Source organism: Serratia sp. Nf2, assembly GCF_003028435.1.
Taxonomy (GTDB): Bacteria; Pseudomonadota; Gammaproteobacteria; order Enterobacterales; family Enterobacteriaceae; genus Serratia; species Serratia marcescens_L.
The window spans coordinates 222,819-277,013 of sequence record NZ_PYTW01000005.1 but is presented as its reverse complement, the minus strand read 5'-3'; the positions used below and the strand labels follow the sequence as shown (position 1 = coordinate 277,013).

Here is a 54,195-nt window from a genome sequence, read left to right as displayed (position 1 = left end):
GCGTACGCCAATTGGTCACGGCAATAGAAGATACGGTTATCAACACCCTCGCCCACTTCCGCCTCGAATCGCGCGCCCGTCCGGATGCGCCGGGCGTGTACGTGGGGGAGCAGAAAATCTGTTCGTTGGGTTTGCGGATCCGCAAAGGCAGCTCATTCCACGGCCTGGCCCTGAATGTGGCGATGGATCTCAGCCCCTTCCAACGCATCAACCCTTGTGGTTACGCCGGCATGCAAATGACGCAGGTCAGCGCGCTGGCGCCCGGCGTTGGCATTGAAGACATACACCCAATCCTGGTACAGGAATTTGTTCATTTACTCGGCTACCAGACGGTCGAGCTTCGTAACTGGAACCTGCACGATTATGAGTAAACCAATTCAGATGGAACGCGGCGTCAAATACCGCGATGCTGACAAAATGGCGCTGATCCCGGTCAAAACGGTGGTCACCGAACGGCAGGAGCTGTTGCGTAAACCCGAGTGGATGAAGATCAAACTGCCTGCCGATTCAACGCGCATTCAAGGCATCAAAGCCGCCATGCGTAAGAACGGCCTGCACTCCGTCTGTGAGGAAGCTTCGTGCCCTAACCTGTCCGAGTGCTTCAACCACGGCACCGCCACCTTCATGATCCTCGGTGCTATCTGCACCCGTCGCTGTCCGTTCTGCGACGTGGCCCACGGCCGCCCGATCGCGCCGGACGCCAACGAGCCGGAAAAGCTGGCGCAAACCATCGCCGACATGGCGTTGCGTTATGTGGTAATCACCTCGGTTGACCGCGACGATCTGCGCGACGGCGGTGCTCAGCACTTTGCCGACTGCATCTCGGCCATCCGCGCCAAGAGCCCGAACATCAAAATTGAAACGCTGGTGCCGGACTTCCGCGGCCGTATGGATCGCGCGCTGGAGATCATCACCGCCACGCCGCCGGACGTGTTCAACCACAACCTGGAAAACGTGCCGCGCGTATATCGCCAAGTGCGCCCGGGCGCCAACTACGAGTGGTCGCTGAAGCTGCTGGAGCGCTTTAAAGAAGCGCACCCGGATATCCCGACCAAATCCGGCCTGATGGTCGGCCTGGGTGAAACCAATGCGGAAATCGTCGAAGTGATGCGCGATCTGCGCCGCCACGGCGTGACCATGCTGACGCTGGGCCAATACCTGCAGCCGAGCCGTCACCACCTGCCGGTGCAGCGCTACGTCAGCCCAGCCGAGTTCGACGAGATGAAAGAAGAAGCGATGGCGATGGGCTTCACCCACGCCGCCTGCGGCCCGTTCGTGCGTTCGTCTTACCACGCCGATCTACAGGCCAAAGGGATGGAAGTGAAATAACGCGTAATAGTTTGTTACGCTAAAGACGGCGGAAACGCCAAAAAACGGATGTCCGCAAGGCATCCGTTTTTTATTGCGCGCCGTCAGACGGGGTTAAACGTCTTTCTTTTCGACGCTCTGCTGAGCGGACTGGCTCTCGGCGGTGTTGTTGCCGGCGGCCGGCGGCGTGCTGTCGTCGCCCACGGCTTTTTTAAAGCCTTTCAGCGCCGCGCCAAGATCGGCGCCGAGCGTGCGCAGTTTGCTGGTGCCGAACAGTAAAATCACCAATACCGCAATCACCAGAAGTTTGGTAATACTGATACCTTCCATACTCACCTTCTTATCATAGAGCGCTGCGTGAACAGCGAGAAAAACTGACCTTGCCTGCGAATATTTAGCGACTTTCCCCCCGCTCGCACAACCGCAACATGTAACAGAGTGAGATCCGTCGCAGGAATGCCACGCGGCCCCGCGGCATGAATCCCAGACTATTCTTAGTTTATCACCCGCATGATACGCTGCCGTGATACTTATCAGGGAGAGGCCGGATGTATATTGCTCCACCCATTTTCGATGCCCGAAAATCCGGTCTCAGCTTCGCCAAACGCACCTATCTGCCCCGCGTCGCCGGCCTGGGGCTCGGCTTTATTTGCGTTTGCGCCGCGCTCTACCCCTTGGCCCCGCCCACGGCGGTCTGGCTATTGCTGGCCTTTCACGGTTTTCTCTGGCCGCATCTCGCCTACCGCCTGGCCTGCCGCGCCAAAGATCCGTTCAAAGCCGAGATCCGCAATCTGCTGATCGACTCCGCCTTCGGCGGCTTCTGGGCGGCGATGATGGCGTTCAACGCGCTGCCGGCGATTGTCATCCTGTCGATGATGAGCATGAACAACATCGCTTCGGCCGGTAACATACTGTTTGTCAAAGGGTTGGCGATTCAATTGGCCACGGCGGCGCTGACCGGCGCGCTGCTCGGCTTCCCGTTCCACCCGCACAGCACGCCGCTACAAATCTATCTGTGCCTGCCGATGATCTACCTTTACCCGACGCTGCTCGGGCTGGTGACCTACCGCACCGCCAAACGGCTGGCGGAAAAGAAACAGGAGCTGCAACGCATCAGCACCCGCGATGGACTGACCGGCTTGTATAACCGCCGCCACTGGGAACACCTGCTGCATCGCCAGTTCGACAGCTGCCGCCGCTACCAGGACAACGCCACGCTGATTCTGATGGATATCGATCGCTTCAAAACCATCAACGACACCTTCGGCCATGCGCTGGGGGATGAAGCCCTGGCGGCGCTGGCGGAAGAGCTGCTGATCGGCTTGCGCAACGTGGATATCGTCGGGCGCTACGGCGGCGACGAGTTTGGCGCGGTGCTGCCGAACACCAGCGCTGAACAGGCGGAAATAGTCCTGCGGCGCATCCAAAAGCGGCTGGACGCCGTTATCTTCAAAGAGGCGCCACAGCTGCGGCTGCAGATCAGCGCCGGCATCGCCAACTACCACCCCGCGCTGGGCGGTTATCTGGACTGGCTGAAAGCGGCCGACGGCGCGCTTTACCGGGCCAAGCAAAATGGCCGCAATCGGCTGGAAACGGCGGTGCCGACGGGCGACTAACTTACTGGTTTAATAATTTGGCAAAATACTTCGGCGCTTCGACAAAGCCTTCGCGCCGGTAAAACGCATGCGCCCGCTCGCGGCGGCTGTGGCAATGGACCTCCAAGCGATCGCAGCCGCGACGGCGTGCCAGCATCTCGCCCTCCACCAGCAACCGCCGCCCTACCCCCGCGCCGCGCGCCCGATCGTCGACGCAAAAATAGCTGATGCGGCCAATGTCGCCGGCCAACGCCAGCTGCGGCAGAAAATGCAGCGACAGCACGCCCAGCACCTGCTCGCCTTCCACCGCCACCAGCAGCGCCTCGTCCGGATGCGCCAGCAGTTGGCGCACCCGCTGCGTCAGAAACGCTTCGGTGCCGGGATAATCCAACGCCGTCATTAATTCGGCGATAGCCTGGCGATCGCTCAGGCGCGCCGTTCTGATTTCCATGGGGTGACCTCGCAGGTTGTCGATACTACAAAATAGGCGGCGTTAGGTGTAACATCCACCGGGTACGGCAAAAAGGCCGTGCGGCACGCTGGAGATGACATTCCTCCCTAACCGCCTTCACAGGCTGATGATGTCTACGTAACCTCTCGGAGAGAGGCGCGTAGCGTTACGCCTGTCCCTTTCCGAGTCCCGTGAATTTCTCTGATTGAAAGGTAGTTGCCCCATGTTGAGCTCTTTACTGGCCGTATTTATCGGCGGCGGCGTCGGCAGCGTTTTACGCTGGGCGGTAAGCATGAAAATGAATCCGCTGAACGCCCATATTCCGCTCGGTACGCTGATGGTCAATCTGATCGGCGGTTTTATCATCGGCCTGGCGATGGCGATTTTCACCCGCATGACGCATCTGGATCCCACCTGGAAATTACTGATCACCACCGGGTTCTGCGGCGGCCTGACCACCTTCTCCACCTTTTCGCTGGAGGTGGTGTACCTGATGCAGGATGGCCGCTTCGGCTGGGCGCTGGCCAATATGCTGCTCAACCTGGCCGGATCGCTGGCGATGACGCTGCTGGCTTTCATGCTGGTGATGTGGGTCAACGGGCGCTAAGCCTTAATGTTTCCTTAATCTTGCATGCGCATAATCTCATCCAGTACTCCTGACTGGATGAGAAACCGCTATGTTTAGCCTGCCGAAAACCGCCGCCGAAGCGATTGCCGTTGCGCTGTGCGTGCTGATCGTCGCCGCCTTTATCAAATCCTACCTGTTCGCTTAAGCGCCTTTTCCCCGCAGCACGCGTTCATCTTGCGTCTTTCCGGCCGATTACACTACAATTGAGAATGAACGTTCACACCCAAAAATGTGAACCCGGCTCACGCGTAGCAAAGGATCGGGCAGATGCTCTCCCCCAACGACAGTAAACAGGCCAAGGTGCAGGCCCGTCGCGATCAGATCGTCGAAGCGGCGAAAACCAGCTTCCGCCGCCACGGCTTCCACGCCGCCAGCATGGCGGAAATCGCCCAGGGCTCGCAGCTCAGCGTCGGGCAAATCTACCGCTATTTCGCCAATAAAGACGCGATTATCGAGGAGATCGTCAACCGCATCATCGCCAGCAAGATGCAGCGACTGGAAAACCTTGGCGATCACATCAACCTGATCGCCGGCACGCTGGCGGCGCGCACGCTGTTTCAGCAGCCGGGCGAAAGCGAAACCGATCACATGCTGATGCTGGAAGTGACCGCCGAAGCCACGCGCAACCCGGTGGTGGCCAAAATGCTCAGCGATGCGGAAGCGCGGCTGTTTCGCCACGTGTGCCACAATCTGCAGCGGCTGTATCCCCATTTCAGCGCGGAGGAGATCGCCGCGCGGGTGGAATTTATCGCCGTCATGAGCGAAGGCACCGGTTACCGTATCCTTACCACGCAAAAAGCCGATGCGTCCCTGCTGCGCGATCTGTATCAGCAGGCCATTTCTCACCTGTTCAGGAAATCTTAATCTCCCATGACCAAACACTTAGCCAGACAACGTCTGGTGTACGCCGTCGTGCTTGGCCTGTTGGCCGCGCTGGGGCCGCTGTGCACCGATCTCTACCTGCCCGCCCTGCCGGAAATGGCGGGCGAGCTGAATACCTCCACCGCCGCCGCGCAGCTCAGCCTGACCGCCGGGCTGCTCGGTCTGGGCGTCGGCCAGCTGATTTTCGGCCCTTACAGCGACAAACTGGGCCGCATGCGCCCGCTGTTGCTGTCGCTGATCCTGCTGCTGGGTGCTTCGCTGTGGTGTGCCCTCGCGCCCACCATCGACCAATTGCTGATCGCCCGTCTGCTTCAGGGCATCGCCGGTGCCGGTGGCGCGGTGATTTCCCGCGCCATTGCCCGCGATCTGTACGCCGGCCATGAGCTGACCCGCTTCTTCGCCCTGCTGATGCTGGTCAACGGCCTGGCGCCGATCGTCGCGCCGGTACTGGGCGGCGTTATGCTGCAGGTGATGAACTGGCGCGGTATCTTCGGCGTGCTGGCGGCCATCGCCGTGCTGCTGTTCAGCCTGTCGGCGCTGAAACTGCGCGAATCCCTGCCGGTAGAACGCCGCAGCCAGGGCGGTATCCTGGCGATGCTGATGTCGCTGGGCAGTCTGTTGACCCAACGCTATTTCATGGGCCTGTGCCTGACGCAGGGCTTCGTGATGGCCGGCATGTTCGCCTATATCGGCGCCTCGCCTTTCGTCTTGCAGCAGATCTACGGCCTCAGCCCGCAGATGTTCAGCCTGTGTTTCGCCATTAACGGCGTCGGGCTGATCATTGCGGCGCAGCTGGCCAGCCGCCTCAGTTCACGTTGGGGGGAGCGTCGGGTGTTGAGGGGCGGGCTAACGCTGGCGGCCGTCGCGTCGCTGTTGCTGCTGTTGGCCGCCGCGCTGCATGCGCCACTGGTATTGTTGCTGGTCCCGCTGTTCTTTTCGGTGGCGGTGATCGGCATCGTCGGCCCGACCGCCTCTTCGCTGGCCATGCAAAGCCAGGGTGACAAAGCGGGCAGCGCGTCGGCCTTGATCGGCGTGTGCATGTTCGCGCTCGGTGCCTGCGCCGTGCCGCTAACCGGGTTGGGCGGCACTTCCAGCCTGTCGATGGCGCTGACCATCGTCGGCTGCTACGCCGTCGCCATCCTGCTGTTCAGTCTGTTAGGCCGCCGTAGCGAGGCATAACGTACCCAATAAAAAACCCGCTCAATGAGCGGGTTTTAAGAAATTCAGCTACGCAGCTTAGATAGCAGTAACGTTAGCGGCAGATGGGCCTTTGGCACCGTTCGTGATTTCAAATTCTACACGCTGGCCTTCAGCAAGCGTTTTGAAACCGTTGCTAACGATGGCAGAGAAGTGAACGAAAACGTCCTTGCTACCATCTTCCGGAGTAATGAAACCGAAGCCTTTGGATTCATTAAACCACTTAACGCTACCTTTAATCTTAGACATCAAACTTACCTTTAACGTGAATGAAAGACACAAAACCTGTGTCGATTACAGTACAGCAAGCAGGCAGGATTTTGTCCACCACCGCGATCACAGAAATCCGATAAAGAGTGAAAAAATCCGTGTTGCCCGGTGTAAATGCATTGCACCGGTTGCGATAAGTTACCGTTCCAGGTCAATCCTCTCCATGCGCTGGCGAACAACGCGCGAACGCCCAAACCCGCCCGCTTACCCCAGCGTTGACGCACCCGTGCAGACGCAATCGCTATGAAATATAACCAGATGGTCTTTTTGCTTCGGCGGCCGCTGCACTAGGGTTAGGGTTTATTTCCCACTGTGAGCCAAGCCTATGACCAGCCAGTTGGCAGACAAAATCATCGCCTATCGGCGTGAGCTGCACCAAAACCCGGAGCTTTCCAATCACGAATTCGCCACCACCGCCCGGCTGACGCGCTGGCTGCAAGAGGCGGGCATTCGTCTGCTGCCGCTGGCGCTGAAAACCGGCGTCGTGGCGGAGATCGGCAGCGGCAAGGGGCCGATTATCGCGCTGCGCGGCGACATCGACGCCCTGCCGATCGACGAAATCGCCGACGTGCCCTTCAGCTCGCAAAACCGCGGCGTGATGCACGCCTGCGGCCACGACTTTCATACCTCGGTGATGCTCGGCGCCGCACACCTGCTGAAAGCGCGTGAGGCCGACCTGCCCGGCACGGTGCGCATCTTCTTCCAGCCGGCGGAAGAGACCTTCAACGGTGCCCGGCACCTGATCGACGCCGGCGCACTGGATAACGTCGCGGCGGTATTTGGCCTGCATAATGCGCCGGAGCTGCCCACCGGCACTTTCGCCACCCGCGCAGGGCCGTTCTACGCCAACGTCGATCGCTTCCAGATCCTCATCACCGGCAAGGGCGCCCACGCCGCCAAACCGGAACAGGGCGTCGACACCATCGTCACCGCCAGCCAGATCGTCGGCGCGCTGCAGACGCTGCCCAGCCGCAGCTTCAGCTCGCTGGAATCACTGGTGGTGAGCGTAACGCGCATCGAAGGCGGCAATACCTGGAACGTGCTGCCGCAAACCGTGGAGCTGGAAGGCACGGTGCGCACCCACAGCGATGCGGTGCGCCGCCAGGTGCCGGACAAAATTCGCCAGGTGATCGACGGCATTGCCGCCGCGCTGGGCGCACAGGCCGAACTCCGCTGGCAGCCGGGGCCGCCGGCGGTGATCAATGACCCCCATTGGGCGGCGTTCAGCAAAACCGTCGCCGCCGAGGCCGGCTACCAGGTCGAAGAGGCGGACTTGCAGATGGGCGGTGAAGATTTCGCGCTGTATCTGCATCACGTGCCGGGCGTATTCGTCAGCATCGGCTCCGCCAGCGAGTTCGGTCTGCATCATCCGCGTTTCAATCCCGATGAACGCGCCCTGTTCCCCGCCGCGCAATATTTCACGCTGCTGGCGGAACGCACGCTGCAACAATTAACCACCGCGCCGGAAAAAGCCCTCAGCAACGCCTGAATAATGAAAAGTAGTATTTCCCCGACGCCGCACATGCCGCGTCGGGCTTTATTATTTCACCCGTCATGATATTTGCAGTTTTCAACATTTGAATATGCTGTTTTGTTGTTTTACATCCCGCCGCCGCTCATCAATAGTGAACCCATCAGACACCGCGCGCCTCTGCGGCGCATGACAGGATAATCACGATGAGCGACAACGCGAATAATCAACGGCAATTGCGCCTGGGCGCCATTCTGCATGGCGCATCGGGAAATATGTCCGCCTGGCGCCATCCGGACGCCACCGCCGACGCCAGCATTAACCTCGAATTTAATATCGCCTCGGCGAAAAAAGCCGAACAGGGGAAATTCGATTTCGTCTTCGTCGCCGATGGGTTATATATCAACGAAAAATCCATTCCGCATTTTCTTAATCGTTTCGAACCGCTCACCCTGCTGGCCGCGCTGTCCGCCGCCACCGATAAAATCGGCCTGGTGGGCACCCTCTCCACCTCCTATAGCGATCCGTTCACCGTCGCCCGCCAGTTCGCCAGCCTCGATCACCTGAGCAACGGCCGCGCCGGCTGGAACGTGGTGACGTCGCCGCTGGAAGGCTCGGCCAAAAACTTCTCGCGCACAGAACACCCGGAACACAGCCTGCGTTACCGTATCGCCGGCGAATTTCTCGACGTCGCCAAAGGGCTGTGGGATTCCTGGGAAGACGACGCTTTCGTGCGTAATAAGGCCAGCGGCGAATTCTTCCGCACCGGCAAACTGCACACACTCAATCACCAGGGGGAATTCTTCTCGGTGCAGGGGCCGCTGAACATCGGCCGCACGCCGCAGGGGCGCCCGATCCTGTTCCAGGCCGGCGCCTCAGAAGACGGCAAGCATCTGGCGGCCCAACACGCCGATGCGATCTTCACCCATCACGACACGCTTGAGCAGGCACAGGATTTCTATCAGGACGTGAAGCGGCAGCTGGTGGAACAGGGGCGCGAACCGGACGACCTGCGCATCTTCCAGGGCGTCAGCGTGATCGTCGGCGACGACGACGCGGACGTCGAGCGCCAGTACCAGGAGACCGCCCGCCTGGTCAGCATCGAGAATGCCCTCAACTACCTCGGCCGCTACTTCGAGCATTACGACTTCGCCCGTCATCCGCTGGACGCGCCCTTCCCGGACATCGGCGATCTGGGGCAAAACAGCTTCCGCAGCACCACCGACGCCATCAAGCGCAGCGCCCGCGAGCGTAATCTCACGCTGCGCCAGGTAGCGCTGGAGGCCGCCTCGCCGCGCCCGGTGTTCAGCGGCACGCCGGAAGCGGTGGCGGACGGTCTGCAACGCTGGTTCGACGGCAAAGCCGCCGACGGTTTCATCATCAGCGGCGGTACGCCCAACGCCTTCGGCCACTTCGTCGATCGGGTGGTGCCCGTCCTGCAACAACGTGGCCTGTTCCGCCAGGCGTACCACGGCGACACGCTGCGCGAACACCTGGGCCTGAAGCGCCCGTTGAACAGATTCACCCAATAATAAGATCGCTTTCAGGGATACCCGCTATGCAGAAAACCGTTACCGCCGCCCTCGTGGCGGCCTTGCTGAGCCTGACCGGCGCCGCGCAGGCGGGCACCGGCATCGATTTACAGGCCAATGAAATCCCGATCCACGCGCCGAAAAATCCGCAGGCGATCGCCAAACTGCCGGCCGATTTCCACTTCGTGAAGCCGGGCCAATTCACCGTCGCGATCGCCGCGCTCAACACGCCGCCGCTGGCGCTGTTCGCTGCCGACAACCGGCGGCTGATCGGCAGCGAAGTGGATATCGCGCAGCTGGTGGCCGACAGCCTGGGCCTAACGCTTAACGTGGTGCAAACCTCGTGGGAAGACTGGCCGCTCGGGGTGGTTTCCGGCAAGTATGATGCGGCCATCACCAACGTCACCGTGACCAAAGAGCGCAAAACCCGCTTCGACTTCGCCACCTACCGCATCGACTCGCTCGGCTTTTACGTCAAAACCGGCGGCAAGATCGCGACGATCAAACAGCCTGCCGATATCGCCGGATTAAAAATTATCGTCGGCTCCGGCACCAATCAGGAAGCCATCTTGCTGGCGTGGGACAAGCAGAATCAGCAGCAGGGGCTCAAACCCTTCCAGCCGATCTACGTGACCGACGATGCGGCCGCCACGCTGGCGATCCAGTCTGGTCGGGCCGACGCCTACTTCGGGCCGAACGTGCTGGGCGCCTATAAGGCGGCGCTGAACGGCCGCACCCGGCTGGCGGGCACGGTGGAAGGCGGTTGGCCCAAGGCGGCGCACATCGCCGTCACCACCCGTAAAGGCAACGGGCTGGTGCAGGCGGTGAACGAAGCGCTGAACGGCGCGATCCGCGGCGGGCAGTACGATCGGGTGCTCAACCGCTGGGGCGAGAGCGTCGAACGCCTTGCGCAGTCGGAAATCAACCCGCCCGGCCTGGGCGATTAGGAGCGCGCGATGACGCAAGACACCTTCATTCAAACGCTGCCGACCGATCCGCTGATCGCCCCGGTGATCGAGGGGCTGTTTGGCGAATATCGCCAGCGTTACGGCGACTATTTTGGTGACCAGGAACCGGAAGCGCTGGATCTGTACGCGCCGCCGCAAGGGGCCTTCATCGTGCTGTTGCGCGCCGGCACGCCGATCGCCATGGGCGCCTTCAAACGCTATGACGCACAAACCGCCGAGCTGAAGCGCATCTGGACGCGGGGCGATCTGCGGCGCCAGGGCCTGGCGCAGCGGGTGTTACAGCAGCTCGAAACGCTGGCGCTGGCGCAGGGATATCGCCGGCTCTATCTGACCACCGGTTTTCGCCAGCCCGAAGCGGTGGGCCTGTATCTGCGCAACGGGTATCAGCCGCAGTTCGATCCCACCGTCGACAGCGAGGTTTACAGCCGCCCGCCCTACGATGGCCGCCTGCCGTTCCGCAAAAGCCTGATTGCAGAGGACGCGTGTTGTTGCGCGTCGGAAAGGAAAATCGCCTAAGGCCCCTTTATCTGTATCAGGAGACATAAAATGTCCAAACAAGACGTCTTGAAAGTGGTGCCCGCCCGCTATCCGCTGCGGCTGATCGGCGCGCTGTTTTCGCTGTTTATTCTGGCCGCCATCGTGCAATCGGTGGCGGGCAACGCGCGCTGGGAATGGGGCGTGTTCGCCGAATGGTTCTTCGCGCCGGCGGTCCTGGCGGGGCTGGGGCAAACCCTGCTGCTGACGCTGCTCGGCACGTTGTTCAGCATCCTGTTCGGCACCCTGCTGGCGCTGGCGCGGCTGTCGCGCTCTTACCTGTTGGCGTCGCTGGCCTGGGGTTATATCTGGCTGTTTCGCTCACTGCCGCTGATTCTGGTGCTGATCATCCTGTACAACTTTTCCTACCTGTACGAGGCCATCTCGCTGGGCATTCCCTTCACTTCCGTGGTGTTCGCCAGCTACCCGACCATCGACATTCTCGGCCAGTTCGCCGTGGCGGTGCTGGGCCTGACGCTGGTGCAGTCCGCCTACACCGCCGAGATCATCCGCGGCGGCATCCTGGGTGTGGATTACGGCCAGCACGAAGCGGCGGCGGCGCTGGGCCTGCCGGGCTATCGCCGCACCTTCCGCATCATTCTACCGCAGGCGCTGCGCTCCATTATTCCGACCGGCTTCAACGAGATCATCAGCCTGGCGAAAGGCACCTCAATCGTTTACGTGCTGGCGCTGCCGGAGCTGTTTTACACCATTCAGGTGATCTATAACCGCACCCAGCAGGTGATACCGCTGCTGATGGTCGCCACCGTCTGGTATCTGTTCATCACCACCGCACTGTCGGTGATCCAATACTACATCGAGCGCTATTTCGCCCGAGGCGCAGTGCGCGAACTGCCGCCGACGCCCTGGCAGAAACTGGCCGGCTGGCTAAAACGTTAGGAGACCCACATGTCTGAAGCCATTGATTATTATGCCTTGCCCGAGCAGCCGGCGCGCAATCTCACCCCGGTGCCGGCACGCGGCCTGATCGAAATCAGCAACGTCAGCAAGTTCTTCGGCAAACACAAAGCGTTGGACGACGTCAGCCTGACGCTGCAGCCGGGTACCGTGACCGTGATCCTCGGCCCTTCTGGTTCCGGCAAGTCGACGCTGCTGCGGGCGATCAACCACCTGGAGCGCGTCGATGAGGGGTTTATCCGCATCGACGGCGACTACGTCGGCTATCGCCGCAAGGGCAACCGGCTGTATGAGCTGAAGGAAAAGGCCATCCTTCGGCAACGCATCAACGTCGGCTATGTGTTCCAGAATTTCAACCTGTTCCCGCACCTGACGGTGCTGGAAAACATCATCGAAGCGCCGGTGGTGCACAAGATCCACTCCCGCGAACGGGCAAAAGCGGTCGCCTATGAGCTGTTGGACACCGTCGGGCTGCGCCACAAGGCGGACGCCTACCCGCGCCACCTCTCCGGCGGCCAACAGCAGCGCATCGCCATTGCGCGCGCATTGGCGCTGAACCCGAAGGTGATCCTGTTCGATGAACCCACCTCCGCGCTCGATCCTGAGCTGGTCGGCGAAGTGCTGGACGTGATAAAGGGGTTGGCGGATCTGGGCGTCACGCTGGTGGTGGTTACCCATGAAATCGGCTTTGCGCGCGAAGCGGCGGATCGGGTGGTGTTTATGGTCGACGGGCAGATTGTCGAGCAGGGCGATGCCAGGCAAGTGCTGGCTCAGCCGCAGCATCCGCGCACCGTCAACTTCCTCAACAAAGTGCTGTGATCGTCGGGGCGCCGCGGCGCCCCGTACCCGAGCCGCTTACCGGCCGGCGAAACGCCGCTTTTCGGCGGCGAAATCCAGTGGGCGGATCCCCTGCTGGTTTTTGTCCTCGTCGGTCAGCAGCGCCGGCGGAATAAACCAGGTCACCTCGAACAGCAGCCCGTCCGGATCGTGACCATAAATGCTCTTGTGCACGCCGTGATCCTCTTCCAGCCCGAGAATGCCGCGTTCGGCCAACTGGTGACGAATGCGCTCCAGCTCCTCCAGGCTGTCCACTTCCCAGGCCAGATGGTACAACCCAGCCGGTGGCTCATGCTCCGCCGGCGGCTCGTTGTTGGCGCGAAAGACCCCGGCGCGCTGCTGGCCCAGGTTCTTGCTGAACAGCGCCAAATCGTGATCGTTGTCCGAATCGGCGGCCTGGGTAAACACCGCCCGATCGGGGCTGTCGGACGGCTTGAGCTTAAACCCCAACACCTGATGATAAAAGTCGGCGCTCTGCCGCACGTCGCTGACATACAGCACGGCGTGATTGAGACGTTTGATGCCCATCGATATTCCTTTTTCGCATTGAATGAAGTCAGCATGAACATAGCATGTGGGGGGAAAGCCGCTAAATGCCGTTATCGCATGACTAAATGCCGCCCGCGCAATCTGTCGCTGCAAGGCATTCCGCGCTATCATAAGCGCTGTATAGAACCCTTTTGTGAGAATAGCGATGAACGGCAAGATAACGACTTTTTTTGAAGACAAAGGCTTCGGCTTTATTACCGACGAGAACGGAGAAAATCGTTATTTTCACGTGATTAAAGTGCAAAACCCGGAGCTGATTAAGAAAAACGCAGCGGTGACCTTCGAACCGACCAACAACACCAAAGGCCCGTCGGCTTATGCGGTCAAAGTATTGGCGCCCAGCAAATACATCATCATCGCCAATGAAAGAATCAAGATCACCAGCATCAAGTCTTTCAATACTTTCACCAAGGAAGTGCCGGTCAAAGCCGACGTGGATAAAGAGAACACCGTGCTGTCGGTCGGCCTGCTGATGAACCGTATTCGCCCGCAGTCAGAAGACCAGGCGCAGGCCATGCAAACGCTGCGCATGCTGACCATCACCACCTTCCAGAACACCACCCATACCTTCTCCGAGCACGAGATCGATATGGATGAGACCATCAAGGCGCTGAAGAGCCTGTAAGCAGCGGTGTGCAAAAAATAACCAACGTAATTTATCGTCTCCTGTGTTAGCGTGAGTTTTCACCTGGCACAGGCTATCGATATGTCCGATTCCCACAGCGTCAAAGGTTTTACCAACCGTTCCACCAACATCGTCTGCCCTAAATGCGGCTATGTTACCCGGCAGAAATGCGCGGCGATGCTGCAAGACGTAATACTGATTTGCCCTAATTGCGAGACCCGATTCGAACCCAGACAGGGCTGAAAACGCTTAGCGAAACAGGATATGCTCGACGCTGTTGCCGCTCACCACGTTGAACGACTCCACCCGATTACGCCCCTGCGATTTGGCGCGATACAGCGCGATATCCGCCATATTCATCAACTGCTCCAGCGATTTGACCTCGTTCATCGCCAGGCTGGCGACGCCGACGCTGATGGTGATTTTCAGCGTCTGTTTGCCCTCCGCCTGCAGCTGCGCCTGCTCCACCAGCCGGCGCAGATGCTCCCCCAGCGCCACGCCCTGCGCCGCCAGCGCGCGCGGCAGCATGATGGCGAACTCTTCCCCGCCCAGGCGGCCGAACAGCTGATCGTGGCGCAGTTCGCGCCGCACGATGTGCGCGAACGACGCCAAAACCTGATCGCCGGCGCTGTGGCCGTGCGTATCGTTGATCTGCTTGAAATGATCGATGTCGATCAGCAGGAGCGACACCGCCTCTTTCGAGCGGTGCTTGTGCTCCAGCAGCTCGCCCGCTTTGCGCGTCATCGCGCTGCGCGCCAGCACCCCCGTCAGAAAATCGTGGTTGGCGCTGTGCTCCAGACGCCGCATCAGCTTGCGATTGGCGGCGATAGAGCTGGCGAGGATCAGCGGCCCCATCACCAGCATGGCGATGCCCAAGCGGGCGGACATCAGCGTGTCGAGGAAGGCGTTGTGGTTGTTCGGCGTTTCGTACAGCACCAGGTTGGCGGAAATGCTGCTGATTTCGGTCATGCCGGTCAACAGCGTCAGCAACGTCACGGGGAACAGCGGGTAGCGCACCGCGCACCACAGCAGCGCCGGGATCGGGAAGGCGATGGCGCCCGGCCCGCCGATATAGACGCTGAACACCAGCGACAGCAGCAGCGCCAGCAGCGGCAGGCAGCCTTTCAAACGCCAACGCACCTGCATGCGCAACAGCTGCTTCAGCCGCGGCGCCGCCATCAGCACCGGCAACAGCAGCAAGGTCGTCGAGAACTGCTCGCTGAACCAGGCCAGCCAGGCAACCACCACCGTGTTGTTGTACAGGCTGTCGTTGCGCAGCACCGACAGCGTCGACGCCACCGCCGCACCGGCCAGACTGGCGCTGAACATATAGAGTATCGCCTGGGGTTTACCCATGCGCCGTTGAGACTGGGGCAGCATCAGCATGATGCCGTAACCGACGGCGATCAGCGACATGTTGCAGGCGTTCAGCCACAGCGCCAGGGACCAGCCTTCGCCGGTGCTGAGATCGGCGGCGACCATGCCCAGATAGGTGGTAAGCCAGCCGAGCGGCGTGGCATAAACGGGTTTGCGCAGCAGCAGGCCGAGCAGAATCGCATTCACCGGCCAAAATAAGGAAAGCGAGCCAATCGGCCGGCTAAGAATACCCACCAGAGAAAGTAAAAAAGCCAGCATGAAAAGATTGATCAGCTGAACCGTTAGCGGCAGGCCATGCCTGGCGTTTATTCTGGCGTTCATCGCCTCGCCCATATTTTGCTAATAACCAGAATAATAATATGCATACTCTCTCGCCCGGCCAGTGAGGGATAGTCAATTCGAATTTCAACCAAAAAAGCCAGACAAATCAATAATAAAAATCGTTAACATTTAATTAACAGACTTTTCTTAGCCTGATGCGACCGCGGCGGTCTCACCCGCATAGCGTCAGCAAATAATGCCGACTCTGCTGTCAGCATAGCGCATAGCGTAATAGGCCGCCGACGGCGTTAATTACATTAATAAGCTTGTGGTTATTGGTCGTTGAATGATGTTTGAATAACTGCGCGATTATTTTCCTGCAACTGGGCCGCCCGTGCAATAACAACCCAAAAAAAGCCCGCATAGCGCGGGCTTGCCTGAACAACAGCAAATCGACAGTTACAACACGGCCATGCATTGCATGCCCGTGCTGCCGCGCAGTATAGCGGTGAAAGCTTAAGCGGACCTTAGCAACAAAAAACCCGGCCTAGGAACCGGGAATATTTGTACGAAATGCAGTGTTAGCCCAAGCAGGCTAATAACATTTCGCAGCTTACACGCCAATTGTGCAGAGAAAATGAACGCGGCGTCCGTTCAACCACACCGCCGCTCTCTCTGCACGGAAGGCCTTACGCCAGTTTGGCGGCAAAGCCCGCTACGCGCTGGCCATAGAGCTTGGCGGTCGCCAGATCGCCCGACAACATCTCATCCACGCCGGCATCCGCCGGGGTCTGCACCAGCAGCCCCACCGAACCGCCCAGGTTATTGACGTCGGTGCGCTGCGCCGATTTGGTGTTGGCCGGCAGCAGCCCCAGGCTGACCCACAGGCCACCATGTTGCGAAGCCAGCGTCTGCAGCGCGATCAGCGTCACCTGCTTGTCGCCGTTCAGGCTGGCGCTGTTGGTAAAGCCGCCGAACACTTTGTCCTGCCACTTGCGGCCGAACCAGGCCTTGGAGCTCGCGTCGGCGAACTTCTTGAACTGCCACGACGGGCCCCCCATATAGGTTGGCGAACCAAAGATGATGGCGTCCGCCTCATCCAGCGTCTGCCAGGCTTCGTCGCTGATATCACCGTTCTGATCGATGGCGATCAGTTCCGCCCCGGCGCCTTCCGCTACCACTTTCGCCAAACGCTCGGTATGGCCGTAGCCGGAATGAAACACCACTACTGTCTTCGCCATAGAAATTCTCCACTCATTGCACAAAGGCACCGACGGCCCCCCTCTCGCGTTCAATCTAATCAAGCGCGCAGCGGCTGAATACCGAATAAAACTGACGGTGTTATTCAAAAAAATCGCGTTACACGCCCTGCTCTGCCGGTTGACGAGCAAAGTCGATAAAAGCGCGCAGCGGGCGCGGCATTTGGCGATTTGCCGGATAGTACAGATAGAAACCGGGGAACGGCGGCGTCCAGGCATCGAGCAGCGGCAACAACCGGCCATCGGCCATACCGGCGGCAACCTGTTGCTCAAACAGGTAGGCAATGCCAGCCCCATCCATCGCAGCCCGCACCAAGACTTCCGGCTCATCGACTATCACCGGCCCTTCCACGGCGATCTCCTGCTTTTCACCGTCGCGCTCAAATTCCCAGCGATACAAACTGCCGTTGGTCGGCCAGCGGTAATTCAAACAGCGATGTCGATGCAGGTCGCTCGGTGTTAACGGCCGGCCGTGACGCGCCAAGTACGCCGGCGAAGCGACGACGCGCATCCGCACCTCCCCGCCCAGTTTGACCGCTACCATATCTTTCGCCAGTTTCTCGTGCAGCCGCACGCCGGCGTCAAAACCGCCGGCAACGATATCCACCAGCCGCTCCTCAACATTAAGATCGAGCGTAATATCGGGGTATTGATGATGAAACGGCGCGATCAAGGGCGCCAGAAAATGCAACGCCGCCACGCGGGTTACGTTAAGCCGCAAAAGACCTGAGGGGTTCTGGCGTTGCTCTACCGCCTGCGCCACCGCCGCGTCGATCTCGGCCATCGCGGGCGTCAGGCGCGCCAACATCAGTCTTCCGGCTTCAGTCGGCGCCACGCTGCGAGTGGTGCGATTCAGTAAACGCACGCCCAGACGCGCCTCCAGGTTGCGCAGCGTTTGGCTGAGCGCCGAAGCGGACACGCCCAAATGTGCGGCGGCACGGGCGAAACCGCCGTGCTCAACAATCGCGGCAAAGGCGCGCAACTCGGCGAAATCACTGCCCCTCATTATGCTCTCTCTCCTTAATAATTCATGAAGATTATAGCGCATTCCTTAAACAACCTGCGGGCGCTATCGTAGACGCTACCTACACGGGAGAATGCCTATGAACACCTCACTATCGCTGGATCACTATCGTTTATTGGGCCGTTCCGGCCTGCGCGTTTCACCGCTGGCACTGGGCACCATGACCTTCGGCGCCGACTGGGGTTGGGGTGCCGAACAGGCCGAGGCTCGGCGCCTGTTTGACGTTTATGTCGAACGCGGCGGCAACTTTATCGATACCGCCAACCGCTATACCGAGGGCAGCGCCGAACGTTTCGTGGGGGAATTCGCCACCGGGCGCCGCGATCGGCTGGTGATCGCCACCAAATACACCCTGCCGATGCAGCCGGACGATCCCAATTCCGGCGGCAACCATCGCAAAAGCATGCTGCGATCGGTTGAAGAAAGCCTGCAACGGCTCAATACCGACTACATCGACCTGCTCTATCTGCACGCCTGGGATTTCACCACCCCGGTGGAAGAGATCATGCGCGCCCTGGACGACCTGGTGCGCGCCGGGAAAGTGCTGTATGTGGCGGTGTCCGATCTCCCCGCCTGGCAGGCGTCCAGAATGCAAATGCTGGCGGACCTGCGCGGCTGGTCACCGCTGATCGCCCTGCAAATCGAGTACAGCCTGCTGGAGCGCACCGTCGAACGCGAACTGCTGCCGATGGCGCAAGAATTGGGGTTAGGCGTGATCCCCTGGTCGCCGCTGGCTGGCGGCGTATTAAGCGGCAAATACCGGCGACAGGATCTGCAACCGTCGCCGGATGAAGCGCGCACTCGGCGCGAAGCCGTGCGCGCCAAGGGGACATTGAACGCACGCAATCTCGGTATCGCCGACGCCGTCAACCAGATAGCTAACGAGACCGGGTATACCCCATCACAAATCGCGCTGGCCTGGACTCTGCGTCACCCGACGGTTACCGCGCCGATTGTCGGCGCCCGTACCCTGTCGCAATTGGAAGATAACCTCGGTGCATTGAAGGTGGCGCTGGCGGAAGATCATTGGCGACGGTTGGACGATCTCAGCGCCATCGAGCTGGGATTCCCGCACGATTTTCTCGCCCTGCCGGTCACCCGCAACATCATGACCGGCGGCGTGCATCTCGCCCGGCGCAGATAAAAAAAATCCCGCACAAGGCGGGATAAACTTAACAGGGATGGGGTAATACACTACAGGGAATGGATAACACACAACATCATCGGGTAGAGCTACAGTACCAATCCCAATGTATAGAACTGTCATCCCCGCGTAAGTTTGCTCGGCCAGATGTAACGCCGAATGGGAAATATGACATTTTTCTCAACGCACCACGAACAGGCGTGACTCAAAACCGCCGCTTTTGAAGGTGCTGGTATTGACCCATCCCGGCGGCGAACGGCCGAAGTCCTGATTGAAATCGCCGCCGCTGACCAGCCAGACCCGGCGATGGCCTTTCGATAAAACGCTGAGCTTATCGACGTAGGTCTGCGCCGCCCGGTCATGGAAGAAAGTGCCGAAACCATAGGCATTGGGCTTGCCCGAAATGCTGTTGGGCCTGGCCGGGGTATACAGCAGAGCGCGATAGCCCTTCTTGTTGTAATACACATAGCTGAGGTAGTTGAACATATTGCTGACCACCACCGCATCGTTGGGCTGATAGTGGCTGTTGATGTAGTGCACCATCGCCTTGAACTCATCTTTCTCGACCGGGTAATCGTTACGCACGCCGCAGCCGAACAGCAAACTGAAGAACAACAGCAAAGAGATCCCCCGCACCCGGCTTTTCGTTCCTGCGATCAGCACGCCCAACACCAACGGAATGCCGAGCGCAGCCGAGTAGAGATAGCGATCGACAAACAGCGGCGAACGCCAGGAAATGGCGAATACCAACGTCACCGGGATCAGAATGCCGCCGAGCAGCAGCAGCGAGAATGTTCTCGGCGTCTCCCGCCGCCACAGTAGCAATGAACATAGGGCGATAAACATCGCCGGCAGCAGCCAGAGAATGACCGTCGGATAATTGCTGCCATCATGACCGGTGAGAAAACGCCAATACATCGCCGGCAGATCGCCCCAGGAAACCTGAGGGATCCAACCGACGTCGCCGCCGACCCGCAGCTCGGCGATATGCGCCAGCAGATTGAACAGCACCAGCAGCCAGGGAATGTAGGCCACCCCGATCGCCACATTGGCCAGCCACCACGCCGGCTGCTTGATGTAACGTACGCCTTCGCGGCGGCACGACAGCGCCAGCAGCACCAGCCAGTGAGCGATCAGCGTAAAAATCGTGAAGTAGTGGGTATAAAAGCTCAGCGTCATCAATAACGCATACAGCGCCAGGTAACGGTGGTTATCCGGCGTTTTCAGCCACTTCGCCAACGCCATGGCGGCGGCGATCGCCAGCATCCCCATCAGCGCGTACATGCGCGCCTCCTGGCTGTAACGCACCGCCATCGGCATGATTGCCATCAGCCACCCCGCTATCAGCGCCGCCCGCTCATTGGCCAACCAACGGGTAAAGCGCATCGCCAGCGCCACCGTCATTACGCCGAACACCAAGCTCAGCGAGCGGGCCGCCATGATGCCGTCGCCAAACAGCGCCATCCAGCCATGCAGCAACAGGTAATAAAGCGGCGGGTGAACATCGAAAGAAGCGTGGTACAGCAAAGCGCCCACGTCATAGCGGCTGGTCAGTACGCTGGAGGCTTCATCGCACCAAAAATACCGATCTGATAAGGAAATAAATCGCACGATCGCCGAAAACGCCACGATCGCCAACGCGAAATGTTTGTAACCGATGCCCTTTAAGCCGTTGTTGCTCAAAGAAACATTCGATACCTGCTGCAGTGACATAACGGCATTCCGCCCAAGAGAACCACACCGTGTGGAGACGCAGCGTCATCATTGCCGACGGCGGGTAAATGGCGGGTAAATCAGTGCGAAAAAGTCGGTGCAATCACCGCGGCGCCGCGTGGCTCTCAGCGGATTTCAACGGTGATATCCGGGTAGGCTTTCTCGCCATCGCTGAGGTAATGCCCCAGCGCCCGGTAAGCCATGACGTACAGCACGGCGGCGGCGCACAGGCACAGCAAGGTCACGAGCAGGAATCTGGATTTGCGCACGATAGGCTCCACGGGGAAATTTTCGCCTATTGTAGCGCGGCAAAATAAACGAAAGTTCAATTGCCGGCGGGTCAAGCACCTCGCACCCACTCGGCGAGGCGGTTCGTATCATTTCTTCAACATGTAGATAAACGAATCGACGGTTTCGCCGCCGGCGGTGGTGACGCTGACCGCCACCCGCGCATAGCCCTCGCCTTCGAACGCATCGAGAGTCGGCCAGTGATTGACGAGATTAGCTGAACGGAACAGAAAACCGTTCACCCGATTGCCGCTGTTATCCAGCACGATGCCCGGGTAGCCCATCTCGGCGCCCCAGCCTTGGTTAAGCAGCGATCCGCCGACGCTGCCTTCTTCCCAGCTGCCGCCGATGGCTTCCATGATGTGCGCGTTGGGTCTGCCCGGCCCCAGGGTGCCGTATACGAATAAGCTTTGCATTTTTCACTCTGCCACTGTCTTAAATTTAGCGAACGAACATAGCATGGCGCTCAATGGCGAGCCAACGGGAGTATGGATTACACAGTCGAATTTTCAAGGGAAAAAGTAGGGGGAAGAACATCAGGGAGTAATGGCACGCCCTATAGGATTCGAACCTATGACCTACGGCTTAGAAGAAAGTGACATAATAATTAACCCATTGTAATTAAAGGCCGTTCTGCATTCACAGTGACACGAATCGGCAAGTGATGACATATTAGTGACGCCTCAATGGCACCGTAGTGACGTCACCAATATGACACCATCCCTACCCATCGATCCCACCACCAGCTACCATTACTGCACACCCACCAGCGGAGCAGAGCAATGGGCAGCATCACCCTCGCCGGCCGGCAGATCTTCATTCTAAACGAAAACGACCGATACCCAGAACCCCAGCAGAACAGCCCTCCGATGTTCGCAATCCGCGAAGATGAAGAAGGCCAACACTGGCTTTATGTTTGGAACAAAGGACGCTGGCCGCTCGTATCAGGTGTGCCGTTTGATACACAGGGAAAAGCTGTTGATGCTGCGATAAATTTCAACTTCTTGTTCCTAGTTAATCGCTAGGGAAAGGATATGTTTTTTATCATGAATCTGAATGCATCCTTGATAGTTTCCTTGTTTTTTAATAGGATTCAATAAAATGACAGTCTTAAAGGTGAGTTATCATGACACTTTCAACTTTAAATAAATCAATATCACCAGCAATAATAATCTCATCGTTAATATTTAATTACTGCAATGCTGACGCATCAGTTAAAACCAGCCCTGAATATCTAAAAGAAAAAGAAATGCATCACCTTAACCCTGGAAAATTCAGCTACATAATGTTTGGTGATAGTATAACTAAGGGTGGAAAGTGGAACAAATTACTACCTGGATATTCTGTAGGAAACAGGGGGATTAGCGGTGATGACACTTCTGGCATGCTAGAGAGATTTGAAGATGTTGAGAAAACCGGAGCTAAAACTGTATTCATAATGGCTGGTACTAATGATGTTTCACGGAAAGTTAGACCAGAGATAGTTGTGGGTAACATAACAGCCATGACAAATAAAATGAGAAAGGATGGAATAAATGTAGTGATTCAGTCCACAATTCTATCTGGCAAAGAGAGAGAAAGTAAAAACAAATCTATAAATATAATAAACAGTTCACTTAAGGAATACTCCGTTAAATCTGGAGTTCCGTTCTTAGACTTAAACAAAAATTTATCAGAAAATGGATTACTAAAAAGAGAATATACGTATGATGGTACACATCTTACAGATAGAGGGTACGATGTTTGGAGCAAGATTTTACTGAACTTCCTTAAGAAATCAAACATGGGATAATAACAATCACATACAACCATTACGCCAGTTTTTATATAACACATACTACACAATATGCTTATTCACTAATATAGGAAGGAAGCGTATTAGGTTCGTCGCCATCGCGATGTGAATCTCAAAACAACGCCGGCGTTCAATTGACTTTCATATAAAATCCAGTCAATGAGTATAATCTTATTTTTACCAATAAATATTTACATTATATTTACAGTTTTGATATAATTGGAAACATATACAATATCACACCTTTGGGTAAGCAGATGTCTCAACAAAAAAATTGGGCTCCAGAACTTGATGGTTTACGTGGTTATGCTTCGTTATGGGTTGTTCTCGGTCACATCTGTAACTTGACGAACTTCAACTTCCCGATACTGAGAACTCCCAGCATTGGTGTTGATGTGTTCATCTTGCTTTCAGGTTACTTGATGGCTAAGAACTACACCGAACGTCAGCATTTTGAACCATGGGATTCACCGAAAACTATCACTTCATTCTGGTTAAGGCGTTTCTTCCGTATAGCCCCTCTATTTTATATTCTTCTTGTTGTTGCAATTTTACTTGGCGATACAATTGGTTATTACAGAGAATTAATTTCTTCCGTATGGGTAGATGCTCAGGCTGACACGGATAAATATGGCGATGCGTCGTTTGGTAATTTTTTGGCACATATTTCTTTCATGTTTGGGTTTTTACCATATTTCTCAGCAAGAACTGCAATTCCTGACTGGAGCATCGGACTGGAAATGCAATACTATGCTATATTCCCATTCCTTATGCTATTCATAATGCATAATGAAGTTTGGCTATATGCGTTCGTCTGTGGTGCTAATGGCCTCTTGCGTGGCTGTGGCATACATGGCTCCTGAGTATTTTTCAGCATTCCCCCGCCCCTCTATGATTATCTTTAAGCTACCGATATTTTTAGCTGGAATGTTAATTTATAAGTCAGTCTCTGAAAACAGAAAGCATTATGTTATTATAGCAATGCTGGCGCCATTGTTTTCTTGGTTTATTGGATATTTTATATCTCGCGGATTGGTTGTAATCGAGATGTTTCTCATCATTGGGTTAGCAGTATTACTAATCAATCATGGTGAAAATTCAATTACGATCCGATTCGCAAATTTTGGGAAAAAATTTCTTTCTTCTCGATTAAGTCGATTCCTCGGCGAGGTTTCTTATTCAGTATATTTATTGCATTTGATTATAGTAATACCAACCATCGGTATCCTTGTTCAGCATTCGTGGTTTGTCGATCTGCCGTCTGCGTTGCGTTTTTTGCTCGTAACGGCAGTGGTGCTTCCTGTAACATATGCATTATCAATATTATTGTTTAAATATGTTGAACAGAAAGGCATTGCTATAGGTAAGAAATTAATAAAAACAATAAATGTAAAAACAAATGAGATTGCTTAAATAGTAACTCTTTAGCTACTACGTTGCGGCGGTAAGAATCGCATTCAAACCGCCGCAGTTTGGTAGTTACAAATAGGAAATCGCCTTCTCCATTTCCTCTGTGCTGAGCGCTGTCGGCCAGTATACAATCTCCTTGATGTGGCCGTTAAACCAGTTCTCTGGGCCGATGTAAGAGCGCCCAATAGCCAGACGATTCAGCACCGGCGGCAGTGCTGTAACCGATCTTGAATACCAGTTGAAACCATCGAACAATTTCAGATTCAGGCTTGTTGTATCAAACGAGAAAATCGCCGACTGCTCAGAGTCTCTAACCGGCGACAGACTATAAATCTCCAGCGATTGAGACACACCTGCCGCATCGGATGTCGCCCACTGCGCCTGGCCGTTATTATTGGTAATCTGGCGATACGCTAACCGGAGATGGTCACCAGCAACAGAATTATCAAGAACAACTGCACAAGCCAGCGCGTTATAAGAACCGCTGATTGATTGAATACTATGGGGGTGAACACATGTCATCATTACAGTGCCACCGGAGGCAACAACAAAATCTGCAGTTGTTGGTGTTGTACAGATGTCGGCAGCACGCTGAGCTTCAGTCCCAGATGTCGGTATGTAAGATGATGCACCATCACGGCGCTCTGCCTGGGCTCCCCAAATCCAAACTGAACCCGGCGAGGCAGGAACATATTGTGGTAAAGCTGACGCGCTGCTGTCGCTATTTGTTAAAGCCAACGTGAAGCGTGGCGACACCGCCGAAATTGGCGTAATAGTTATGGCGCAGCGATACCATCCGTTTGTGAATTTCTCCATTGTAGCCTGCAAAACCTGTGGCGAGGATTTCCCGATCTTGCCATTACCCAGGTCGAAGTTGGCGAACTGCGTTGTGGCCACAGCCCCTTGCGCAGCAATTTGAAGCACCTTTCCTGTATTGGCTTTTGCCCAGATACTAAATGTGTACGGCTGATTTATTGTCGCGGTCAGGGTAGTGATTGCTTCCAGAGTTCTCGCCGTTACCGTTGAATCGCTGGCCTCAATTAATTTTGTCGCTGTCACATTCCCATCAGGAGAGATAACATCATTCCCTGTTAGCACAATCCCAGACGCAGTCCAGCTCACTGCCTGTGTAAACGCCTGGCTATACGCCAGTCGATTATTTGAAACGGACTCAGTACGGAGTCCAAGACACTTGTGCGTAATAGGGTGATATTCAATTGCAGGCTCATCTGCCACCAGATATTCAATAGCGCCAGATAGGCCCACGCGGGTTGCAGTGCTGGCTCGGGTAAATGATAGTACCTCTTTCATTGATGCTGACCTGACAACCTGACCTGCGGCGTATTTCATCACAAATCTTGACCCTGAGAAATCCGCAAATAGAGCGGCACCAACTGGCAGCGGAGCATGTGCACTCGGTAGGGTGTTGACATCAGCTTTAAATATCCCGTTACTCTTAACAATCGCTGTCATGATTAAATTCCCGCATTGAAGTTGGTGGTCACTCGCGTTTGGGTGCCGGTTAAATTTAGTGAGTTTTGTGCATTACCAACACAATGGTTAAATGAAATGTCAACATCAGTTAAATCACCAGAAATATTTACGGTAAATTGCTGAGTTTTCGTGCTTTGGGTATCCCTAATCTTGTTTAAGGTGATACTGCACATCGTCATTGGTACTACTGAATGTATCGCATTGCCAGCAACCACCTTACCATTGTTCCAAATTTTATTGTTTGATATGTCCATATTCAAAACAAGCGCACCACTCTCAATGTGAACCCCGTGCCTGCCATTTTCGGAGATATGGTTGCCATCAATAGTTTCATTGGCAACTTGAACACTTGGGTTTTCATATCTGAAATTAAAACCATCCTCACCATTAGAGCGAACCTGATTATTAGAGAAAATATTACCACCAATCAGAGGATCGTTTTTTGCTGTCTGCATGTATGAATAAACACCATGAGATGTGTTAGACTCAACAATATTCCCAATAAATTGCCCTCTGCGCCCAGGCTTGCCAGAAGCGTTAGTTCCTGGGTAACGCAAAATGCCATATTTATTCAAGCGCATCTGGTTAGATATAGCCTGCAGGCCGTCAATACCGCAATCAGCAAGACCGGCATAGCCACCTTCAAGAATGTTACCTATTGCAACCGCCCCGCGAGCAGCGCCCCCGGCCTGCGGCTCAAAGAACAACCCAAAGTTAGCACCGTTTTTTACAGTGTTAAATGCTACATAGATTGGCTCATCGTCAAGCGCCCCAGTCCCCAAACCTATGCCTGATGATCCAAGTGGCCTTTCCCAAATCCCTGCGCTAGACGCGTTTGGGGCAAGGCGGCCAAAGTTCTCTACACAGCAACGCATTATTGAGCAATTAAATGGCATGTCATTGCCGATGGAAGTGGCGCCAGTGTTAAGGAATTTCAACTTATCCATCACAACATCTTTCCAGTATTGGATGAACGTACCCTTAATTTCTGGCAAGAAACCTTGTGATGGGTTTAGTGTTTGGTTTTCACCGTCAATGGTAAAGTCTGACATGATCATGTTTTGTAGGTAGCTGCTCGGGTTGCCAAGATAACGAATGGCTGCAGCAGCCTTGTAAGGCAGCAATACTGTTTTATCAGCTCCAGCACCGATGAGTGAAACATTAGAACGAGGTAGGATAAAGCTGGATAGAGGGTATTTCCCTTTTGGCAAATAAACAACTCCCCCACCGGCCCCGCTAAGATAATTGATTGCGCGCTGTATTGCGTATAACGAGTTTTCACCAGTACTAGGGTTAAACCCACAATCACGCACATCAAGAACCTTGCGGTTTTTTATGACGTTCTCAATTTTTGCTTGATGAGATTTCAGCATATCCTGTATAGATGACTGCATGTCAGGTAAGTGAAGATGTCCATACTCATCAATTGAACCATAAGCAGCGTTATCAGCATCCGTCAGCAGGTTAAGATATGGCCCCTTGTTGACACTGATTGTCTCTGCGTTTTCTTGTAATGTGCCGTCCAATCCTGCAATATTTACCCCACCGAAGTCATCGACAACAAAAACCCTTTTTGAATCCACATCATCCAGCGCAACTAAATTCCCATTTCCATCTGATGCTATAAGGCTCCCACCACTAATGATATACTGACCTGCAGGTGTTGCTACGCCATTCACGTTTTGATATTTTTCAGCTATGTAATCAGGGTTATCTGACCATACAAAAAAGTATGCATCATTGGGAATCTCCCCTGATGTTATTGCTGCGTTGGCCTGTGCCAAGGTATATGTCTTACCAAGTGGTGAAATGTTATTTCTGATCCCTTCCAGGGTATACCTTTCTACTCCGAACCTATCTGTATATTTTTCTTCGTTTGAGTTTACAACCTCATCAATTTTCCCAGAGTTAAATTTTAAATCTCTAACATCTTCACTTGGAATTGGCTTGCTGGTTGGTGTAGTCATTTACGCTGTAACCTCGTAATTATACATTTCATCGTTGTATTCAGACATGGTTAACGAGGTAGTCCCGTCGCCATTCGGTTTCTTTTCAGTGATCGTCCATTTCGTTGCGTCCATCTCTACTTGCGAGGCGATAACGTAACGAGACGGCGACTGTGTGTTGTAGCCGTCATAGAGGTTGAGGGTTATTGCTGGTACTGCTGCACTGAAGCCAAATATGGTATCTGTGCGAGGGAATGCCTGGACGCGCGCTGTAGGCGCACCGATTGCATCAGTAACGACCACAAACATATCCTCAGACCACTCGATCCGTTCGCTGGTATCAAAGTTGTTGCCGTTACGCGCAACGATATAGCCATCCTGTTGGTTCGCGTCGTAGATATCAGCCACCTGCACCATCTGCCCGACGTTCACCCATTCGCCATCGGCCAGCGCGCGAATTGCCATGGTTTGGCGTGAATACAGCAGCCGGCGAACTTCTTTCAATGCCCGATCCCGCGCCTGGAAAGAATTGCGGATAAACAGCATATTGAATTTCTTCGCCTTTACCGGCTCCCCTTCTTCAATCGAGTTGACGACGATCCGGTAGCGGATGAATGCCTGTTTATTCGTGACCGGGTTTCGATATTTGACCTCTACACCATCAAAACCTCCGGGTAGCGTCATATCGTAAGAAAGGCTGTAATCCTCCGCTTTCATGTTGGCGCGGTTGAACACCGTCGTTGCGCTTGACTTCCGCTCATCACGCGTGAAAGACAACACCCCGCCATCCCAAAACGCGGTTATCGTCGCCGCATCACAGATTGTCTGAATCCGAGAGCCCAGCGAGATATCCTCGTCATCGAAGGTGTAATCGAAATAGCCCAGACGCTGATCTGGCAAAGATGCCGCGATAGAATAAAGCTCGTAGATGTCGATGCTCGACTCTGGCTGTCCTCCCATTTTTAGCCAGGTGTGCAGTACAGCATCTGCAAACGAGCGTGACGGCCTTTCTGTGTAATCGACTGTCTGCGTAGCAAGGTTGTAGCTGATGGCGTGGCGGGTAATTAGAGCGTTGTATTTTCGATCTCGTGCACTTGTCGCCCTCTCGGTTGCCGTGACAGTCACTGTTACCAGAGTATCGCTTGGGTAAACGACATTCTCTCTTATTCGTACGCTGTGAATGGCCTCTACTTTCAACACACTATGGTCATTGCTGTTGTTAGTACGCCTGAAAGATACTGCGTAACGACCATAGCCAGCAGTTGGAGTTATTTTGAACGTTGAGTATTTATTATCACTTTGCTTATCGTCGTTGCTTATCCCAAAGTTAAATCCTTCAATCGTCCCTGGTATCGCGCTGTTATTATCGTCAACCTGCCAGATTGTTACGTCTGTTCTCGCATAATCGCCAGATCCGAGCTGGCCATTAAGATGCACCCACAGCTGACTACCAGGCACAGGAGAGAACGAAGGCCCGATGACCAAAGCTTCATTATCGTTTAATGTGAAAATCGCCGGATTTATCACCGTGCCACTTGGCAGACTAGAAAAATCTGGGCCAGATAAATTTCCGATTGTGAATTCATATAATGGAATTGGCACTGAAGGCGGATTGGTCGGTATGGTCGTCGCAGAAAATATATCGCCACTTACCGTTATATCCTTTGTAACTGTACCTTGTGCTGTTTCATAGGTGACGTTTACAACAAATGTTACAGAGTGAGGAAAGGCGAGATCATAGAAATAGTCGAACTCATCCTGCTTAATTATCTGTATAACTGCCTCACCTGCAATAAAGTAAGCATCATTCACGCTTGTTGATGTCGCCGTTTCTGCAGGAAAATCACTGCTCTCGTTCGGCCCTGGCAACTCCTGTCCGTCGATGTCGTCGAAAGCGAATCCCTCATTGATCTGCGGGATGTTCTCGCCTGGCTGGTAGATACGGTAAGAGGCGCCGGCCAGCGCGCCGAGGTTAGACTCTGAGTACCGAACAGACGTGACGTCATATCGGCCAAGCCCGAAATTCATCCACTCGGTTACTTTCTTGATGTTGTTTTCGTACTCGAACATCGACTCCTGAATCAGATCAGGGAACGCACGCACCTGGCCGTAGTTGTCAGGCTTTGCCTCGCCATTGCGAGCGATGTTGGTTTGTCCTTTCAGACTGTTGTTTGGTGACGTTTTAGCATTACTTCCTGCTGCGACGCTGGCACTTGGTTGCCCGATGAGAGAGGAAAGAATTTTTTGAGTAAATTTTATCGGATTAAAGTGCTCTAAAGGGTTGAGGATTGTTCCAAGCGTGCCGTCTTTCGGCTGATCGAACACGTTGATCACGTCGCCATCGCTGAGAGGAAAATTTAACTCATCATCTGGCTGCAGCTTCACGCCGTTACGCAAAATTTCAACATCGCAGTGAAGGTTGGCCGATTTAAGCCAGGGATAGAACATGCTGCCGGCGGGAAGATTATGACGTTCTTTCGGCAACCCTGGCACACGCTGAACTTCGATCAACGGCATAGTCGTAAAACTCCAATTTGGTGAAAACTCGTTCCAGTGTCCGCAGCTTGTCAAAGCGCACATGCCCCGATTCGCCGCGGCTATGAAATGCTTGCCCATCAATTACTAAACCGACGTGGGCTGGCTGAGCGCCGTAATAAGCGATAAAAATGCTACTGTCGGACGCTTTCTCGACCTGATGCCAGAACACAACATCACCGGAAAAGCACGTCAGGAAGTCGCTGCCGGCTTCGTAGTCCGCTGTTTGGTGTATCTCTATGCCAAGCACGCGCCGGTAATAAAGCACCACCAGCCCCCAGCAATCAGCCTCGTCGAACGAGCACGCCCGATCGCGCCATGGTTTTCCATCCATGACACAGATGAAGTCAGATTTATGCATTGGCAAGCCCTGGGAAGTCGGTTGTGTTGTAGAGGAACCCGATATTGTTGTTCAGGGGGTTTTGCAGCGTCAGCGAGCACGTAACATCGCTTTCGTCCATTGCTACATCCTTCACATAGAGCGTCCACGACTTCAGGGGCGTATTCATGTCCGCCGCATCGAAACGCTGATACGTGGCAGAGATTGGCGTTATGCGTGAGTGCGCGCGCCACTGCTTAAGTTGCTGTTTAAAGTCCTGAGCCAGACGCCCAAACTTGGCCGTAGAGTTGATCACAGGCGTGCTACTCTGTTGGCTCTCTGCAACCTCCATTCTGCAAGGCGAATACTCCTGGACAGCGAATGTCTTCGGGTATATCTGGTTTGCCACCAGCCGGAGAACGCCAAATGCCGGATGGCTAAACGTCATCGTGTTGTAGATGATCCGGTTGGGCCGCTGTGACTGAAATTCTCGTAATGTAGGCATTCAATACTCCGGCATGTCGCGGTTGACCACTTCATCAATGATCCCCCACTGATACGGCGGCAGCTCAACAATGACGTCTGAGAATTCATCATCCGGGTTGTAGACCTTCCGGGTGATTACGCTCGCCGTCCACGTCGTCGTGTTGCCGTTAATGCTCGTTTGAACCGGCGGAGCCACGAAATGCAGTTCCTGCATTTGCAGGCCAGAGCCGCCCAGATTGCACAGCATCGTAAACCACTGATTGCCGTTATCCAGGTAACGAGGGCTGCGATACCACTGCTCAAATGCCCGATCCTCTTGCAGCGTGAAAATCCACGTCAGCGACCAAGTGGTTTTGAGGTCATCTGTCAGTCGCTGGAAGATAGGCGCACCCACTGCCGGCTGATCGGTGCGAAACCCGGTATCAATGGTGCGGCCCTTGTTGGACTTCTGGGGAAGTGATAGCCAGTCGGGATAAGGTATTGCCACGGTTTTCTCCCGGTAATAAAAAACCCGCCGAAGCGGGTTATTGGGTTGCCCTGCGAGGGGCCTGATGATTTCGACTTATGGCTTGGCTCATAGGGCCGCCGTTGTCCATGTCAGCGATAAATATCTCCATCGAGACACCGCCATTGCCATCACTGCTTACCTGGTGATCTACATATGAACCGTTGGTGTTGTTGATACTGACATTCACGTTGATACCACCACCGCCTTGCATGTCCTTGTTGCTGATCACCTTGCCGTTGTCACCGGGGATCATGTACTGCTTGCCTGTGCTGGCTTGGTAAATTTCAGGTAGACCGCCCTCGCCAACTTGGTACATGCTGCCCGATCTTACAGGGCCGCCATTCTTACGCTTCCCTGCCAGGCTGCTTGACAGCGCCATAGCCGCAACAACAGCACCGACACCAATCGCTGCAGCACCACCGAATGAACCGATAGAGGCAACGATAGCCGCCGGCGTCCAGGCTGTTGTGGTTGCAGCAGCAGCAGCGGTGCTCGCTGCTGTCGTCGTAGCCGTCCCCGCAACTTGCGCGGCCGTGGTGGCGGCAATAGCTGATGTTTGTGCTGTTGAGCCCATAACTGCCGATTTAACCCAATCAACCCCCATCTGCACGAAGGCATTCACCAGACTATTAAGGACGGTTGAGCCAAGCGAACGCGCTGCCTCTTCCGCACTCATGCTGCCGGTGATAATGCCAGTGAAGGCATTGGACGCGTTGCCGGCGAATGCATCAAATGACGCAGCCAGCGCCTCATTGCCTGCGTTTTGATTGCGGAATATCTCCCACTGTGCCGCGATCCGCTGTTGTTCATACTGAGTATTCGCCGCCCTCATCAACTCAAGGCCGCGCTGGGTAATCACACCCCTCTCAGTCTCGAACTGCTGGATAAGCGCCAACTTCTGCGCATTCTCGTTGGCAAGCTGCTGCACTGGGTCAACCATTCCAGCGGCTTGCTGCTTAGGACTTACCACAGCTTCAGCCCTGATTTTTGCCAGATTTATCTGATGCTGTTGCTCCAGTTGCTCAGCCGTAGTGTTGTACTGCTCCTGACTGATTTTCTTGGCCGCCAATGCCGTGTTTAAATCCTTCACGTCCTGCGCGTAGCTGGCGCTCTCTTTGGCTTCCGGGAGTAGCTTCTCTGCGGCTGCCTGCGCCTTGATAGCGTTGACCGCATCCCACTTTTTAGCAGCGTAAGCACCAGCCTCAGCGATCTGGGACTGTGTAGCTCCTTTCCCCAGTGATTGCTGTGCGGTCAGGATCGCCTGCTCTCGGCTAAGCTCACTTGTTGAGTCCGCCGCAAGCTCAGACTGCTGCTTCAAGTTTGCCAACTTCTGAGCAACGCTTTCCGCTTGGCTGGCTGACTTTTTGCCCTCCGCTATTCCTTCCTTGGTTGCCTTCTTCTGCTCCTGCTGCGCCTGAAGAGAGTCATATTCAGCAGCAGCGCGCTCTCTTGCCAAAACAACATCAGCCTCTGTTCCTCCCAGCCGTCTTATTTGTTGCTCCGCTTTAAGCTGAGCTCGCTTCTTATCGTTTAATTCCGCCTGAAGTTCAACCTGATCTTGAAGGCCGTCGAGGTAGTCTTGGACGTTCTTGGGTCTGGTTATTTTCAGGTTAGATGCATTGAATTTTTCCTGAGCACCTGCTGCAAAATTCAATTGTTTACCGAGTTGATTCATCATTCCGGCAGCAAACCCAGCTTGCTCGCCATGTTTGGAAAGCAATCCAATCCCTTGCTCAAAAGTGCCATTCAACTGCGCAGAAGCAATTCCTACAGCACTTTGTGTTTGGCTGAGATTTCTTTGGGCTCTGTCAAGCTCTGCAAAAGCTATGTTTTGGTTATCAATAGCTCCGGTTAATGCCTCGGCCGCCTGGCGCCCACGTGTAGTGCTATTTCCCCAGTTATCAACTTCTCGCTGAAGGTTTGCAACGCGCTTCGACGCCTTATCATACTCGTCGCTTGCATCTTTGACGGCGCCAGTTAATTCAGGGATTGCACCACGTAGTTTTGCGATACTGGCTGCGATTTCTGTGGCAGACATATCTTTCATCTTGCCTAACAGAGTATTTACGCCGTCGGCTAACTCAATGGCCGCCTGCCGCGCCTCTTTTGCTCGTTGGTAAAAGTAAAAGATTGCAGAAGCTGCGAGCACAGCAGCCCCTGCGGGACCGCCGATTAACGCAAGCGCCCCTCTAGCCAGAGCAGCAGCAGCACCAAAAGCAGATAGAGATGTTGAGGCAGCAAAAGCAGTTGCGGCAAGCTTAACCTGTCCTGCTACAGCGAGCGTAAGAGCTGCTGCGTAACGAGTGCCGACGATAGCGGCCACTGAACCGATTACTTTCGCAACGACATCAAGATTTTCGCTTAGCGTAATAATTGAGCTGTTAAATAGTGAAACAGTAGACTTAACTGTCGTTGAACTGCCAATGAATTGAGTTATATTGTTATTGGCAATTTCAAGCGCCTGTCCAATAGTAGTCGTAGTATTCGCAAACTCTTTCCCTATCGCATCTCCCTGAGAGAGAAGGCCCTTAACAACCACATCCGTTGTCAGCTTGCCTTCAGCAGCCATTGCTCTAAGCTGGCCGATATTAACCCCCAAGGAATCAGCCAGCGCCGTAGCCAGCCGACCACCTTGTTCTGTCACAGAATTGAACTCCTCACCACGAAGCGCGCCAGAAGCTAAGCCCTGAGACAGCTGAATAACAGCGTTACTTGCTTCCTGAGCTGTAGCACCTGATACGACAAAACCTTGGTTAAGGATCGTTGTTAATCTCGCAACATCATCAACACTAGTTCCATAGCTTCGTGTTGCCCTTTCAAGACGCTGATACAAAGACGCCGTGGCATCAAGAGCCGCTCTCGTATCTTGAGCAATGGAAAAAACTCGTTGCGTGACTGTCGCAAGGTCTTCATTTGCCTTGACCGAGTTTGCGAGCTTGTTATTTACTGTCGTCCAAGCGTCAGCATACTTAGCCACTTGTTGCACTGAGATTGCCGCCGAAACAGCACCAGCCAGGCGTGTTACGGAGGTAGATAGTGTGTCGGAGGATTTTGCTGAACGTTTAAAACGCTCATCCATAGTGTCCAGCCGTTCGTTAACTTTGCGTTGCGCCTCGAGCAGATTGGCAACATTCATTTCTACTTCATAAACGATATTGCCAACTTGTTCTTCGCTCGCCATAACCATTCTCCAGGCATAAAAAAACCCCGCCTGAGCGAGGTTTTATCGTTAAATTATTACTTTACTTGACTGGATGAACCATACCAAATTGGCTCATGGCCGTAACGTCATACATCTCGCCACCAGAGAAGATAAACACATACTTCTGATCTCCGGTATAGCCACCATAGCTATTCTTGGCATTAACCAGAACGGGTGATACCCATCCAAAAGTTACCTTCCCGCCAGATGGCGACCATTGGCCATCCTGAGAGTACCCCTTGAAGGTTGGCATGAACTTATATTGAGCCGAATAGGGATCTTTTAATGTGGAGTTAAAATAATTTTTAATTTTCTCTTGATAATCTTTCGGAAGTTCACCGTAACTAGCAGAGGATATTTGAGCCTGGCTAGGAGGTTGCTGTGATGAACAACCAGACATAGCAAGTGACGCCAGAATGACCCCAACAATTGCAATCTTCTTCATTTAGTCCTATTCCCATAGACAAGTAACAAGTCGTTGCATGGTAGCAGAGGGAAAGAGCAACTCAATGCAAATCACGCGGTTTTTGCCAGCCTGCGAGCCTTCTTCTTCATGTACTCATCCGCGACAGCATCGTACTCTTCAGCGGTGAACCCTTTCTGATCTGGGTATTTATCGTTAATCAGCAGCTGAAATTCCGTCATCGTCAGTTGCTCAGCCTCGGCGCGCGGCATGCTGAAGTGATTACGAGCAGCACTGATGTACTCGAATGCGCTGAACTCACTGACAAAGCTGTTTGTCTCATGCCGCTGAAGACGACGAACCTTGGCTTTTCCGATGATGCCGTGAGTGATCAGCGACTGCCCGAGGATGATAATGTCGCTTGCCGGCAAACTGCCACGACGGAACACGAACGCCCTTATCCCTCGTTTACTTGGCCGCAGCTCACCCACCAGCGCGCTGATATCGTCATCACAGCAGGCCTGCATTACGATCATGCCGGCAAAGATAGCTGAGCTGCTAAACGATGGTGAGTTGATATAGGCAAGCAGCCACCCAGGAATCTCGCCATACGCTGCCACAGCAGCAGAAAGCAATCTCGGCGCCTCACTGGTATGGAGTTCAGCAAAGCGCTCTACAATCTCCGCTGGCGAGCCTATACGCGACATGTTTCCGAATGATGGTCTGAAGAAGTAGTCGCGGCTGACGTCTGATATGAGCATCTCGCCGATTTCAGTTAATGGAGTCATGTAAACCTCAAAACGATGGCATCCCTGCCAATCTTCAGTCAAAAGCCAGGAAGGTACATCTGCACTTCATCAGCAACACGTTCTCGGGCAGTGTGAAGAAGGCGTTTTCGACCGCCAACACCCCACTTCGCCATTTGGCTGGCGCACTGGCTGATCGCTTTGGTTTCGGTATTGATAATATGGTCGATTTTATTTAGGCGTGACATGGCATCAAAGCCACGACGCACCAGCATCTGGAACGTTTCATACACCTTGATCTCAAACAATGGATTTAGCCATGCAGCATAGCGAATAGCGATTAACTCCAGCCCCCACGACCCCTGCTGCGATCCGCCCTTGATAGTTAGTACCGATGCGATTTTCTTCGCATCGCTTAAAGCTTGAACAAATCGCTGCACTTGCTTGGTTTTAAGAAACTCACCTGGACGCTGGGATTCTGTAGCCTTACCCTCCGCTACGGCAGCTGCGTGAAGATCATTGAGGCTATAGCGCCCTTCCTCATCGACTCGTACCGATACACCATTTACAGATACCGTTGGATAGTTCATTCGGATTACCTTTTAGTGATGAACCTTGTCGCACAGGAAGCGGCCCCAAGAAGGCTCCGACAGCCAGCCGGTTCCTCAAGGGTCATCCTGAAAGGTTCTTGGTTTGATTACTGCGCGTGCGGTGCGCGATGAATTTCAGGTACAAAAAAGCCCCGCATGAGCAGGGCTAGTCTTGGTCAGATCTGCGGTCAGCTTCCCGACCATTTGGTTACGCGGTGACGTTGGCTGCGAATACAGCTGTAAAATTCCCGTCGTTGGTTTTTACAGTGATGTTTGCTGTGCCTGCTGTGGCGCCAGAAGGTGCTGATACGGTGACAACCAAACCGTTAGCCGTTGCAGTTGCCCGCGCCGGTACAGATGAAACCAGAGTGAATGTTTTATCTGTCGCGTTAGCTGGAGCAAACACCACGTTAAATGTGGTTGTCGCGCCGGCTGCTACCGTGCCACTGGTTGGGGTCAGGGTGATCCCAGTGACTGGAATATCAACCGGGGTGTCGATCACCTGGATGGTATCGGAGTCAGCCACTTTGAACTCGGTCGACAGCGTAACGATGTCGTTAGTGCCGCCGTCAGAACTCAGAGCGGTGATAACCATGTAACCGATGAAGGTGATCGGGCCATACTCTTCACGCACCCACAAAGTGGGCTGGCGACCAGCCTGAATTTCGTCGTTGTAATACTTAACGAACTTCGCTACGCCGAACTGATCCAGCTTATCGCGCTTACGCACTTCGCCTTCAAAGCTCAGAGTAAAGTCTGAGTTAGTGACCAGGTTTTCAACATATCCCTTGGTGTCATCCGCATCCGACGTTACGGTGTTAGGGCTGAAGTCGAAGCCTTTGGAAGTACCGGCGATCAGCGACTGCCATTCGCTTTCTGCAGGCACTGTATCAGGGCAGCCCAAAGCCACCTCAAGCACAATGCCACGACCGAACAACTTGCTGTTGTCAGTTGAGCAACCTTGCATATTGCTTACCTCTTTGATTATTGATTACTCGCCGTACAGGCAAGCGAATTGCAGGCGATAGACTAATCGCCCTTCAGTTGTGGAAACTGGGGATGGGATGCCGCCGACGTTCTCAATATGGCCGATGCAGTCATTTGGCATGGGTTTGTTCTGGATATGGCTGATGATGGCTTGGACAGCGTTGTCCACCTCTTCATCCTCTCCTTCAGCGCCGATGACGTCGACCAGCACCAGATATTCGCTGGCTAGATCGTTGCGAATTGGGCTGCCACCGTTTGGACGAAAGACAATAAATTTATCTTCGCCCTTTCCGGTATCCCTCCAGCGCAGCATCTGAGTAGTGAAGCCGGCGGTCAGCGCAACATCAACAAAGTAATCGCGAACGCGACGATGCATGGCTGGCGTCATAGCTGCATCTCCTTCTTGATCGCTCTGTCAATCTGCGCCTTAGTATCTTCAAAGCCCTTGGTAAGGAACTCTTTTTGAGCGGTGGCGCGCCGAAATTTCTGGGGAACGTTCGGGTCATGCACGTAAATGGCGTAATTGGCCGAGTAGCCAACGCGTCCCGTAATCCGGGAGCCATTCACGGAAATATCGCGGTACTGGCTATTGAGTAGCGTCGATGTATCGATAGGGGTGTATAAAGCAGCCTGGGAACCACCGATAAGCAGCGCCGACTGCATAGCCCTGATAACTTTCCTCCCCTTGATATCGCCGATTAATCTATCCAGATTGGCCTGCGCCTCCCGGATACCTTTAACCTTCACGCCCATATCAAACCCCTGTGATAATCGCGTAGTCATCGGCGATTCGGTCGAATGTATCGGCGTACCGGATGATATGGCGAACCTCATCAGCACCATCAACCTTTTTCGGGTCAGGTTCAGATGAAGCACCGATCAGGATATAGTCACCTTGGCGGGCATCCGCATACTCAGTCCAGTGCGTGTTTTTTACGACAAACTCAAGCCCGATATCGCCGAGCCGTGCAGTCGCATCACCACCGTAATCGCACATGATCTGGATAGGCTCAGCGAAGGCAGATTTACCGTAATCGTCCATGCCCAGCTTTTTCCAGACCGTAGCGACCGCCGTATAGCTCCAGTTAGCCGCAGCACTCATGAGAGATAGTCCTCATATTGGTCAGGACAGCCGGGGCAGTTGGGGCATTTTTCGCAATCAGGTTTCTCCTCATCGCTTTTTCTATCTTCCTGCATCAGCAACCTCCCACAACGTCAAAGAAACCCACGCTAGTGCCAACGTCGATCGGCAAGCCTGCAGTGCATCCGGCGGTATCCAACGCTGCCAGTGTGTTCCTCATGGTTTTGATGTCGCCGCTGTAATCAAACGACCGCGACGCCCCTGAAGGCGCTGACTGTGACTTGATGCGCTGGCTGAATGCCGTTATCGCCATAAGAGTGACGGCGTATACCTGTATCAGCATCAGATCGCATTCGTCGTAGCCAGACGCCTCCAGGCACTGACGGATACCGTCCAACTTGCACAGGTAGGCATCGATCATGAAGTCAGGAATGGAGTAACCCAGCGCAGACAACTGCTGTTTAACCTGCGCCGCTGTTATCTGCGCTGCCATGATTACTTGTCCTTCTTGGTCGCTGCTGCCAGCGCAGTTTCTGCTGTATCAGCACGCTGTTTCTCTGCCGCCAGTTCTGCTGCCTGGGCCTGCTTCAGTTGCTCCAGCGCGACGGCATGTTCCTTATCCTTCGCCGCTGCCGCTACCTGGGCCTGCTTCAGTTGCTCCAGCGCGTCGTCCAACTTTGTCTGAAGTGCGGATGTGTCGGCACCGGCTGTAGCGGTCGATGTGGCCACTTCTAATACCAGCTTCTCGCCTTTCTTTTCTGCTGACTGCTCCGCCTTACCATCGGCAATCCACTTCCCTGCAACCGCGTCATCTACTTCGTAGACCTTACCAACTTCCAGTTTTTGGAAGTTGGCACCGGCAAAGAGGTTAGCTACCAAAACTTTTACGAGTGCCATGATTTTTCCTTAGCTGGATGCGTGAATGACAGAGAAGTGGCCGTTGATGTCTTGCTTGACCATCAGGCCGGCGGCACCCCAGGTACGCCATACGTAATCGCTGTTGTAGAACTGACGAGGATCGGCAACGGTGCCGAACGCCTGGCCTACGATCGGGGCAATGACGCCAGCAGCGAGAGGGATAATCACGATTTCGTTACCAGAAAGCTCGGCGTCCTCTTTGATGTCGGAGATACCGGCCAACTTCTTCAGCTCTTCCAGAACTGTACGCAGAGCATTAACGTCAAAATACTGCTCCCAGTTCGACATGATTTCGCTGGATACGTACCAGGTCTGTTGGCCGTATTGATAGTTTTGCAACTTCAGCACGTCACGCAGAGCGATAGCAGCAGCGCGCATCGCTTTAGGGTCGGTGCTAGTCGCAAAGTTAACAGTCAGCGTAACCTGCGCCACACGCTCATCATGACGCAACCCCTTCCAGGTCTTGTCGTCAAACTTGATGAAGTTGCCGGCCGCGTCGCGGAAACCTTCCCAGATGTAGTCCACATACTGCCGGCGAACGTCATCGACAGAGCCAGCCTGAGCATCAGCCAGGGAGGAAAGTGCAGAACCTTTGTTGAAGACCGGGTCACGCCAGTTGAATTTAAAGCCGCTGTCGTGGATAGGCACCATGGTGCCATCAAAGGTGTAAGACTTCGCATCCAGCGCCGCACCGATCTGCCCAGACATGGATGTGTGCGCCCAGCCACGGCCGCCAGTGCGTGCGTATTCGTACACAGACTCTTCTAGGCGAACAGAGCGAGACAGTGGCATCAGATCGTTGAGCAGAGTGAACTCTGTGTTCGGCTCAAACTGCTTCAGTACTGTCTGGTCATATGCCTTATACAGACGGCGGATATCGTCGACTGCGTTTACAGCGTTGAGCTCAGGCGTATCTTCTGCATCACCCCGCCATTTGGTTCGTGCAATGAAATCTGCGGCGGCTTGAGCACTGGCGTTACGCGCGGCTGTCAGCTTTTTAAATTGAGAGGAGTTAACCTCAAGGTTACCGGTTTCGGTCGCCTGTTTAGTGGAAAATACAAACATTCAGGTGCTCCTTACTTAATGACAACGCGCAGGAGTTCGCCTGCTGTCGTGGTGTATGCGCGATCTTCTTCTACGTATGCGCGGACTGACTCGCCTTCTGCAGCGGCCTTAACCCGGCCATTGACGATAGAAAGCGGCTGGCCTTTGGTGTAGGTGCCAGCGGCAGCAGGAACGTTGAAGAAAACGCCAGGGGTTGGATGGAATGCAACAACCCAATCACCAGCCTTAATGACGTCATCTACGGTTTTGCAGCGCAGATAGTCATAGTTGGCTACGTAAAGGATCGCGGCTTCATTGCCATCTACCGATGCGGTGAATTTCTTCGTGGTGTTATCGAAGAAACCGATCGTGCCAGGGGGCGTATCGGCGGCGGCGGCACCTTCACGATGCAGTTGTGGATTGGCGAAGATACCGCCCGCGTGAATTACATGTTTCCCGTCTTTAGCCATTTTTTACTCCGGCATTTCGCTGAAAGTTTGAGAGGAGTTAACCTGACGCAGCATGCCGTTCAGGCCGATAGAGGTTGAGCACTGGGCAAACAGCTCCTTCAACGGATCGCCATCCAGCGCGTTTACGGCAACGTCGCTCATGCCGAATTTGGCTTTAACTGCTGCACGCATCTCGCCTTTCTCTTTGTCTGAGTTGGCAATAAGGCCAGACTTAACAGCTGCGAGATCGTCGGCGAATGGTTTAAACCATGCCGGCGCCTCGTCGCTGTTGCTTGCCTGCTCTTTCTTCTTAGGCTTGCCGGTTGCAGGGTCGATTTCTTCTCCGCCCTCTTTTTTGGCTGTCGCCTTCTCTGCGGCCAATTGGTTGTAAGCGTCCATCAGTTCAGCATCGGACTTGCCTTCAGTCTGCTTACCAGCGGATTGCAGTGCATTGATAATCAGTTCTTTCATCGGATCTTTCTCTCCGTTGGTTTTAATTTCGTACTCAGTGGGTTTGCGCACGACTTCTACAGGTTCGCCGACGAACACGGCCTTACCGTCCTCATCGATGAGGTATTTCTGTCGGAAAAACTTGGTCTTATCGCGGTAAATGAAAGTGTCAGGCCAGATAGACTCCGGCCATGGCCAGTAATCATCTGAGCGACCTTCACGGAGCTTGTTGCTGATCGCTTCGCGGATATCGTCAAACGAGAAGTTGGAAGCGTTGGTGAAGAAGAATTTGGTTTTGTTCAGCAGTCCCTCACGGGTGCAATCGATACCCTCTGACAGGTTTGCGATTTCTACCTCTTGATCGTCGCCGTCGGCGTTAACGAAAATGCCCACGCCTTCGCTTGGCGTTCCGGCGCCAGGTTCATCCAGTAAAACGGCAACATGGTCAAACACCATGTTTGTGGCGATTTCGTTGTACTTCTTACCCTTCGATTCGCCGTTTGCGGCAATACCTGAGTAAAGAAGCCCGGTAGAAATGTGGATGGGCTCTACGTTTGTCCCAGCGATCATTTCATCCAGTCGATTTACTAGCCGCTTACCCTTTTCACTGCCTTCGGCATAACGGCGGTCGACATACATATCACCATTGACCTTTCCATCGACGTGCTGGACGTCTTGAAGCCAGGCGCCAACGTGATAGTTATTCACCGCGCGGACATCACCCGCCGATACATGCTTTCCGTCTATTTTGGGATGCCCTAGTGGCATCGGTTTGCGTTCAAGGGTGTTATAGGCCTTGGCAATTTCTGCTGCCGGGTACAACTTCCGGTTCATCACGATATCGTCAACAACGGGCGTAATGCCGCGAACCACGATATGTGGTTTCCCGTCGATGGTTTCGGTAGTGATATTTGAAGCGGAGTTGACGACGGTCAGCACGTTAACGCGGTTGCGCTTCATGCTGTGTCCTCATTGTGTTGGTGATGCCGATTAAGCGGCCTGTTGCGTCATCCAGGCAGCGCGCTCTTCTTCCAAGCGCTTCGCCAACCCGATGTTTACTACATTGTCTTTCTCGTCAACGACGGCTGGGATCTGGCTGCAGTAACAGTTGAACCTGTTACCGTCTTTCGAGTACCACTCACGCACTTCCTCGACCGTGTAAAGCTTGCCGTGGCGCGATGCGTGCCAGGCGCGCGTAGTCGGCTTCAGGGCGGATAAATGCAGCAACTTGGTGCGCAAACCTAACCTATCCTGAACCCATGTGGTTTCGTTCCACTGAGCCTCTCTCAGGGCGCCAACCTGCTCGGTCTGAGCGATCGTCTTTGCCTTGGACATTGAGACATCAAGTCGTTTGCTTATCACCCTCATGGTTTCACGCGGGTTTACCCCTCGGCCTACAGCATCGGCGATGATATTGGCAAGGTCAGCGCGCGCTGCATCGCTGATCCCCTTCCAATCGCTGTACGTCGACACGAAAGCAGCGGCTACCTGGTTCTGATAAGCAGGTGTGGACAAAAGCGCGCTTAGCGTAGTCTGCGACGCGTAGACCTCGGACTGAGCAGACAGATTCGTATAGGCATTGAGCGTCCCGCGCCGATACTCATCTGAAATATACTGCAGCGCCCAAATATCCTGACCGTTACCCTCTAACAGGTAGTCATCAAGGATCGTTTGTATTACCTCAAGAAGCGCCGCCAACTGCTGAGCGCTCATGTCGTAGACAAACGTACCGGCGTTTACCTGGTATAGGGTGTCACCTGAAAGAACATGCGATCGCTGAGAGTTACCCACCAGCACCCGGCCAGTTAATCGCTGGTCGAACAGTTGCCGAAGCGTTGTTTTGATGCCCAGATATCGGTTCTCGATATCCCGGAACATTTTGTTAACTTGCCGATAGGATTGGGTGGGGTCTGCTTTATTGCGCGGTATTATCGGTGTCCCGACTTTAGGCATCGGCGACGTCATCATTCAGCGGATCCTTACCGACCTGCTTTTTTGTCGGGTCTGGCTGTTTAGGTTCCTCGATTGGCTCCAGTTCGCCGGCGGCGCGCACCTCGTTAGGTTCAACAGCAGACGCACCGAACGCTTGCTGGGTTTTGTAGGCAACGTCTGCCATCTTGCTCATGTTCTCGAGCTTCTCGCTATCACCTGGGGCCAGCAAATCAGACCAATCGACGGTGATCTCGCCTTTCTTTGGTTGCGATACTACGCCGACGTCACACCATCTTTGAATGACTTCAGTTAGCAGCCATGACAACCAACCGCCACGGCGTCCATTCCCTTTTTTAGCCCATTCCTTCCTGTCTTCGGTAGAAGCAAGATTCCCGGTTTGCTTGCCAAAGAGGATATTGAACGGACAACCGATGGTTGAGGCATAGCTATTGGCCGAGACTGTCCATGACGGAGTAGGATCAGCAGCGGCAACTGAAAGGACAGACGATGTCCCAGACTGCGTTACCAGCGCGGAGTCCGTCCCCTGGTTGAGTTTCCTGATCTTTTCATTCATTGCCTCGCCAAGGTCTTTATAGCCGGCATCCTTCGCTTGCTGCGCGATGGTTTTCATGTCGGTTTTATTGTCGAAATGAATACCAAGCTGGCGGCTCGCGTTCTTCAGGAACCCTTCGGCGCTTCCTCCCTTGGTCTTTTCGATGTCCAGCAAATCGTTGTAACCAGCCTCGTTAAGAGGGATGCCAGACAACATGTTGTCATCTTCTGAACCTTCGGCGAGGATGATCACCCTGCTGGGGTGAACCGTAACGCTTCTCACATTGCCATAGGTTCCGTCATCACCCACAGGCTGCTCGTTGAAGATGTAGTTCACCGGCTGCCCGTAAGTTGGGGATAGCGTGTCGATGTCATAGTTTCCAGGCTTAATCTGCAATTCCCAAACGGGGATCATCTTCACTAAAGCATTTTCGCCAAGTTTTGCCACCAGCGCTGTATCCACTGGCTCTGACCATGGCCTGTTGTCTTTTAGCTGCAGAATGATTGCAGAGTATCGGCCCACCAAATTGCGCCGATCGGCATCCTTGATTTTTGACCAATGTTTTTTCAGCAGCTTGGTTACTGTCGTCTCCCATTCTGTCGAGACAGTAGATTTGTCGGTCAACGGGCCATCAATAATCGTCGGATAGTCACTCCAGCAGTTATCCAACGTTTTATGAACTCCGGCATGAGCCGCGGAGTTTCGGCGATAGGCGCGATAAAGCAGATCGAAGCTTATGGTGTCCGGGTAGCCGAACTCGTCCCACAGCTTTGTTCTCTTCGTGTTGCCATTCATCTGTCCCGCGTACAAGGAACGCTGGCGCCCTATCGCCACTGCGTCAGCGAGGGCATTGACGAGGAATTCAACCTCGCTATTTTGTTCACTCACTGAGAGCTCCTTAGAAGAATACGGCGCCAACTTGTTTGTGGTTGTTCTTCGCTACGGCAAAGTAGCGGAAACCATCTGAACCGTGCGACGTGTGATCGTGAAGAGGTTTGTCTTTCCAGCACCCGCGCTTGTCATCCCACTCTTTTCGGTATCCCTCAAGGTGAGATATCCCCTCAGCACACTTCTCATCGTCAAAGACGCATTTAGGCAGGATTTCACGGACAGACTCGATACCAGTATCTACGCCAACTTTCGGCACAACCTTGAATGTCATCGAATACACCTGGCCGTCGATTTCGTAACCCTCACGCGCCAGCTCCTTCCGTGATTTAGCATCAGAGCCAAACTCTCTGTTTTCAATATCGTGTGGCCCCCAGTGCTCGCCGTACTCATAACCACGGTCTTTGAGCACCTTCATGTAGTGCCTCAAACCCTCGCCAGAGTTCTCGTAGTAGTCGATGACATGAAATTCTTCACCAACCTCACGCACGAACCAGATAGCTGTTGAGTCACCCACGCCGATATCCCAGAACGTGTGAACCGGGAGATGAGAATTGTCGGGAAGTGAACCGATCCGCTTGTTCGTATACAGCCAGCGGAACTGCTTGGCGTAATATGCCCCCTCTACCGACTGTTGGAAGGCTTCAGCGGGTATGCTCGGATACTCACGCTTCATGTCGTCGCCAAGAGTCTTCTCTTTGGCGAGATACCAGGCCTTCTGGCGTTCATTTAACGTGACGCCATGCTTGGCTTCCAGTTCGCTGAAGTAGTCAACCAGGCGCTCTGGGAGGCTTTCTACCGGGTCGATTGCGTACTGAGGATTCTTCCACCAAGTGAAGAAGAAAAATTTCCAGTCGAGGTTTGATAATGTTTTGCCCTGCAGCTGTGCTTTCTCGGCCGTCTGGCAATAGTCGAAGAAATACCCAGCACGCCCCTCGGCTGTACTCTCGATAGTTGTAAAGCAATCTGTCGATACTGCCTCAAAGGCGCCAGTGACGATTTCACGGGCCTTGTCCGGGTACTTAGCGCAGATCTTGCCGAACTCAGAAACGTGCAAGTAACGCAGCGTGCCGCCACGAAATGACGTGCTGACGTAGAGAGAGCCGCCATTATTGAAAACAAGCTCACCAACTGCGTCGTTCTTTGCCGGGTTCGCCTTTCTGATCAGCGCCGGCAGGTTGTCGTAGGCATATTTGACCTTTTCCCTAAACAAGCGCTTTGCGTCGTTTAAGGTGTGGGCGATCAGCGCGCACTTTGCTGATTCGAACAACGCGGCATCGAGCTGGACAATACAAACCAGCGTCGTAAAGCCGAGCTGCCTAGCCTTTAAGATTATGTTCCTGGTATGTACGCCTTCGAAGTATTCGAGCTGCTCAGGGGTCATCCTGAACTTAACCTTCTTCCCCGATTTGTCGGTGATGAAGTAAAGGTTGTTTAGGCGCCAGAATCGATTTTTAAGGTTCTTCTTCAGCTCGCTGAATTGCTTGTTGAGATCAGCCATAAATCACGCCTCAGAAGATATCTCCTTCAGTAGCTCAGCCATCTCATCAGCGATGGTGTGCTGGGTTTCAATCTTTTGCTTGTTGGTATACGCGTCGCCGCACTCTTTCGCGGCCTGCTCGACGATCTGAGCGGCCAATGCGTAGTTCTTCATGGTTTCGGTTCGCGTCGCCATGCGATCAAGAACGCGCAGCCGGTAGGCCTTGTTGGCGATCGGAATATCTGAAATTTCCGTCTTGAATCGCTCCCGCGTCGTGTAGAACAGGTCTACCCACTTCTTGGCCAGCGACTTGCCGCTAACCTTTGTCGGGTCGTGAGATTCAACCTGCTGACGCGTGATTTTTAACCCAAACTCTTTTTGGACGGACTCCACCACCAACGTAGGGGTGTCAAAGCACGCAAGCGACTGAATGATGAAGGCTTTCACATCTGGTTTTAATGCAGCCATAAATCACCATCCGTCCAATACAGTCCAATATTTACGCCAGCCTCAACATGCAGTTACCGCACGCCCTGGCAATGTTTAGTTGTGCCACCTCCGCAGGCCTGTTAGCCGCATCAACCAGTTCCTGAACTTCCACGCTGGCGCCATACCGACGAACTACGCCAACAAACTCTTCAACGTCGTGGCCGCGCAGCTTCAGCACCGGCTGGCCTTCCTTGTTGAATTTTGGTGCGCCGAAATCGTCGGTAGCCTGAGCGATGTGGTATAGCTCATGCTCGACCAAGGCGCAGAACTCAGCATCTGAGCACTGTGAGCAGTAGTCGGCAGCGAGCGTGATGATGAATTTCGGCACCACGCCGAACCACTCATGCATCTGCTGTTCCATCCTGGCCTTCTGCCAGCCGCCGGCGCGCATCGCCACTTCTTCAGCCTGGCCGAGCACATGACGCCCTTTTTTCTCAAATGCTGATGAGGCCCACATAAAGCGCAGATCGGCGTCTGCAAGGTGTCCGTGGTCTGGGTTAAACAGGCTGCCGGAATCGTCAATAATTTGACGCTTCATCCACTCCTGCACCTCATTCGCAGGCACCAGGCCGATATAAGGCGTCAGCTGATGGTCTTCGATAAACCTTAACGGTGGGTATGGGCGCCTCTCATGGCTCTCATCCTGCGCTGTTTTAGCCATGATTTTCTCCCAATAAAAAACCCGCCGGAGCGGGATGATATGCGCATTATCGATGGCACTCAGTGAATGCCACCTGTAATGCTTGTCGCAGCATCAGCCACGCCTCGCGGAGTTGCCTCGCCACTTCCGTCTTTCCGGCTGCCAAGACGTGATCACCTCCTGCAGGGCTTCACCGTCTTATTCCTTGTCGGGGGAATTTTTCTCTGAGCTTTTTTCAATATCTCGCATCTGATCGTTGTACTCGTTCTCGAAATTCTTTGAAGGGAATGAACTCATTGTTTTTACCTCAATTTTAATCGCCTGAAATCTCAACCGATTCGCCTGTTACTAGTTCATGACGGAAGCACTTATTGGTCAGCCAATCCCAGCGGGTTAGTGCAGAGACGATGAGTAGCCACTTCATGCCACGGCGTAGCGTGACCTTGTATGTCATAATCATTCAGAATTTCCTGCTGGTTCGTTGGATATAACCCTGGGTATTTTTTTGACCACCACCCATGAATTCATCGTGTTTATTCTGTCAAAGGCACTCAGCGAATGCCTTTTGCAGAATTTTGTATATCCATCACAGCTTCTCAGCACGTCAGGGATTCGAGGCCGACGGCAAAGCTGCCAAGAGGCGGTGTAACTTTGCGAAACACCGTTTGAAGGTGCTCTTTAATCAACTCCCACTGCTCCTCATTTGGTAACTCGCCATGAAGCTCAACGAATCCCTGCAACCAATATGCGAATTGCTCTGGTGTCATTGTTTTCTCCCGGCGGCTTCCCGCCATTGGTTCAACGTGGCCACCTGGCCGGCGCAGATTGATAACGCTGTTTGCAGCGCCAGCGTGTAGCTCACCGCATCGCCCCAGGTGTCGCCTTGTAGGCTTGGCTGCTCACATAGAGTGAATACAGATTCAGGGGGTAGCAGGACGATTTGCTGCGGTACCGGCGGCGTTTTGCTGCAGGAGCTCAACAACAGCGGCAGGCATAGGACTATTCCCACATTTACTGCCTTTAAGTGCATCACGCAACTTCCTCTGGTAGGTTTCGCCCTGCTGGCGCAGCTGCTGCTCTCTCCGTTGCTGTTCGGCCATTAGCGAGCTATTCCGGGCGGCGTTCTCGCGTAATGCCGTTATCAGTGACTGCTGCTGCGCCAGCGTTTTTTCCTGCTGCTTTACCTGCTCACCGGCCTTTACTGCGTTGCTGTGGAAGTGAAACGCCAGCCTGCCAGCAACAATCAGCGCCACCAGCAACAGGCCGATCGCCATCGTTCGGAAGCTGAATGAGGTGCTCATGACAAAAACATCTCGCGCTCTGCTGCACGGCGTGCAACCAGGCCATCAAGCCGTTTACCGCCGGCATTTACCCAGCGGCCGAATTGGTCTGCTGCGCCTTGCTTATCTCCAGCATTCAGTTTTTCCAGAAGCGTGGATGTGCTCAGCGACCGCAGGCCGAGGTTATATGCAAAGCTCACCAGCGCATCGAATTGGCCCTGAGTGATTTTCACCTTCACCAGCTGATTAACGCCCTGCTCATACTGCACAACGCCGCATTTCAGCATCCGATCGGTAGTAGCCTGATCAATCTGCATTCCTGGGCCGACTTTCTTACCGTTAACTGGCTGTGTCCACCCGTAACCAATCGTCCAGACGCCAACTGAATCCTGATAGGCTTTCAATCGCAGGCCTTCGAAGCGCTTGATCAGCTCAATGCCGCTTTTACTGATATTCATTGCTATCACTCGCTTTATTCAGGAATCGACGCTCCAGCGCCTTAATCAGTGATGCACCAGACCAACCGGCCATGCCACATACGCCGCCCATCACTTCGGATGGCCAGTCGTAATGCAGGGCGATCATCACCATAGTTAACCCGGCGAAGATAGAAACGAAGAGCTGCAGAAACAGCGTGCGCCAGCTGAAGGCCTCGCCGTTCAACACCTTGAATGAGTAACTGGCAATAGCTCCCAGCAGGGTCATGCCGAACGCAATCAGCATTGATAGGATGTTGGGTTCGTTCTTCCAGGGCATTTTCATAACCTCCCCCTTCCGGGGCTCTTTCCCGGATTCGGGTTATGGACAGGGATCAGCCACCAGCCGTAAACGCTGCCGGTATGAGGGAGTGCCGTGTGTGTCGTCCGTTGGCTGGGGCTGAAATGCAAAAAGGCCACCCGAAGGCAGCCTTTGAAATTTTTGAATCCACCTTAACAATCAGACGGATTTCTAGTGTTAGAAAGATAATTACCCAGTTTTCGGAAAAAGTAAATAGCTCACGATAAAATATTGCACTATTTTCTCATTCACTATGCAGTTACGCGCTGCAATACCCGTTCCGCATGGCTCTCTTCTCTCTCGAGAATACGAATTAAACCGTCATAAAATGGCTTCACGGTTTTATCCCAGGTCGCCGAGGAGATAGCATCCGTGACCTGTTGCACAGCAGCGTAGGCATGTGACGCTGGTATGCGCTCATACCCACGGCCTGAGCATCGTTTGCAGGTTCCTCTGACCGGTACACCCTGCTTTGCTGTCTCTTTCTTATCAACTGCAGTACCTCTTCCAGAGCAATCACGGCAGGCCGTCGATATCTTGCCTTTCCCGTTGCAGGTTTTGCACTTAACGCGAACAACCTCTCTCAGTTCCCGGCGCACTTCATACTCGGAAGGTCTGAAGCCCTCCACGCCAAAACGGATCGACGCTTTGACAAGCTCTTTCGCAGGGAAAGGGGTGTGAACTTTATTCGTGAATACTTCGGCCTCAATAAATCCAGTGCCGGAGCAGCAATCACAAGCAACCTCACTCGATGCGCTGCGGGAGTAATCCAGGAAGGCAAAAACTGATAGCGCCAGAACAACGCGAACTCTTGTCTCATCCTGAAGCTTTCTCAGTGGCGCCACGCGAACAGATTCAGCCATGCCCTTCTCAGCCAGCAATGTCACCGCCTTGACCTTATCGGCATCGCTGACACCCATTTTCCCCATGAACGCCGAAAGGCCCAACTCCGCCTGCGCCTGGCACATCCCGAATGCCGCCATCACGTCAGTACCGGTCAAAGAATCCGAAGCCGTCGCGCGCGGAGCGTCGCTAAAGGTCGGTGATTTCGGTGCAAAGTATTTAGGAATCGACTCTAATCTCATTGTTTTTCTCCCACGGCTTCCTGAAGTTGCTGGCGAATTTTTTGTAATAGCTTGCTGGCTTGGCGATGAACTCTTTCCGAACGCTTGTCGGCGGTTGAGAGCAGCAAAAGCTGCTCGTTCAGATTGGCCGTGTTCAGCAGCGCATCGCAGACGTTCCGGTACTGCTGGCGTGTTATGGTCACCTCTTTCATGCGATCGCCCCAATGCCGAAGGAGAAATCCAGGAACTCAAACAGCAGTTCAACCTGGCTCCCATGTTCCGCTTCCCAAGCCGCCATATCCTCGTGCAATGCGTCGTGGCATTTACGGCACAGCGGGATAGTGAAAAAGTCGTGGGCCTTGGTTCCCATGCCGCCCTGCCCGTGGCCGATGATGTGGTGAGGGTCGTCTGAGCGCGCTCCGCAACCGCAGCAGGGGCGAGTCTTAACCCAGCGGGTATATTTGCTATCTTCGGCGCGGGTTTTCTTCGGACGCAGCACAAAGGCGCCAGGGACTTCAGGATCGACCTTGAAACACTTCTGGGCCTGCTTGGAAATAATCGCAGTGGCCGCCGGCGTGCAGTCCATCTCGGACTCCTTGCGGGTGCCGGTGATCACCTTCGGCTCCGGTAAGTCGGTAACGGTGCGCGCAACGTCATCGGGGATCAATTCGAATACGCCGGACAGCATGGCCCACAGCATCAGCTCAGGGATTGTCAGCTGCCCTTCTGACTTCAGACGGTGTTTTGCCGTTGCCACCACCCAGCGCGCAGTGTTGCGGGCGGCGATTTTTTCCAGCTTCGGCGATACACCCAGGCTTTTTTTGTAGCACCCAGGACAGATGCGAACGGCCGAATTACCTACACGCTCTGTGTCCAGAATTGTCTCCGGCAGGTCATGCTTGCTGTACTGACATTTCGTGAACTGCGTCGCCCAGGCTTCAATCGCGTTAACCCCGCCGCAAGCGTTGATGACGCGCTCATGGGTGAAGAAACCCTGTAACCGTGGGTCGTTGGCGATCTCATGCTCCACCGCCGGCAGGATGCCTTCAGGTGCGTCTTTGAATTCTTTTGGCAGCGTGGAAACCATCACGCGGCCTGTCATGTGAAACGCCAGCTTTTCGTCAACCGGGATCAGGGCAATACCCAGATCACGCTGTACCGCTGCTTTGACTATCGCTCTCATGTCGGTTGTCCCTGTTTTTTGGCGCGAATGCGAGCCAGCAGATCTTCACCTTTGCGCTGAAATTTGCCGTCTTTGTCCATCAGTTCTGATGGCGCTGGGATGTTCTGCTTGTAGGCGATTTGTGGCGCAGGGGTTGGCACGCGCTCGCCCTTAGCCAGTCGTTTAGCCCAGCGGTTGAGGTGCTGTTGAATTGACTTGCGGATCTCACTTTCGGTGTGGTTGTACTGGAGCATCTGGTGACGAACGTCGATCACAATCCAATACATGACCGGAGCCGACCAGTTGAAATCCTCTGGGCGGACGTGGCCGCGATTAGCGCTGTAGCGTTTGAACTCCGCCTCAACTTCATCAACCGATGGCAGGCCGGCATTCAAAGCTGCACCCGTCTTGCACCAGCCAATGAATTTCCCACAGCTCGGCCAGAAATCGCTTTCCTGCTGTCGGGCCATACGCATGCCAGCTTGCAGTTGTTCCACCGAGGTGATCCCGTTCTCTGCGAATGCCAGAATCCACTGACGCTTTGCTGCAGCGACTTCTGCTGGCGTGCTCAACGCTGTTTGTTTTGCCGCAGGGAAGACTTGCATGAGGTTGGTGAACAGCAGATCAACCAATTTTTCCGCATTCACATTGACTACCCGCGCCTGTGGCTCCGCCGGCATCATCCGCGCCAAGGCTCCACCATCGCGATTTTGAATGGCACTCATGAATTTATTCATAGCGTGTTACCCCAGGCTTCGGCCGTGTTCCAGTGTCCACCAGACGCGTCGGCAGGGTTGGCGCTAAGCTTCAGCGTCAGATCATCCCACTTCTCGCGCAGCTTTGACGGGCTCAGGATGTTCTTGCACCAGAATGGATCCCGGTTTGCCTTCGCGAACAGCTCACAAATCTGCTTGTGTGTGCGTCCGTCCTGAGAGCACATCAGGCGGATTTCGTTTGCCCAGTCTGTCCAGTTAGGTTCCTTCGGTCTGGCGACTTCCCCATCGCTTTCGGCAGCTTGCTCATACAGCTTCACGATGCGTGACCGGATCCACTCCGCGCACTTCAGGTCTTCAGCACTGCCCCAGATTTTTTTCTTGGCACTGAACACAGCAGCTTCTGGATGCCGAGATAAAAACTTCTCCTCGTCTGATTCGTCGGGTTGCGTAGCGACCTGACAAGAAGATTTATTGTCTTTAGGTTCTAGTGATAGGTTCTGGTGCCGCGTGCTGCCACAGGGGGTGCCAGCAGGTGACCCAGGGGCTGTGCTTTCTGACGCCCCACCTATGCTTTCTCCTGACACACCTGTGTTTTTTGACGGCACAGGGGCTATGCTTTTTCCTGCCATAGGGGCTGTGTTTTCTGACGACACAGGGTTACCCAAGGTCAATTGGTAAATATTTGACGTGTTGCCCTTCCCATTGTTGCTACCAAGGCGGTTCTCTTTGGATAGCAACCCCATAGTTATCAATGCCGTGATATGTGCCTTTACCGCGCTTTTGCTGCACTCGCAATGATCGGCAATGTGTTGGTACGACGGCCAGCATTCGCCGTCATCGTTGGCGTTGTCAGCCATTTTGATGAGCACCAGCTTGCGCAGCGGGTTACCCACCTTAATTTTCATGGCCGTTGCCATCAGGATCATGCTCATACATCCACCCGCTTAAATTTCTCTTTGAACCTTTCAAGGGGTTGCATGCACTCATGCGGATAACCCTCTCGCGTGAAAATGACCTGGCGCTCAACCCGATCCCAGCGGATGACGTGAACCTGCACGCCTCGCCAATCCGTGTAATACCGATCGAGCTCAGTGCTTTGCGAGCCGGACATTTTTCAACCCTTGACGAGATGCCGACATATCGATAACAATCTGGCTGTTCATTGCAGAACTCCCAGTTAGAAAAGTGATTGCCGACCAGCTGCAACTGCTCGGCTTTCTTCTTGCCCCAGGCCATAAAGCCCCCTATTCCGTCTTTGGTTCCCGGATGTGCTCAAGCATCGCCATTAACCCGCGCGCCAGTTCTGCGGTTTCCTCGCCCCTGAACGTCAGCATGGTTTCCGAACGCCTGAATCCCGTAGCGGCCAGAAGTAGGCTCGCTTTCTCCACCAGCCCCCCTTTGCTCTGCCAGCGGCTCACCTGCGATTTATCAACGCCGATCGCGCCGGCCAGGCTTGTCACCCCGATAGCTGCAATGCGGCCCATGATGTCGCTCTGGATCGCCTGAGCTTCGTTGCGTGTTGTTGCGGTTTGCATCTGTAATAATCTTCCTTGTTAAAAATCAGTTTGTTGTAATCAGGTCTGACAGGTCTGGGCGAATCTCTACGGCTTTAACTTTTCCGCCAGTAGCTTTCTCGATGCGCTTAACGTAAAGGGCGTCAATGCCGCCTCCGTGAACCCAGCGCCAGACTGTTGGTTGTGATACACCGCATAAGATGGCTAATTTCTTCTGTCCACCTACGATGCTTACGGCTTTTTGGATAGCTTTGCTCATCTTTTAATCCTTAAACGTATTATTCAAGGATGATAATAGCAATGAGTATTATCAACTGCAATAGCAAAGCGAATTTGACGCTCAATACGCGTGGCTATAAATTTGCTGGCATGAAAACGACACTTGCAGAACGCCTCAACATGGCGATGGCCAAACGCAACAACATGACCCAAGCAGCCCTTGCTGAGGCGTCAGGCGTTGCGCAGCCGACCATCTGGCGATTAACTAAAGGAAAGGCAAAAACTTC

At 54.1% G+C, this 54,195-nt stretch carries 67 protein-coding genes and 1 riboswitch (2 of these 68 running past the window's edge); of the genes, 20 read left to right on the top strand and 47 right to left on the bottom strand.

Annotation, left to right across the window (positions count from 1 at the left end; genetic code table 11):
* Both lipB and lipA read left to right on the top strand, forming a co-directional pair.
* On the top strand, positions 1-371 hold the 3' portion of the coding sequence (lipB, locus tag C9411_RS13680; RefSeq protein WP_049199992.1) for a lipoyl(octanoyl) transferase LipB. The gene continues 298 nt to the left of window position 1, outside the view; only the last 371 of its 669 coding nucleotides appear in the window; the start codon falls outside the window, past its left edge; the stop codon is at positions 369-371.
* A complete protein-coding gene (gene lipA / locus C9411_RS13675; RefSeq protein ID WP_063991083.1) occupies positions 364-1,329 on the top strand; it encodes a lipoyl synthase in 966 nt (321 codons plus the stop codon). The genes lipB and lipA overlap by 8 nt, the downstream gene beginning before the upstream one ends.
* Positions 1,330-1,422: 93 nt before the next feature.
* Here the strand turns inward: lipA and tatA are convergent, their stop codons facing one another.
* Positions 1,423-1,638: a Sec-independent protein translocase subunit TatA gene (tatA, locus tag C9411_RS13670; RefSeq protein ID WP_060440524.1), complete on the bottom strand. Its 216-nt coding sequence runs from the start codon at positions 1,636-1,638 to the stop codon at positions 1,423-1,425.
* 218 nt (positions 1,639-1,856) lie between these two features.
* Between tatA and C9411_RS13665 the strand changes: the two genes are divergently transcribed.
* Positions 1,857-2,924 (top strand): diguanylate cyclase, encoded by a 1,068-nt coding sequence (locus tag C9411_RS13665; protein WP_107227269.1) that lies wholly within the window; start codon positions 1,857-1,859, stop codon positions 2,922-2,924.
* A 1-nt stretch (position 2,925) separates the two neighbouring features.
* Here the strand turns inward: C9411_RS13665 and C9411_RS13660 are convergent, their stop codons facing one another.
* The gene (locus tag C9411_RS13660) at positions 2,926-3,354 is read right to left on the bottom strand and encodes a GNAT family N-acetyltransferase (protein ID WP_107227268.1); all 429 of its coding nucleotides are present in this window, start codon (positions 3,352-3,354) and stop codon (positions 2,926-2,928) included.
* An 81-nt stretch (positions 3,355-3,435) separates the two neighbouring features.
* Positions 3,436-3,498, top strand: a riboswitch (Fluoride riboswitch).
* A 79-nt stretch (positions 3,499-3,577) separates the two neighbouring features.
* On the opposite strand from C9411_RS13660, the gene crcB reads away from it, so the two are divergent.
* The 3 genes from crcB (at position 3,578) to C9411_RS13645 (ending at position 6,043) form a co-directional block, all read left to right on the top strand.
* Positions 3,578-3,961 carry a fluoride efflux transporter CrcB gene (gene crcB, locus C9411_RS13655; protein ID WP_004940022.1) on the top strand — a complete coding sequence of 128 codons (384 nt, stop codon included), beginning with the start codon at positions 3,578-3,580 and terminating at the stop codon, positions 3,959-3,961.
* A 288-nt stretch (positions 3,962-4,249) separates the two neighbouring features.
* Entirely contained in the window at positions 4,250-4,846 is a 597-nt protein-coding gene (locus tag C9411_RS13650) for a TetR/AcrR family transcriptional regulator (RefSeq protein ID WP_107227267.1), read from the top strand.
* A gap of 6 nt (positions 4,847-4,852) precedes the next feature.
* The gene (locus C9411_RS13645) at positions 4,853-6,043 is read left to right on the top strand and encodes a multidrug effflux MFS transporter (RefSeq protein WP_063991079.1); all 1,191 of its coding nucleotides are present in this window, start codon (positions 4,853-4,855) and stop codon (positions 6,041-6,043) included.
* Between the two features lie 57 nt (positions 6,044-6,100).
* Here C9411_RS13645 and cspE read toward each other — a convergent pair whose 3' ends face one another.
* Entirely contained in the window at positions 6,101-6,310 is a 210-nt protein-coding gene (cspE, locus tag C9411_RS13640; RefSeq protein WP_004940030.1) for a transcription antiterminator/RNA stability regulator CspE, read from the bottom strand.
* Between the two features lie 346 nt (positions 6,311-6,656).
* Between cspE and C9411_RS13635 the strand changes: the two genes are divergently transcribed.
* From C9411_RS13635 to C9411_RS13610, 6 genes are all read left to right on the top strand, one after another.
* Positions 6,657-7,820, top strand: a complete 1,164-nt coding sequence (locus C9411_RS13635; RefSeq protein WP_063991078.1) for a M20 peptidase aminoacylase family protein — start codon at positions 6,657-6,659, stop codon at positions 7,818-7,820.
* A 188-nt stretch (positions 7,821-8,008) separates the two neighbouring features.
* The gene (locus C9411_RS13630) at positions 8,009-9,334 is read left to right on the top strand and encodes an LLM class flavin-dependent oxidoreductase (protein ID WP_063991077.1); all 1,326 of its coding nucleotides are present in this window, start codon (positions 8,009-8,011) and stop codon (positions 9,332-9,334) included.
* A gap of 26 nt (positions 9,335-9,360) precedes the next feature.
* Positions 9,361-10,281: an ABC transporter substrate-binding protein gene (locus tag C9411_RS13625; protein ID WP_063991076.1), complete on the top strand. Its 921-nt coding sequence runs from the start codon at positions 9,361-9,363 to the stop codon at positions 10,279-10,281.
* Positions 10,282-10,290: 9 nt separating this feature from the next.
* Positions 10,291-10,818 (top strand): GNAT family N-acetyltransferase, encoded by a 528-nt coding sequence (locus C9411_RS13620; protein WP_107227266.1) that lies wholly within the window; start codon positions 10,291-10,293, stop codon positions 10,816-10,818.
* 30 nt (positions 10,819-10,848) lie between these two features.
* The gene (locus C9411_RS13615) at positions 10,849-11,736 is read left to right on the top strand and encodes an amino acid ABC transporter permease (RefSeq protein ID WP_063991074.1); all 888 of its coding nucleotides are present in this window, start codon (positions 10,849-10,851) and stop codon (positions 11,734-11,736) included.
* A gap of 9 nt (positions 11,737-11,745) precedes the next feature.
* Positions 11,746-12,573, top strand: a complete 828-nt coding sequence (locus C9411_RS13610) for an amino acid ABC transporter ATP-binding protein (RefSeq protein ID WP_015376924.1) — start codon at positions 11,746-11,748, stop codon at positions 12,571-12,573.
* A 36-nt stretch (positions 12,574-12,609) separates the two neighbouring features.
* Here C9411_RS13610 and C9411_RS13605 read toward each other — a convergent pair whose 3' ends face one another.
* Positions 12,610-13,119 carry a VOC family protein gene (locus tag C9411_RS13605; protein WP_038877409.1) on the bottom strand — a complete coding sequence of 170 codons (510 nt, stop codon included), beginning with the start codon at positions 13,117-13,119 and terminating at the stop codon, positions 12,610-12,612.
* A 166-nt stretch (positions 13,120-13,285) separates the two neighbouring features.
* Here C9411_RS13605 and C9411_RS13600 point away from each other — a divergent pair, with 166 nt between their 5' ends.
* Together C9411_RS13600 and C9411_RS26030 are read left to right on the top strand one after the other, a co-directional pair.
* Positions 13,286-13,765 carry a cold-shock protein gene (locus C9411_RS13600; RefSeq protein ID WP_004940042.1) on the top strand — a complete coding sequence of 160 codons (480 nt, stop codon included), beginning with the start codon at positions 13,286-13,288 and terminating at the stop codon, positions 13,763-13,765.
* Between the two features lie 81 nt (positions 13,766-13,846).
* Positions 13,847-14,008, top strand: coding sequence for a YnfU family zinc-binding protein (locus C9411_RS26030; protein ID WP_216637450.1), 162 nt, complete (start codon positions 13,847-13,849; stop codon positions 14,006-14,008).
* Positions 14,009-14,014: 6 nt separating this feature from the next.
* Here C9411_RS26030 and C9411_RS13595 read toward each other — a convergent pair whose 3' ends face one another.
* The 3 genes from C9411_RS13595 to C9411_RS13585 form a co-directional block, all read right to left on the bottom strand.
* Positions 14,015-15,463 (bottom strand): GGDEF domain-containing protein, encoded by a 1,449-nt coding sequence (locus C9411_RS13595; RefSeq protein ID WP_063991178.1) that lies wholly within the window; start codon positions 15,461-15,463, stop codon positions 14,015-14,017.
* A gap of 629 nt (positions 15,464-16,092) precedes the next feature.
* The gene (locus C9411_RS13590) at positions 16,093-16,644 is read right to left on the bottom strand and encodes a flavodoxin family protein (protein WP_004940045.1); all 552 of its coding nucleotides are present in this window, start codon (positions 16,642-16,644) and stop codon (positions 16,093-16,095) included.
* 118 nt (positions 16,645-16,762) lie between these two features.
* Positions 16,763-17,668, bottom strand: a complete 906-nt coding sequence (locus C9411_RS13585) for a LysR family transcriptional regulator (RefSeq protein ID WP_063991072.1) — start codon at positions 17,666-17,668, stop codon at positions 16,763-16,765.
* A 97-nt stretch (positions 17,669-17,765) separates the two neighbouring features.
* On the opposite strand from C9411_RS13585, the gene C9411_RS13580 reads away from it, so the two are divergent.
* Positions 17,766-18,830 (top strand): aldo/keto reductase, encoded by a 1,065-nt coding sequence (locus C9411_RS13580; RefSeq protein WP_107227265.1) that lies wholly within the window; start codon positions 17,766-17,768, stop codon positions 18,828-18,830.
* A 180-nt stretch (positions 18,831-19,010) separates the two neighbouring features.
* Here C9411_RS13580 and C9411_RS13575 read toward each other — a convergent pair whose 3' ends face one another.
* From C9411_RS13575 to C9411_RS13570, 3 genes are all read right to left on the bottom strand, one after another.
* On the bottom strand, positions 19,011-20,543 hold the full coding sequence (locus C9411_RS13575; protein ID WP_107227264.1) for a glycosyltransferase family 39 protein: 1,533 nt from the start codon (positions 20,541-20,543) through the stop codon (positions 19,011-19,013).
* 125 nt (positions 20,544-20,668) lie between these two features.
* Positions 20,669-20,812, bottom strand: coding sequence for a hypothetical protein (locus tag C9411_RS25835; RefSeq protein WP_162846218.1), 144 nt, complete (start codon positions 20,810-20,812; stop codon positions 20,669-20,671).
* A 108-nt stretch (positions 20,813-20,920) separates the two neighbouring features.
* Positions 20,921-21,247, bottom strand: a complete 327-nt coding sequence (locus C9411_RS13570; protein ID WP_063991069.1) for a gamma-glutamylcyclotransferase — start codon at positions 21,245-21,247, stop codon at positions 20,921-20,923.
* A gap of 366 nt (positions 21,248-21,613) precedes the next feature.
* Between C9411_RS13570 and C9411_RS13565 the strand changes: the two genes are divergently transcribed.
* The 4 genes from C9411_RS13565 to C9411_RS26020 all read left to right on the top strand — a co-directional run bounded on the left by C9411_RS13565 (position 21,614) and on the right by C9411_RS26020 (position 24,039).
* On the top strand, positions 21,614-21,856 hold the full coding sequence (locus tag C9411_RS13565) for a hypothetical protein (RefSeq protein ID WP_107227263.1): 243 nt from the start codon (positions 21,614-21,616) through the stop codon (positions 21,854-21,856).
* Positions 21,857-21,957: 101 nt separating this feature from the next.
* Entirely contained in the window at positions 21,958-22,623 is a 666-nt protein-coding gene (locus tag C9411_RS13560; RefSeq protein ID WP_107227262.1) for a GDSL-type esterase/lipase family protein, read from the top strand.
* 260 nt (positions 22,624-22,883) lie between these two features.
* Positions 22,884-23,489 carry an acyltransferase gene (locus C9411_RS26025; RefSeq protein ID WP_233221910.1) on the top strand — a complete coding sequence of 202 codons (606 nt, stop codon included), beginning with the start codon at positions 22,884-22,886 and terminating at the stop codon, positions 23,487-23,489.
* A complete protein-coding gene (locus C9411_RS26020) occupies positions 23,479-24,039 on the top strand; it encodes an acyltransferase (RefSeq protein ID WP_233221909.1) in 561 nt (186 codons plus the stop codon). Before C9411_RS26025 ends, C9411_RS26020 begins: the two co-directional genes overlap by 11 nt.
* Positions 24,040-24,105: 66 nt before the next feature.
* On the opposite strand, the gene C9411_RS13550 is transcribed toward C9411_RS26020, so the two are convergent.
* The 37 genes from C9411_RS13550 to C9411_RS13375 all read right to left on the bottom strand — a co-directional run bounded on the left by C9411_RS13550 (position 24,106) and on the right by C9411_RS13375 (position 53,948).
* Positions 24,106-25,509 carry a hypothetical protein gene (locus C9411_RS13550; RefSeq protein WP_107227261.1) on the bottom strand — a complete coding sequence of 468 codons (1,404 nt, stop codon included), beginning with the start codon at positions 25,507-25,509 and terminating at the stop codon, positions 24,106-24,108.
* A gap of 2 nt (positions 25,510-25,511) precedes the next feature.
* Positions 25,512-27,497: a right-handed parallel beta-helix repeat-containing protein gene (locus C9411_RS13545; protein WP_107227260.1), complete on the bottom strand. Its 1,986-nt coding sequence runs from the start codon at positions 27,495-27,497 to the stop codon at positions 25,512-25,514.
* Positions 27,498-29,993, bottom strand: coding sequence for a host specificity factor TipJ family phage tail protein (locus C9411_RS13540; protein WP_107227259.1), 2,496 nt, complete (start codon positions 29,991-29,993; stop codon positions 27,498-27,500).
* The gene (locus tag C9411_RS13535; RefSeq protein ID WP_233221908.1) at positions 29,941-30,372 is read right to left on the bottom strand and encodes an NlpC/P60 family protein; all 432 of its coding nucleotides are present in this window, start codon (positions 30,370-30,372) and stop codon (positions 29,941-29,943) included. The genes C9411_RS13540 and C9411_RS13535 overlap by 53 nt, the downstream gene beginning before the upstream one ends.
* On the bottom strand, positions 30,365-30,835 hold the full coding sequence (locus C9411_RS13530) for a hypothetical protein (RefSeq protein WP_107227257.1): 471 nt from the start codon (positions 30,833-30,835) through the stop codon (positions 30,365-30,367). Before C9411_RS13530 ends, C9411_RS13535 begins: the two co-directional genes overlap by 8 nt.
* Positions 30,836-31,303 (bottom strand): hypothetical protein, encoded by a 468-nt coding sequence (locus tag C9411_RS13525; RefSeq protein WP_107227256.1) that lies wholly within the window; start codon positions 31,301-31,303, stop codon positions 30,836-30,838. It lies immediately after the preceding gene.
* Between the two features lie 37 nt (positions 31,304-31,340).
* Positions 31,341-34,505, bottom strand: a complete 3,165-nt coding sequence (locus tag C9411_RS13520; protein ID WP_107227255.1) for a tape measure protein — start codon at positions 34,503-34,505, stop codon at positions 31,341-31,343.
* 61 nt (positions 34,506-34,566) lie between these two features.
* Positions 34,567-34,971 (bottom strand): hypothetical protein, encoded by a 405-nt coding sequence (locus C9411_RS13515; RefSeq protein ID WP_107227254.1) that lies wholly within the window; start codon positions 34,969-34,971, stop codon positions 34,567-34,569.
* A 71-nt stretch (positions 34,972-35,042) separates the two neighbouring features.
* Complete coding sequence (locus tag C9411_RS13510; protein ID WP_107227253.1) at positions 35,043-35,717, bottom strand: DUF6246 family protein; 675 nt, start codon at positions 35,715-35,717, stop codon at positions 35,043-35,045.
* A 38-nt stretch (positions 35,718-35,755) separates the two neighbouring features.
* Entirely contained in the window at positions 35,756-36,265 is a 510-nt protein-coding gene (locus tag C9411_RS13505; protein ID WP_107227252.1) for a KilA-N domain-containing protein, read from the bottom strand.
* A gap of 208 nt (positions 36,266-36,473) precedes the next feature.
* Entirely contained in the window at positions 36,474-37,232 is a 759-nt protein-coding gene (locus tag C9411_RS13500; protein ID WP_107227251.1) for an Ig-like domain-containing protein, read from the bottom strand.
* Between the two features lie 24 nt (positions 37,233-37,256).
* A complete protein-coding gene (locus tag C9411_RS13495) occupies positions 37,257-37,640 on the bottom strand; it encodes a hypothetical protein (RefSeq protein ID WP_107227250.1) in 384 nt (127 codons plus the stop codon).
* Entirely contained in the window at positions 37,637-38,005 is a 369-nt protein-coding gene (locus tag C9411_RS13490; RefSeq protein ID WP_107227249.1) for a hypothetical protein, read from the bottom strand. Before C9411_RS13490 ends, C9411_RS13495 begins: the two co-directional genes overlap by 4 nt.
* A gap of 1 nt (position 38,006) precedes the next feature.
* Positions 38,007-38,354 carry a hypothetical protein gene (locus tag C9411_RS13485; RefSeq protein ID WP_107227248.1) on the bottom strand — a complete coding sequence of 116 codons (348 nt, stop codon included), beginning with the start codon at positions 38,352-38,354 and terminating at the stop codon, positions 38,007-38,009.
* Between the two features lie 94 nt (positions 38,355-38,448).
* The gene (locus C9411_RS13480; RefSeq protein ID WP_180548513.1) at positions 38,449-38,826 is read right to left on the bottom strand and encodes a hypothetical protein; all 378 of its coding nucleotides are present in this window, start codon (positions 38,824-38,826) and stop codon (positions 38,449-38,451) included.
* A 2-nt stretch (positions 38,827-38,828) separates the two neighbouring features.
* A complete protein-coding gene (locus C9411_RS13475; protein WP_107227246.1) occupies positions 38,829-39,230 on the bottom strand; it encodes a hypothetical protein in 402 nt (133 codons plus the stop codon).
* Positions 39,231-39,239: 9 nt separating this feature from the next.
* Positions 39,240-40,316 carry a major capsid protein gene (locus C9411_RS13470; protein WP_060451526.1) on the bottom strand — a complete coding sequence of 359 codons (1,077 nt, stop codon included), beginning with the start codon at positions 40,314-40,316 and terminating at the stop codon, positions 39,240-39,242.
* 11 nt (positions 40,317-40,327) lie between these two features.
* Positions 40,328-40,765 (bottom strand): hypothetical protein, encoded by a 438-nt coding sequence (locus tag C9411_RS13465; protein ID WP_107227245.1) that lies wholly within the window; start codon positions 40,763-40,765, stop codon positions 40,328-40,330.
* A 3-nt stretch (positions 40,766-40,768) separates the two neighbouring features.
* A complete protein-coding gene (locus C9411_RS13460; RefSeq protein ID WP_107227244.1) occupies positions 40,769-42,154 on the bottom strand; it encodes a DUF2213 domain-containing protein in 1,386 nt (461 codons plus the stop codon).
* A 30-nt stretch (positions 42,155-42,184) separates the two neighbouring features.
* The gene (locus C9411_RS13455; RefSeq protein WP_233221907.1) at positions 42,185-43,162 is read right to left on the bottom strand and encodes a phage minor head protein; all 978 of its coding nucleotides are present in this window, start codon (positions 43,160-43,162) and stop codon (positions 42,185-42,187) included.
* Positions 43,140-44,567 (bottom strand): anti-CBASS protein Acb1 family protein, encoded by a 1,428-nt coding sequence (locus C9411_RS13450; RefSeq protein WP_107227243.1) that lies wholly within the window; start codon positions 44,565-44,567, stop codon positions 43,140-43,142. Before C9411_RS13450 ends, C9411_RS13455 begins: the two co-directional genes overlap by 23 nt.
* Positions 44,568-44,577: 10 nt before the next feature.
* Positions 44,578-46,068, bottom strand: a complete 1,491-nt coding sequence (locus C9411_RS13445) for a terminase (protein ID WP_107227242.1) — start codon at positions 46,066-46,068, stop codon at positions 44,578-44,580.
* A gap of 3 nt (positions 46,069-46,071) precedes the next feature.
* Positions 46,072-46,515, bottom strand: a complete 444-nt coding sequence (locus C9411_RS13440; RefSeq protein ID WP_060431653.1) for a DUF2280 domain-containing protein — start codon at positions 46,513-46,515, stop codon at positions 46,072-46,074.
* A gap of 31 nt (positions 46,516-46,546) precedes the next feature.
* Complete coding sequence (locus tag C9411_RS13435; protein WP_107227241.1) at positions 46,547-47,197, bottom strand: putative metallopeptidase; 651 nt, start codon at positions 47,195-47,197, stop codon at positions 46,547-46,549.
* Between the two features lie 575 nt (positions 47,198-47,772).
* A complete protein-coding gene (locus C9411_RS25735; RefSeq protein WP_158263882.1) occupies positions 47,773-47,943 on the bottom strand; it encodes a hypothetical protein in 171 nt (56 codons plus the stop codon).
* The gene (gene lysC / locus C9411_RS26015) at positions 47,940-48,206 is read right to left on the bottom strand and encodes an Rz1-like lysis system protein LysC (protein ID WP_233221906.1); all 267 of its coding nucleotides are present in this window, start codon (positions 48,204-48,206) and stop codon (positions 47,940-47,942) included. The genes C9411_RS25735 and lysC overlap by 4 nt, the downstream gene beginning before the upstream one ends.
* Entirely contained in the window at positions 48,097-48,477 is a 381-nt protein-coding gene (locus C9411_RS13425) for a DUF2570 family protein (protein WP_107227239.1), read from the bottom strand. The genes lysC and C9411_RS13425 overlap by 110 nt, the downstream gene beginning before the upstream one ends.
* Positions 48,474-48,914 (bottom strand): lysozyme, encoded by a 441-nt coding sequence (locus C9411_RS13420; RefSeq protein ID WP_107227238.1) that lies wholly within the window; start codon positions 48,912-48,914, stop codon positions 48,474-48,476. Before C9411_RS13420 ends, C9411_RS13425 begins: the two co-directional genes overlap by 4 nt.
* On the bottom strand, positions 48,901-49,218 hold the full coding sequence (locus C9411_RS13415) for a phage holin family protein (RefSeq protein ID WP_049193441.1): 318 nt from the start codon (positions 49,216-49,218) through the stop codon (positions 48,901-48,903). Before C9411_RS13415 ends, C9411_RS13420 begins: the two co-directional genes overlap by 14 nt.
* A 266-nt stretch (positions 49,219-49,484) precedes the next feature.
* On the bottom strand, positions 49,485-50,318 hold the full coding sequence (locus C9411_RS13410) for an antitermination protein (RefSeq protein WP_107227237.1): 834 nt from the start codon (positions 50,316-50,318) through the stop codon (positions 49,485-49,487).
* A complete protein-coding gene (locus C9411_RS13405; RefSeq protein WP_060431732.1) occupies positions 50,315-50,509 on the bottom strand; it encodes a hypothetical protein in 195 nt (64 codons plus the stop codon). The genes C9411_RS13410 and C9411_RS13405 overlap by 4 nt, the downstream gene beginning before the upstream one ends.
* Positions 50,506-51,480, bottom strand: a complete 975-nt coding sequence (locus C9411_RS13400) for a DUF968 domain-containing protein (protein WP_107227236.1) — start codon at positions 51,478-51,480, stop codon at positions 50,506-50,508. The genes C9411_RS13405 and C9411_RS13400 overlap by 4 nt, the downstream gene beginning before the upstream one ends.
* Complete coding sequence (locus tag C9411_RS13395; protein ID WP_107227235.1) at positions 51,477-52,196, bottom strand: replication protein P; 720 nt, start codon at positions 52,194-52,196, stop codon at positions 51,477-51,479. Before C9411_RS13395 ends, C9411_RS13400 begins: the two co-directional genes overlap by 4 nt.
* On the bottom strand, positions 52,193-53,107 hold the full coding sequence (locus tag C9411_RS13390; protein ID WP_107227234.1) for a helix-turn-helix domain-containing protein: 915 nt from the start codon (positions 53,105-53,107) through the stop codon (positions 52,193-52,195). Before C9411_RS13390 ends, C9411_RS13395 begins: the two co-directional genes overlap by 4 nt.
* Positions 53,104-53,286 (bottom strand): DUF4222 domain-containing protein, encoded by a 183-nt coding sequence (locus tag C9411_RS13385; protein WP_060452900.1) that lies wholly within the window; start codon positions 53,284-53,286, stop codon positions 53,104-53,106. The genes C9411_RS13390 and C9411_RS13385 overlap by 4 nt, the downstream gene beginning before the upstream one ends.
* Positions 53,287-53,419: 133 nt before the next feature.
* Entirely contained in the window at positions 53,420-53,710 is a 291-nt protein-coding gene (locus C9411_RS13380; RefSeq protein WP_107227233.1) for a CII family transcriptional regulator, read from the bottom strand.
* Positions 53,711-53,735: 25 nt separating this feature from the next.
* Positions 53,736-53,948, bottom strand: coding sequence for a helix-turn-helix domain-containing protein (locus tag C9411_RS13375; RefSeq protein ID WP_072265807.1), 213 nt, complete (start codon positions 53,946-53,948; stop codon positions 53,736-53,738).
* A 41-nt stretch (positions 53,949-53,989) separates the two neighbouring features.
* Here C9411_RS13375 and C9411_RS13370 point away from each other — a divergent pair, with 41 nt between their 5' ends.
* A protein-coding gene (locus C9411_RS13370; RefSeq protein WP_199200130.1) for a LexA family transcriptional regulator crosses the window boundary here: on the top strand, positions 53,990-54,195 show its beginning. It continues 457 nt past the right edge of the window; 206 of the gene's 663 nt are visible here — the first part of the coding sequence; it begins with the start codon at positions 53,990-53,992; its stop codon lies off the right edge, out of view.

Excerpts from the sequence above, each read along its gene's own strand:
- C9411_RS13405 (WP_060431732.1), bottom strand. The coding sequence starts at position 50,509 with ATGAAAGAGGTGACCATAACACGCCAGCAGTACCGGAACGTCTGCGAT.
- C9411_RS13620 (WP_107227266.1), top strand. The coding sequence starts at position 10,291 with ATGACGCAAGACACCTTCATTCAAACGCTGCCGACCGATCCGCTGATC.
- C9411_RS13590 (WP_004940045.1), bottom strand. The coding sequence starts at position 16,644 with ATGGCGAAGACAGTAGTGGTGTTTCATTCCGGCTACGGCCATACCGAG.
- C9411_RS13550 (WP_107227261.1), bottom strand. The coding sequence starts at position 25,509 with ATGACAGCGATTGTTAAGAGTAACGGGATATTTAAAGCTGATGTCAAC.
- C9411_RS13380 (WP_107227233.1), bottom strand. The coding sequence starts at position 53,710 with ATGCAAACCGCAACAACACGCAACGAAGCTCAGGCGATCCAGAGCGAC.
- C9411_RS13485 (WP_107227248.1), bottom strand. The coding sequence starts at position 38,354 with ATGAGTGCTGCGGCTAACTGGAGCTATACGGCGGTCGCTACGGTCTGG.
- C9411_RS13570 (WP_063991069.1), bottom strand. The coding sequence starts at position 21,247 with ATGCAAAGCTTATTCGTATACGGCACCCTGGGGCCGGGCAGACCCAAC.
- C9411_RS13530 (WP_107227257.1), bottom strand. The coding sequence starts at position 30,835 with ATGCCTACATTACGAGAATTTCAGTCACAGCGGCCCAACCGGATCATC.
- C9411_RS13500 (WP_107227251.1), bottom strand. The coding sequence starts at position 37,232 with ATGCAAGGTTGCTCAACTGACAACAGCAAGTTGTTCGGTCGTGGCATT.
- C9411_RS13515 (WP_107227254.1), bottom strand. The coding sequence starts at position 34,971 with ATGAAGAAGATTGCAATTGTTGGGGTCATTCTGGCGTCACTTGCTATG.
- C9411_RS26030 (WP_216637450.1), top strand. The coding sequence starts at position 13,847 with ATGTCCGATTCCCACAGCGTCAAAGGTTTTACCAACCGTTCCACCAAC.
- C9411_RS13630 (WP_063991077.1), top strand. The coding sequence starts at position 8,009 with ATGAGCGACAACGCGAATAATCAACGGCAATTGCGCCTGGGCGCCATT.
- C9411_RS13610 (WP_015376924.1), top strand. The coding sequence starts at position 11,746 with ATGTCTGAAGCCATTGATTATTATGCCTTGCCCGAGCAGCCGGCGCGC.
- C9411_RS13635 (WP_063991078.1), top strand. The coding sequence starts at position 6,657 with ATGACCAGCCAGTTGGCAGACAAAATCATCGCCTATCGGCGTGAGCTG.
- C9411_RS13480 (WP_180548513.1), bottom strand. The coding sequence starts at position 38,826 with ATGGCAGCGCAGATAACAGCGGCGCAGGTTAAACAGCAGTTGTCTGCG.
- lysC (WP_233221906.1), bottom strand. The coding sequence starts at position 48,206 with ATGCACTTAAAGGCAGTAAATGTGGGAATAGTCCTATGCCTGCCGCTG.
- C9411_RS13425 (WP_107227239.1), bottom strand. The coding sequence starts at position 48,477 with ATGAGCACCTCATTCAGCTTCCGAACGATGGCGATCGGCCTGTTGCTG.
- C9411_RS13375 (WP_072265807.1), bottom strand. The coding sequence starts at position 53,948 with ATGAGCAAAGCTATCCAAAAAGCCGTAAGCATCGTAGGTGGACAGAAG.
- C9411_RS13440 (WP_060431653.1), bottom strand. The coding sequence starts at position 46,515 with ATGGCTGCATTAAAACCAGATGTGAAAGCCTTCATCATTCAGTCGCTT.
- crcB (WP_004940022.1), top strand. The coding sequence starts at position 3,578 with ATGTTGAGCTCTTTACTGGCCGTATTTATCGGCGGCGGCGTCGGCAGC.
- C9411_RS13510 (WP_107227253.1), bottom strand. The coding sequence starts at position 35,717 with ATGACTCCATTAACTGAAATCGGCGAGATGCTCATATCAGACGTCAGC.
- cspE (WP_004940030.1), bottom strand. The coding sequence starts at position 6,310 with ATGTCTAAGATTAAAGGTAGCGTTAAGTGGTTTAATGAATCCAAAGGC.
- C9411_RS13445 (WP_107227242.1), bottom strand. The coding sequence starts at position 46,068 with ATGGCTGATCTCAACAAGCAATTCAGCGAGCTGAAGAAGAACCTTAAA.
- C9411_RS13410 (WP_107227237.1), bottom strand. The coding sequence starts at position 50,318 with ATGAGATTAGAGTCGATTCCTAAATACTTTGCACCGAAATCACCGACC.
- C9411_RS13535 (WP_233221908.1), bottom strand. The coding sequence starts at position 30,372 with ATGCATAAATCTGACTTCATCTGTGTCATGGATGGAAAACCATGGCGC.
- tatA (WP_060440524.1), bottom strand. The coding sequence starts at position 1,638 with ATGGAAGGTATCAGTATTACCAAACTTCTGGTGATTGCGGTATTGGTG.
- C9411_RS13495 (WP_107227250.1), bottom strand. The coding sequence starts at position 37,640 with ATGACGCCAGCCATGCATCGTCGCGTTCGCGATTACTTTGTTGATGTT.
- C9411_RS13455 (WP_233221907.1), bottom strand. The coding sequence starts at position 43,162 with ATGATGACGTCGCCGATGCCTAAAGTCGGGACACCGATAATACCGCGC.
- C9411_RS13645 (WP_063991079.1), top strand. The coding sequence starts at position 4,853 with ATGACCAAACACTTAGCCAGACAACGTCTGGTGTACGCCGTCGTGCTT.
- C9411_RS13650 (WP_107227267.1), top strand. The coding sequence starts at position 4,250 with ATGCTCTCCCCCAACGACAGTAAACAGGCCAAGGTGCAGGCCCGTCGC.
- C9411_RS13465 (WP_107227245.1), bottom strand. The coding sequence starts at position 40,765 with ATGGCTAAAGACGGGAAACATGTAATTCACGCGGGCGGTATCTTCGCC.
- C9411_RS13395 (WP_107227235.1), bottom strand. The coding sequence starts at position 52,196 with ATGAATAAATTCATGAGTGCCATTCAAAATCGCGATGGTGGAGCCTTG.
- C9411_RS13615 (WP_063991074.1), top strand. The coding sequence starts at position 10,849 with ATGTCCAAACAAGACGTCTTGAAAGTGGTGCCCGCCCGCTATCCGCTG.
- C9411_RS25735 (WP_158263882.1), bottom strand. The coding sequence starts at position 47,943 with ATGACACCAGAGCAATTCGCATATTGGTTGCAGGGATTCGTTGAGCTT.
- C9411_RS26020 (WP_233221909.1), top strand. The coding sequence starts at position 23,479 with ATGGCTCCTGAGTATTTTTCAGCATTCCCCCGCCCCTCTATGATTATC.
- C9411_RS26025 (WP_233221910.1), top strand. The coding sequence starts at position 22,884 with ATGTCTCAACAAAAAAATTGGGCTCCAGAACTTGATGGTTTACGTGGT.
- C9411_RS13390 (WP_107227234.1), bottom strand. The coding sequence starts at position 53,107 with ATGAGCATGATCCTGATGGCAACGGCCATGAAAATTAAGGTGGGTAAC.
- C9411_RS13595 (WP_063991178.1), bottom strand. The coding sequence starts at position 15,463 with ATGAACGCCAGAATAAACGCCAGGCATGGCCTGCCGCTAACGGTTCAG.
- C9411_RS13600 (WP_004940042.1), top strand. The coding sequence starts at position 13,286 with ATGAACGGCAAGATAACGACTTTTTTTGAAGACAAAGGCTTCGGCTTT.
- C9411_RS13575 (WP_107227264.1), bottom strand. The coding sequence starts at position 20,543 with ATGTCACTGCAGCAGGTATCGAATGTTTCTTTGAGCAACAACGGCTTA.
- C9411_RS13665 (WP_107227269.1), top strand. The coding sequence starts at position 1,857 with ATGTATATTGCTCCACCCATTTTCGATGCCCGAAAATCCGGTCTCAGC.
- C9411_RS13505 (WP_107227252.1), bottom strand. The coding sequence starts at position 36,265 with ATGAACTATCCAACGGTATCTGTAAATGGTGTATCGGTACGAGTCGAT.
- C9411_RS13385 (WP_060452900.1), bottom strand. The coding sequence starts at position 53,286 with ATGTCCGGCTCGCAAAGCACTGAGCTCGATCGGTATTACACGGATTGG.
- C9411_RS13660 (WP_107227268.1), bottom strand. The coding sequence starts at position 3,354 with ATGGAAATCAGAACGGCGCGCCTGAGCGATCGCCAGGCTATCGCCGAA.
- C9411_RS13475 (WP_107227246.1), bottom strand. The coding sequence starts at position 39,230 with ATGGCACTCGTAAAAGTTTTGGTAGCTAACCTCTTTGCCGGTGCCAAC.
- C9411_RS13415 (WP_049193441.1), bottom strand. The coding sequence starts at position 49,218 with ATGAAAATGCCCTGGAAGAACGAACCCAACATCCTATCAATGCTGATT.
- C9411_RS13420 (WP_107227238.1), bottom strand. The coding sequence starts at position 48,914 with ATGAATATCAGTAAAAGCGGCATTGAGCTGATCAAGCGCTTCGAAGGC.
- C9411_RS13540 (WP_107227259.1), bottom strand. The coding sequence starts at position 29,993 with ATGCCGTTGATCGAAGTTCAGCGTGTGCCAGGGTTGCCGAAAGAACGT.
- lipA (WP_063991083.1), top strand. The coding sequence starts at position 364 with ATGAGTAAACCAATTCAGATGGAACGCGGCGTCAAATACCGCGATGCT.
- C9411_RS13490 (WP_107227249.1), bottom strand. The coding sequence starts at position 38,005 with ATGGGCGTGAAGGTTAAAGGTATCCGGGAGGCGCAGGCCAATCTGGAT.
- C9411_RS13400 (WP_107227236.1), bottom strand. The coding sequence starts at position 51,480 with ATGAGAGCGATAGTCAAAGCAGCGGTACAGCGTGATCTGGGTATTGCC.
- C9411_RS13435 (WP_107227241.1), bottom strand. The coding sequence starts at position 47,197 with ATGGCTAAAACAGCGCAGGATGAGAGCCATGAGAGGCGCCCATACCCA.
- C9411_RS13625 (WP_063991076.1), top strand. The coding sequence starts at position 9,361 with ATGCAGAAAACCGTTACCGCCGCCCTCGTGGCGGCCTTGCTGAGCCTG.
- C9411_RS13560 (WP_107227262.1), top strand. The coding sequence starts at position 21,958 with ATGACACTTTCAACTTTAAATAAATCAATATCACCAGCAATAATAATC.
- C9411_RS13580 (WP_107227265.1), top strand. The coding sequence starts at position 17,766 with ATGAACACCTCACTATCGCTGGATCACTATCGTTTATTGGGCCGTTCC.
- C9411_RS13545 (WP_107227260.1), bottom strand. The coding sequence starts at position 27,497 with ATGACTACACCAACCAGCAAGCCAATTCCAAGTGAAGATGTTAGAGAT.
- C9411_RS13520 (WP_107227255.1), bottom strand. The coding sequence starts at position 34,505 with ATGGCGAGCGAAGAACAAGTTGGCAATATCGTTTATGAAGTAGAAATG.
- C9411_RS13470 (WP_060451526.1), bottom strand. The coding sequence starts at position 40,316 with ATGTTTGTATTTTCCACTAAACAGGCGACCGAAACCGGTAACCTTGAG.
- C9411_RS13460 (WP_107227244.1), bottom strand. The coding sequence starts at position 42,154 with ATGAAGCGCAACCGCGTTAACGTGCTGACCGTCGTCAACTCCGCTTCA.
- C9411_RS13585 (WP_063991072.1), bottom strand. The coding sequence starts at position 17,668 with ATGAGGGGCAGTGATTTCGCCGAGTTGCGCGCCTTTGCCGCGATTGTT.
- C9411_RS13605 (WP_038877409.1), bottom strand. The coding sequence starts at position 13,119 with ATGGGCATCAAACGTCTCAATCACGCCGTGCTGTATGTCAGCGACGTG.
- C9411_RS13565 (WP_107227263.1), top strand. The coding sequence starts at position 21,614 with ATGGGCAGCATCACCCTCGCCGGCCGGCAGATCTTCATTCTAAACGAA.